At 63.8% G+C, this 56,996-nt stretch carries 52 protein-coding genes and 1 pseudogene (1 of these 53 running past the window's edge); 40 read left to right on the forward strand and 13 right to left on the reverse strand.

Annotated features, from left to right (window positions below; all coding sequences use genetic code 11):
* The coding region (locus BOO71_RS27425) for a hypothetical protein (RefSeq protein WP_139323198.1) at positions 1–277 on the reverse strand (277 nt) is incomplete at its 3' end.
* Positions 278–477: 200 nt separating this feature from the next.
* Positions 478–1,098, reverse strand: coding sequence for a dephospho-CoA kinase (gene coaE / locus BOO71_RS25130; RefSeq protein WP_075836969.1), 621 nt, complete (start codon positions 1,096–1,098; stop codon positions 478–480).
* A 266-nt stretch (positions 1,099–1,364) separates the two neighbouring features.
* Between coaE and BOO71_RS25135 the strand changes: the two genes are divergently transcribed.
* Positions 1,365–2,624: a tetratricopeptide repeat protein gene (locus tag BOO71_RS25135; RefSeq protein ID WP_075836970.1), complete on the forward strand. Its 1,260-nt coding sequence runs from the start codon at positions 1,365–1,367 to the stop codon at positions 2,622–2,624.
* A 218-nt stretch (positions 2,625–2,842) separates the two neighbouring features.
* A complete protein-coding gene (locus BOO71_RS25140; protein ID WP_075836971.1) occupies positions 2,843–3,406 on the forward strand; it encodes a CAP domain-containing protein in 564 nt (187 codons plus the stop codon).
* Positions 3,407–3,416: 10 nt separating this feature from the next.
* Here the strand turns inward: BOO71_RS25140 and BOO71_RS25145 are convergent, their stop codons facing one another.
* Positions 3,417–5,129 carry a DNA polymerase/3'-5' exonuclease PolX gene (locus BOO71_RS25145; RefSeq protein ID WP_075836972.1) on the reverse strand — a complete coding sequence of 571 codons (1,713 nt, stop codon included), beginning with the start codon at positions 5,127–5,129 and terminating at the stop codon, positions 3,417–3,419.
* Between the two features lie 78 nt (positions 5,130–5,207).
* Between BOO71_RS25145 and BOO71_RS25150 the strand changes: the two genes are divergently transcribed.
* The gene (locus tag BOO71_RS25150; RefSeq protein ID WP_075836973.1) at positions 5,208–5,738 is read left to right on the forward strand and encodes a hypothetical protein; all 531 of its coding nucleotides are present in this window, start codon (positions 5,208–5,210) and stop codon (positions 5,736–5,738) included.
* Between the two features lie 48 nt (positions 5,739–5,786).
* Here the strand turns inward: BOO71_RS25150 and BOO71_RS25155 are convergent, their stop codons facing one another.
* The 3 genes from BOO71_RS25155 to BOO71_RS25165 all read right to left on the reverse strand — a co-directional run bounded on the left by BOO71_RS25155 (position 5,787) and on the right by BOO71_RS25165 (position 10,858).
* On the reverse strand, positions 5,787–6,998 hold the full coding sequence (locus tag BOO71_RS25155) for an acyl-CoA dehydrogenase family protein (protein WP_075836974.1): 1,212 nt from the start codon (positions 6,996–6,998) through the stop codon (positions 5,787–5,789).
* A gap of 70 nt (positions 6,999–7,068) precedes the next feature.
* Positions 7,069–8,985, reverse strand: coding sequence for an acetate--CoA ligase (locus tag BOO71_RS25160; RefSeq protein ID WP_075836975.1), 1,917 nt, complete (start codon positions 8,983–8,985; stop codon positions 7,069–7,071).
* A 187-nt stretch (positions 8,986–9,172) separates the two neighbouring features.
* Positions 9,173–10,858 carry an acyl-CoA carboxylase subunit beta gene (locus BOO71_RS25165; protein ID WP_075836976.1) on the reverse strand — a complete coding sequence of 562 codons (1,686 nt, stop codon included), beginning with the start codon at positions 10,856–10,858 and terminating at the stop codon, positions 9,173–9,175.
* Between the two features lie 136 nt (positions 10,859–10,994).
* Between BOO71_RS25165 and BOO71_RS28150 the strand changes: the two genes are divergently transcribed.
* Positions 10,995–11,162, forward strand: a complete 168-nt coding sequence (locus tag BOO71_RS28150) for a hypothetical protein (RefSeq protein WP_175607538.1) — start codon at positions 10,995–10,997, stop codon at positions 11,160–11,162.
* Between the two features lie 13 nt (positions 11,163–11,175).
* Positions 11,176–11,622: a type II toxin-antitoxin system death-on-curing family toxin gene (locus BOO71_RS25170; protein ID WP_075836977.1), complete on the forward strand. Its 447-nt coding sequence runs from the start codon at positions 11,176–11,178 to the stop codon at positions 11,620–11,622.
* Between the two features lie 144 nt (positions 11,623–11,766).
* Here the strand turns inward: BOO71_RS25170 and BOO71_RS27430 are convergent, their stop codons facing one another.
* Positions 11,767–11,964, reverse strand: coding sequence for a hypothetical protein (locus BOO71_RS27430; protein WP_139323199.1), 198 nt, complete (start codon positions 11,962–11,964; stop codon positions 11,767–11,769).
* Between the two features lie 144 nt (positions 11,965–12,108).
* Here BOO71_RS27430 and BOO71_RS25175 point away from each other — a divergent pair, with 144 nt between their 5' ends.
* The 3 genes from BOO71_RS25175 to BOO71_RS25185 all read left to right on the forward strand — a co-directional run bounded on the left by BOO71_RS25175 (position 12,109) and on the right by BOO71_RS25185 (position 15,229).
* On the forward strand, positions 12,109–13,308 hold the full coding sequence (locus BOO71_RS25175; protein WP_439823041.1) for an acyl-CoA dehydrogenase: 1,200 nt from the start codon (positions 12,109–12,111) through the stop codon (positions 13,306–13,308).
* On the forward strand, positions 13,308–13,715 hold the full coding sequence (locus BOO71_RS25180; protein WP_075836978.1) for a DUF4174 domain-containing protein: 408 nt from the start codon (positions 13,308–13,310) through the stop codon (positions 13,713–13,715). Before BOO71_RS25175 ends, BOO71_RS25180 begins: the two co-directional genes overlap by 1 nt.
* A 116-nt stretch (positions 13,716–13,831) precedes the next feature.
* Positions 13,832–15,229 (forward strand): YdgA family protein, encoded by a 1,398-nt coding sequence (locus BOO71_RS25185; protein ID WP_075836979.1) that lies wholly within the window; start codon positions 13,832–13,834, stop codon positions 15,227–15,229.
* 136 nt (positions 15,230–15,365) lie between these two features.
* On the opposite strand, the gene BOO71_RS25190 is transcribed toward BOO71_RS25185, so the two are convergent.
* The 4 genes and pseudogenes from BOO71_RS25190 to hpt all read right to left on the reverse strand — a co-directional run bounded on the left by BOO71_RS25190 (position 15,366) and on the right by hpt (position 18,875).
* Positions 15,366–15,986: a restriction endonuclease gene (locus BOO71_RS25190; protein ID WP_439823042.1), complete on the reverse strand. Its 621-nt coding sequence runs from the start codon at positions 15,984–15,986 to the stop codon at positions 15,366–15,368.
* 27 nt (positions 15,987–16,013) lie between these two features.
* Positions 16,014–16,277: pseudogene (locus tag BOO71_RS29350) on the reverse strand (winged helix-turn-helix domain-containing protein); the annotation flags it as partial.
* Positions 16,278–16,348: 71 nt separating this feature from the next.
* Positions 16,349–18,043, reverse strand: a complete 1,695-nt coding sequence (gene ilvD, locus BOO71_RS25195; protein WP_075836981.1) for a dihydroxy-acid dehydratase — start codon at positions 18,041–18,043, stop codon at positions 16,349–16,351.
* 274 nt (positions 18,044–18,317) lie between these two features.
* The gene (hpt, locus tag BOO71_RS25200; protein WP_075836982.1) at positions 18,318–18,875 is read right to left on the reverse strand and encodes a hypoxanthine phosphoribosyltransferase; all 558 of its coding nucleotides are present in this window, start codon (positions 18,873–18,875) and stop codon (positions 18,318–18,320) included.
* An 89-nt stretch (positions 18,876–18,964) separates the two neighbouring features.
* On the opposite strand from hpt, the gene trpC reads away from it, so the two are divergent.
* The 22 genes from trpC to BOO71_RS25310 all read left to right on the forward strand — a co-directional run bounded on the left by trpC (position 18,965) and on the right by BOO71_RS25310 (position 43,025).
* A complete protein-coding gene (trpC, locus tag BOO71_RS25205; protein ID WP_075836983.1) occupies positions 18,965–19,753 on the forward strand; it encodes an indole-3-glycerol phosphate synthase TrpC in 789 nt (262 codons plus the stop codon).
* 98 nt (positions 19,754–19,851) lie between these two features.
* The gene (locus BOO71_RS25210) at positions 19,852–21,003 is read left to right on the forward strand and encodes an ATP-binding protein (protein WP_075836984.1); all 1,152 of its coding nucleotides are present in this window, start codon (positions 19,852–19,854) and stop codon (positions 21,001–21,003) included.
* Positions 21,004–21,416: 413 nt separating this feature from the next.
* Positions 21,417–21,752 (forward strand): NADH-quinone oxidoreductase subunit A, encoded by a 336-nt coding sequence (locus BOO71_RS25215; RefSeq protein ID WP_075836985.1) that lies wholly within the window; start codon positions 21,417–21,419, stop codon positions 21,750–21,752.
* A 115-nt stretch (positions 21,753–21,867) separates the two neighbouring features.
* Entirely contained in the window at positions 21,868–22,404 is a 537-nt protein-coding gene (locus tag BOO71_RS25220) for a NuoB/complex I 20 kDa subunit family protein (RefSeq protein ID WP_029474828.1), read from the forward strand.
* A 218-nt stretch (positions 22,405–22,622) separates the two neighbouring features.
* Positions 22,623–23,234 carry an NADH-quinone oxidoreductase subunit C gene (locus BOO71_RS25225; protein WP_075837013.1) on the forward strand — a complete coding sequence of 204 codons (612 nt, stop codon included), beginning with the start codon at positions 22,623–22,625 and terminating at the stop codon, positions 23,232–23,234.
* Positions 23,235–23,415: 181 nt separating this feature from the next.
* The gene (gene nuoD, locus BOO71_RS25230) at positions 23,416–24,648 is read left to right on the forward strand and encodes an NADH dehydrogenase (quinone) subunit D (RefSeq protein ID WP_075837014.1); all 1,233 of its coding nucleotides are present in this window, start codon (positions 23,416–23,418) and stop codon (positions 24,646–24,648) included.
* Positions 24,648–25,094: a hypothetical protein gene (locus BOO71_RS25235; RefSeq protein ID WP_075836986.1), complete on the forward strand. Its 447-nt coding sequence runs from the start codon at positions 24,648–24,650 to the stop codon at positions 25,092–25,094. The genes nuoD and BOO71_RS25235 overlap by 1 nt, the downstream gene beginning before the upstream one ends.
* 10 nt (positions 25,095–25,104) lie before the next feature.
* Positions 25,105–25,731: an NADH-quinone oxidoreductase subunit NuoE gene (gene nuoE / locus BOO71_RS25240; protein ID WP_075836987.1), complete on the forward strand. Its 627-nt coding sequence runs from the start codon at positions 25,105–25,107 to the stop codon at positions 25,729–25,731.
* Positions 25,728–27,071 (forward strand): NADH-quinone oxidoreductase subunit NuoF, encoded by a 1,344-nt coding sequence (gene nuoF, locus BOO71_RS25245; RefSeq protein ID WP_075836988.1) that lies wholly within the window; start codon positions 25,728–25,730, stop codon positions 27,069–27,071. The genes nuoE and nuoF overlap by 4 nt, the downstream gene beginning before the upstream one ends.
* Positions 27,072–27,201: 130 nt before the next feature.
* On the forward strand, positions 27,202–29,358 hold the full coding sequence (nuoG, locus tag BOO71_RS25250; protein ID WP_075836989.1) for an NADH-quinone oxidoreductase subunit NuoG: 2,157 nt from the start codon (positions 27,202–27,204) through the stop codon (positions 29,356–29,358).
* Positions 29,358–30,527, forward strand: a complete 1,170-nt coding sequence (gene nuoH, locus BOO71_RS25255; protein WP_075836990.1) for an NADH-quinone oxidoreductase subunit NuoH — start codon at positions 29,358–29,360, stop codon at positions 30,525–30,527. Before nuoG ends, nuoH begins: the two co-directional genes overlap by 1 nt.
* Before the next feature lie 170 nt (positions 30,528–30,697).
* Positions 30,698–31,285, forward strand: a complete 588-nt coding sequence (gene nuoI, locus BOO71_RS25260; RefSeq protein ID WP_303046804.1) for an NADH-quinone oxidoreductase subunit NuoI — start codon at positions 30,698–30,700, stop codon at positions 31,283–31,285.
* Positions 31,286–31,397: 112 nt separating this feature from the next.
* Positions 31,398–32,024, forward strand: coding sequence for an NADH-quinone oxidoreductase subunit J family protein (locus BOO71_RS25265; RefSeq protein ID WP_075836991.1), 627 nt, complete (start codon positions 31,398–31,400; stop codon positions 32,022–32,024).
* Positions 32,024–32,326, forward strand: a complete 303-nt coding sequence (gene nuoK, locus BOO71_RS25270; protein ID WP_075836992.1) for an NADH-quinone oxidoreductase subunit NuoK — start codon at positions 32,024–32,026, stop codon at positions 32,324–32,326. Before BOO71_RS25265 ends, nuoK begins: the two co-directional genes overlap by 1 nt.
* A 9-nt stretch (positions 32,327–32,335) precedes the next feature.
* Positions 32,336–34,270 carry an NADH-quinone oxidoreductase subunit L gene (gene nuoL / locus BOO71_RS25275; RefSeq protein WP_075837015.1) on the forward strand — a complete coding sequence of 645 codons (1,935 nt, stop codon included), beginning with the start codon at positions 32,336–32,338 and terminating at the stop codon, positions 34,268–34,270.
* Positions 34,271–34,363: 93 nt separating this feature from the next.
* Entirely contained in the window at positions 34,364–35,806 is a 1,443-nt protein-coding gene (locus BOO71_RS25280; RefSeq protein ID WP_075836993.1) for an NADH-quinone oxidoreductase subunit M, read from the forward strand.
* A gap of 1 nt (position 35,807) precedes the next feature.
* Positions 35,808–37,271: an NADH-quinone oxidoreductase subunit N gene (locus tag BOO71_RS25285; RefSeq protein WP_075836994.1), complete on the forward strand. Its 1,464-nt coding sequence runs from the start codon at positions 35,808–35,810 to the stop codon at positions 37,269–37,271.
* A gap of 180 nt (positions 37,272–37,451) precedes the next feature.
* Positions 37,452–37,982, forward strand: a complete 531-nt coding sequence (locus BOO71_RS25290) for a gluconate 2-dehydrogenase subunit 3 family protein (RefSeq protein ID WP_139323200.1) — start codon at positions 37,452–37,454, stop codon at positions 37,980–37,982.
* The gene (locus BOO71_RS25295) at positions 37,969–39,507 is read left to right on the forward strand and encodes a GMC family oxidoreductase (RefSeq protein WP_075836996.1); all 1,539 of its coding nucleotides are present in this window, start codon (positions 37,969–37,971) and stop codon (positions 39,505–39,507) included. The genes BOO71_RS25290 and BOO71_RS25295 overlap by 14 nt, the downstream gene beginning before the upstream one ends.
* A 137-nt stretch (positions 39,508–39,644) precedes the next feature.
* On the forward strand, positions 39,645–40,775 hold the full coding sequence (locus BOO71_RS25300) for a Gfo/Idh/MocA family protein (RefSeq protein ID WP_075836997.1): 1,131 nt from the start codon (positions 39,645–39,647) through the stop codon (positions 40,773–40,775).
* A 1-nt stretch (position 40,776) separates the two neighbouring features.
* Entirely contained in the window at positions 40,777–41,484 is a 708-nt protein-coding gene (locus BOO71_RS25305; protein WP_139323201.1) for an alpha/beta fold hydrolase, read from the forward strand.
* Positions 41,481–43,025: an FAD-dependent oxidoreductase gene (locus tag BOO71_RS25310; protein WP_075836998.1), complete on the forward strand. Its 1,545-nt coding sequence runs from the start codon at positions 41,481–41,483 to the stop codon at positions 43,023–43,025. The genes BOO71_RS25305 and BOO71_RS25310 overlap by 4 nt, the downstream gene beginning before the upstream one ends.
* Positions 43,026–43,265: 240 nt before the next feature.
* Here BOO71_RS25310 and BOO71_RS25315 read toward each other — a convergent pair whose 3' ends face one another.
* On the reverse strand, positions 43,266–43,724 hold the full coding sequence (locus BOO71_RS25315; RefSeq protein WP_075836999.1) for a DIP1984 family protein: 459 nt from the start codon (positions 43,722–43,724) through the stop codon (positions 43,266–43,268).
* An 85-nt stretch (positions 43,725–43,809) separates the two neighbouring features.
* Between BOO71_RS25315 and BOO71_RS25320 the strand changes: the two genes are divergently transcribed.
* The 3 genes from BOO71_RS25320 to BOO71_RS25330 all read left to right on the forward strand — a co-directional run bounded on the left by BOO71_RS25320 (position 43,810) and on the right by BOO71_RS25330 (position 48,078).
* Positions 43,810–46,110 (forward strand): endonuclease MutS2, encoded by a 2,301-nt coding sequence (locus tag BOO71_RS25320; RefSeq protein WP_175607540.1) that lies wholly within the window; start codon positions 43,810–43,812, stop codon positions 46,108–46,110.
* 175 nt (positions 46,111–46,285) lie between these two features.
* A complete protein-coding gene (locus tag BOO71_RS25325; protein WP_075837001.1) occupies positions 46,286–47,428 on the forward strand; it encodes an MFS transporter in 1,143 nt (380 codons plus the stop codon).
* A gap of 161 nt (positions 47,429–47,589) precedes the next feature.
* The gene (locus BOO71_RS25330; protein WP_075837002.1) at positions 47,590–48,078 is read left to right on the forward strand and encodes a GreA/GreB family elongation factor; all 489 of its coding nucleotides are present in this window, start codon (positions 47,590–47,592) and stop codon (positions 48,076–48,078) included.
* 66 nt (positions 48,079–48,144) lie between these two features.
* Here the strand turns inward: BOO71_RS25330 and BOO71_RS25335 are convergent, their stop codons facing one another.
* Positions 48,145–48,891 (reverse strand): MBL fold metallo-hydrolase, encoded by a 747-nt coding sequence (locus BOO71_RS25335; protein ID WP_075837003.1) that lies wholly within the window; start codon positions 48,889–48,891, stop codon positions 48,145–48,147.
* Positions 48,892–48,980: 89 nt separating this feature from the next.
* Between BOO71_RS25335 and lysS the strand changes: the two genes are divergently transcribed.
* The 7 genes from lysS to trpD form a co-directional block, all read left to right on the forward strand.
* On the forward strand, positions 48,981–50,525 hold the full coding sequence (lysS, locus tag BOO71_RS25340; protein WP_075837004.1) for a lysine--tRNA ligase: 1,545 nt from the start codon (positions 48,981–48,983) through the stop codon (positions 50,523–50,525).
* Between the two features lie 264 nt (positions 50,526–50,789).
* A complete protein-coding gene (locus BOO71_RS25345) occupies positions 50,790–52,040 on the forward strand; it encodes an ABC transporter substrate-binding protein (protein WP_075837005.1) in 1,251 nt (416 codons plus the stop codon).
* Between the two features lie 160 nt (positions 52,041–52,200).
* Entirely contained in the window at positions 52,201–53,325 is a 1,125-nt protein-coding gene (locus tag BOO71_RS25350) for a carbohydrate ABC transporter permease (protein WP_075837006.1), read from the forward strand.
* Between the two features lie 58 nt (positions 53,326–53,383).
* Positions 53,384–54,247 (forward strand): carbohydrate ABC transporter permease, encoded by an 864-nt coding sequence (locus BOO71_RS25355; RefSeq protein WP_083653830.1) that lies wholly within the window; start codon positions 53,384–53,386, stop codon positions 54,245–54,247.
* Positions 54,248–54,621: 374 nt separating this feature from the next.
* Positions 54,622–56,073 (forward strand): anthranilate synthase component I, encoded by a 1,452-nt coding sequence (gene trpE, locus BOO71_RS25360; RefSeq protein WP_075837007.1) that lies wholly within the window; start codon positions 54,622–54,624, stop codon positions 56,071–56,073.
* A gap of 103 nt (positions 56,074–56,176) precedes the next feature.
* Positions 56,177–56,794: an anthranilate synthase component II gene (locus BOO71_RS25365; protein WP_075837008.1), complete on the forward strand. Its 618-nt coding sequence runs from the start codon at positions 56,177–56,179 to the stop codon at positions 56,792–56,794.
* On the forward strand, positions 56,791–56,996 hold the 5' portion of the coding sequence (gene trpD / locus BOO71_RS25370) for an anthranilate phosphoribosyltransferase (RefSeq protein WP_303046803.1). Its footprint extends 805 nt past the window's final position; the window shows 206 of its 1,011 coding nt (coding positions 1–206); it begins with the start codon at positions 56,791–56,793; its stop codon lies beyond the right edge, outside the window. Before BOO71_RS25365 ends, trpD begins: the two co-directional genes overlap by 4 nt.

The raw sequence follows: 56,996 nt of genomic DNA on the forward strand, positions 1-56,996 counted from the left end.
GCGAACGCCTGATCTGGTGGGCGTATTTATGGAGTTGCTCGACTTGCCAGCGCCACAGATGGCGCTGGCATGGTTGCAGTGGCCCCCCAGCATTGAGGTGACGGCTTGCGGTGCTTTTGGAAATGCCCGTCATGTTCTTCAGGAGCGTGGCCCGTTCTGGATCAAGGAACGATCCGAGAGCAGCATCCCAGCTTCGCCAGGCGGTGGGGGTAAATTCCCGCTCGATATCACGGTACAGTTGCAGGGCGTCTGGGACAGCTTCGATTGCGTTGTTCATACCAACAAGAGAAGCACGTTCCAGACGTGCTTTTTATCGATATACACACATTGCAACTCATGAGTAGAAGAGGAAGATGAAGCAAAGTCAGTAGTACGGGTAAAATGGTCATCGGGTCTCCTGGGGGCAGTCTTGAGAACTTCACCCTAGCGGAGACCCTTTTTTTGGTCCATTTCAATTTTTCGTCAAAACTGTCCGAATCATTGATGAATTCCCAGCGCCTGAAGCGCCACATCCACCTGAGCTTCTAAATCCTCCACAGTGCCGCCGTTCTCGATCACAAAGTCAGCCTTCTGCCGCTTCTCGATGGCGGAGGTCTGGCGGGCGTCTCTGGCCAGCACCTCTTCACGCGAGAACTGGCTGCGCTCCATCACGCGCGCCACACGCCGCTCCAGCGGGGCGTCCACCACCAGCACGGCATCCATGCTGGCTTCCAGACCACCCTCGAACAGCAGCGGCACGTCCTGCACGGTCCACCGCGCGCCGTCCGCCACGGCCTGCTGTTCCAGCGCAGTCATGCGGGCGCGCACGCGCGGGTGGACAATCGCGTTCAGCTCGGCCAGCCGGGCCGGATCGGCAAAGGCGACGGCGGACAGGGCCGGGCGGTCCAGCACGCCGCCCCTGACCGTGCCGGGAAAGGTGGCCTCAATCTGGGCCAGCGTTTCCGGTTCCTCCGTGACTAGCCGGGCCTGGGCGTCGGCGTCCAGCACGGTCAGCCCGCGTGCGCGCAGCAGCGTCGCCACGGTGCTTTTGCCCGCACCGATGCTGCCGGTCAGGCCTAGACGGCGGGGGTGGGCGGCAGAGGTTTTGGGAGCCGTCATGGCGATGACTATACGGGAGTGGCTCGTCAGCCCCGCGTCAAAGAGGTGATGGACACTGCGGGCAGATGAATCCCCCGCGCGTCCCGCTGGCCTGCTCTCACTGGCCCGCTCTCACTGGCACTTCACCCCCGCGCGCCCGGCACTCCCGTATCATGCCGGGCGTGTCCCATGACGATCAGGACGTGGTTTCGGATGGCCAGGAGGGATCGGCACAGTATGATCTGTGGAACTTACCCCACCACCACCAACCCACGGAGGTTTTCCAAGTGAATCGACGCAAGAGTATTTCCGGCCTGCTGTTCCTGGCCGCCGCACTTCTGGCCGCACCGGGCCACGCGCTGGCCCAGAACCAGATGGCGCAGCCACCCGCCCCGGTCCAGACGCCGCCCGCGCAGACCACGCCTGTTACGCCTGCACCCGTCACGCCAACGGCACCTGCCCCCGCCCCGGTCACGCCCGCTCCTGCCCCCCCCACGCCAGCGCGCACCATTCCAGCGGCCAACTACGTGGCGCAGGGCGTGTTCAATTACGAGCAGGGCAAGTACGACGAGGCGTATGTGGCCTTCCGCGCCGCCTCCGAGCTGGACCCCAAAAATGTGGACGCCCTGCTGGGGCTGGGGCGTTCGCAGGTCAAGCTGCGTCTGTTCGGCCCGGCGCTGGACACGCTCAAGAATGCGCTGGAGCTGGACGCGGTCAACCTGAATGCCTACATCTACCTGTCGCAGGCGTATGTGCAGCAGTACATCGGCTCAGGCGATCCGCAGGCGTTCGTGGGCAACCTCCCCGAGGCGCTGAAGGTGCTGGACAGCGCCGAAACCATTGCCAGAGCGCAGACGGGCAAGCCGGGCGAGGTCAGTCTCAGCCGGATCTACAACGACCGGGGCTACGTGTACAAGTTGCAGGGCGACGTGGGCAAGGCCATCGAGGCTTTCAAGCAGGCCAACACCCTGAACCCCGACAACAGCGTGCTGCTGTTCAACCTGGGGGACATGTACTACGCCACCGGGGACCTCAAGGCGGCGCTGGATTACCTGCAACAGGCGGTCATCGCCGATCCGCGCGATCCCTACAACCGCGCGTACTACGCCAAACTGCTGGCCCTGAACGGCGACGCGGGCGCGGCCAAGTCCGAGGCGGCCCAGGCTGCCCGGCTGGCCCCCACCAACGCCTACGCGGTGGGGCAGTACGGCGTGGTCAGCTATCTGGCCGGGGACCGTGCCACCGCCAAGACCCAGCTCACCCAGGCCGTGACCCTGGATCCGCTGCGCAACCCCGAGTTCTACTACTATCTGGGCCGCCTGAGCCTGGATGTCGGTGATCTCAAGGGCGCGCGCGACTCGTTGACCCGCGCCGCCACGCTGGGCAGCCGCACCCCCGAATACCTGTATTACCTGGGCCTCAGCTACGAGCGCGGCGCGGGCGCGGTGGCCCCGGACCGCCTGAAGGCCCGCGACAACTACGAGCGCGCCCTGCAACTCAGCCCGGCGTACAAGGCCGCGCAGGACGGTCTGGCCCGCGTGCGCTAGAGCGTCAATCGGTTAAAGGGGGAGCCAGTGCCGTGTGCATGTGGCTCCCTTCTTCTGGCACAGGATGTGCCTCTGGCATGGGCTGGAGCATGTTTGCTATCATCACGCTCCACATCCCCCCTTCATCTTTTTCGCTGTCATCTCCTGGCAAGGCCAGCCGTCCTAGCCTGTGGAGAGTTCGGTATTTACCCGCTGGGCCATTCAAAAGGAGTTTTCTGATGCAGAACATCCCATCCTCTCCCCGTTTCCTGGGCGGCCTGCTGCTGACCTGCACATTGCTTCTGACTGCCTGTAGCGGTGGAGGAACGCCTGCCCCGGACAAGCAGGGCGGCCAGGGCGGGGGACCGGACCCCAGTCCCGCAGAAACCCGGATGCTTCAGGCGGTGAACACGGCCCGCGCCACCGCGCGCAAATGCCAGGGCAAGGATTTTGCGGCGGCTCCTGCTCTGGCCTGGAATGGCCTGCTGGGCAAGGCTGCCCGCGCCCACGCGCAGGACATGGCGTCTCGCAACTACTTTGACCATGTTTCACCGGATGGTGGGACCATGCAGATGCGTGTCGAGGCCGCCGGTTACACCGACTGGAAGAATCTGGGCGAGAACATCGCGGCGGGCTTCAGCGACACCCAGGTCCCGGAGGCGATGACCGCCTGGCTGGCCAGTAAGACAGGCCACTGCGAAACCCTGATGGACCCGGCCCTTAAGGAAGTGGGCTTCGGTTACGCCCCCAGCACGGGTGGCGAGTACAACGCCTACTGGGTGCAAGATTTCGGGAGCCGCTAACCAAAAAAGATCAGCCCCGCGTCGCCCTCTGCCGCGCCACGAACGCCAGAAACTCTGCCTGCCCCAGCGTGTTAATGATCTGATCCGGCCTCAGCCCCGCCTTGCGCGCCACCGCCACGCCGAAACGGGTATCGGACAGGCCGCTGGCAACGTGGGCGTCGGTGTTGATGGCGAAGGTCAGGCGCTCGCGCCAGCGCAGGGCGTCGCGCCAGTCCAGGTCCAGGCGGGCGGCGTTGGCGTTGATCTCCACAACTGTACCGTTGGCCTCGCAGGCGGCCAGCACGGCTTCCAGGTCCAGCGCATAGCCGGGGCGGCGCAGCAGCAGGCGGCCCGTCGGATGTCCCAGAATGGTAATGAGCGGGTGTGAGGCCGCCAGCACCAGCCGTTCGGTCTGCCTAGCCGGGTCCAGCGTGAACAGGCTGTGGACGCTGGCGACGACGTAATCCAGTTCCAGCAGCACGTCATCCGGGTAGTCCAGCGAGCCGTCGTCCAGAATGTCCACCTCGGCTCCGGCCAGCACGGGCAGCCCCTCGGCCTGCAAAGCCCGGATTTCGGCGATGTAGGCGTGCAGGCGCTCGATGCTCAGGCCGTTGGCGTAGTGCGCGGCGCGTGAGTGGTCCCCGGTGCCCAGATAGTGTTCATTGTGGCCGTGGCCCAGACCCACTGTCGCCCCCACCATGTCGCGCACCGTCGCCGCGCCGTCGGACCAGACCGAGTGGGTGTGCAGCATCCCGCGCAGATCGCCCACCGTGACCAGTGCCTCCGGCGGCGGCAGTGTCTGCCAGATTCCATCGTGTTCGGGTTCGCGGTACTCGGCGGGGCGTAGGGATAGGCCCAGGGCGTCGGTCACGTCCTGCTCGGTGGGGGTGGGGATCAGGACGCCATCTTTCTTCAGCCCACGTCCGCTGAGATCGAAGCCCTTCGCCTTCGCGTCGGCCCGCAGTTCCTCGCGGTACTTCGCCGGGCCGCCCATCATCAGATCGAGTGCGCCGCGTGTCCCGGCTGGCGCGTAGGCGATTTCCACGGGTACCCCATCCACCCGGCCCGCCAGCACCGGCTTTTTCTCCACCGGGGCCAGATCTTCCACCATGCCTGCCAGCCGCGCCGTAACCTCTTCAGACGTGCCAGTCACCGTCACGCGGGCCACCCGCACGGTGTCCAGGCCGCGCCGCGCGTCGCCCGCGATTCGTCCGTCCAGATCGGCCAGTCGCGCCGCCAGCGCCCCCGAGACGTCCAGCCCGGTGCTGAGGCTCTGGCGTTCCTGCGAGGCCAGCGCGAAATCCACCGCCTCCAGAATGGTGGCCGCGCTCTTTGCCCCAAATCCCTTGGTCCCCGCCACCCCGCCGCTCTGTGCGCCCTCGCGCAGGCGTTCCAGCGAGTCGAATCCGGCGTCCCACAGGGCGCGAATCTTCTTTGGCCCCAGCCCGCGCACCCGGAACAATCCCAGCACACCAGGGGGAATCTGGCTGGCAGCGTCCTCCAGCGGGCCAAAGGTGCCGCTCTGCATGTACGCGCCCAGCTCGGCGGCGATGTTCTTGCCCACCTTGGGAATGCCCGCAAAATTCTTTGCCGCCAGCTCGGACGCTTCCGCCTCCAGCCCCTCCAGACTGCGGGCTGCGCTGCGGTACGCCTGCGCCCGGAAGGCCTCCTCGCCCAGCAGGTCCAGCAGATCGGCGGTGGAATTGAGGGCGTGGACAAGGGATTTGCGGGTCAGGTCAGCCACGGGGGCAGTTTAGTGCAGCCCGCCTCCATTTTCCGTCGCCGCTTGCCGGGCGATGTTCATCCTGGGCAGAATACGGCCATGCCACTGACCCTGACCCAGTTGCGAAAGTCCACGCAAGAGATGGACGCCCCCGAATTGCGTGGCCTGATCGAGGAGCTGTTCAAGGCCAACGTGACCAACAAACGCCTGTTGACGGCGCTGCTGGAAGGCGACAGCAGCGACCTGCTCGCCAAGCTGGACAGCGAACTGCTCAGGGCGTTCCGCGATGAGGGCCGGATGCCTACCATGCGGGTGGGCGGGGCGAAAAAGGCGCTGGCCGCGTACCTGAAAGTCGCCTCGCCCATGCAGGCGCTGGACGCGGAACTGCGCTACGTGGAGGCGGGGATTCGCTGCCTGAACGCCTACGGCGACTGGCCGGAAAACAATTACAGCAGCATGGAAAAGGTCTTCGAGTCGGCGCTGAAGCGGGCGCGCACGCTGGACGCAGACGCCGTGCCACACAAACGCCTGACTGCGCTGGTCAAGGACGGCGGCGGCTTCGGCTACGGCTTTTCCGATCAGCTCCAATGGCTTTACGACGAGTTTATGGAGGAGTTGGAAGGGGATTGAAAAAGGCGGGAAGCATCACGCTTCCCACCCCTTTTTGTCTAAATCTAATCAGTCTGCGAAGCGCTTCAAAACGTCCCGGCTGATCACCAGACGCTGCACCTCGTCGGTGCCTTCTCCGATGCGGGTCAGGCGGTTGTCGCGCCAGAAGCGTTCGACGGGGTATTCCTTGACGTAGCCGTAGCCGCCCAGCATCTGAATGGCCTCGTCGCAGGCTTCCACGCCCACGGTGGTGGCAAACAGCTTGGCGCGGGCCACGGGCGTGGTGAAGTTCTCGCCCGCGTCCTTCAGGTCGGCGGCCTTGCGGATCAGCAGGCGTGCGGCTTCCAGCTTGGTGTCCATGTTCGCCAGCCGGAAGGAGATGTCCTGGTTGTAGGCAATCGGCTTGCCGAACTGTTCGCGCCCCAGCGTGTATTTGGCGGCAAACTCGAAGGCGGCGCGGCCCAGGCCCAGGCCCATCGCGGCAATCCCCACGCGCCCGCCGTCCAGCACCTTCATGACGTCCTTGAAGGCGTTGCCGCGCTCGCCCAGCAGGGCATCAGCCCCCAGGTGGATGTCCTCGAAGATCAGTTGCGCGGTATCACTGCTCCTCAATCCCAGCTTGTCTTCTTTGCGGCCAATCGAAAAGCCCTGAACCTCATCGCGGTTGAACACAAAGGCGCTGATGCCGTCGTTCTTGCCCTTGCCCTCGCGGGCGGCGTCGGTGCGGGCCAGGATCACGTAGGTGCCGCCCACGCTGCCCTGCGTGATGAAGTTCTTGGAGCCGTTCAGAATCCACGAGCCGTCCGCCTGCTCCACTGCCTTCGTTTGAAGGCCGCCGCTGTCGCTGCCGCTGCCGGGTTCGGTCAGGCCCCACGCGCCCAGCTTCTTCGCGCTGGCAAGGTCTGGCAGGAATTTCTGCTTCTGCGCTTCCGTGCCGCCGATCAGGATGTGGCCCTGACACAGCGAGTTGTGGCTGGCGACGGTCAGGCACAGCGAACCGTCCACCGCTGCGATTTCCTCGATGATCATGGCGAAGGTGGCGGTGTCCAGCGCCGAGCCGCCGTATTCCTCCGGCGTCTGCGCGCCCATGATGCCCATCTCGCCCAGTTCCTTGACGATCTGCATGGGGAACTCGCTGGTCTGATCGCGCTCGGCAGCGCCCGGCTCCACCTTGTTCTTGAGGAAGGACTTGAGGGCACTGACAATCGTGCGCTGATCGTCGTTCATAGGCTCGACGTTGGGGCTGATGGCGGCGGTGGTGCGTTCCAGGGTGCTGGTCATAATGTTGCCTCCGGCAAGGTCTAAAGGTCAAAGGGTCAAAGGAGAGATTGGGTGGATGTTTCTGGTGGAATTAGCGCTGAAGGTGCGACAGCACCACATCTAGGGCGTCGGGGTTTTCCAGGCTGCTCAGATCGCCCCTGACCTCGCCGTGTTCCAGCAGATCGCGCAGCAGGCGGCGCATGATCTTGCCGCTGCGGGTGCGGGGCAAAGTGGGTACCACATGCACGGCGGCGGGGCGGGCGTATTTGCCCACGCCACGCACGATGGCCTCGGCCAGTTCCTCGTTCAGGCCCGCGCCATCACCTACACCGGCGCGCGGCACCACGAAGGCCACCGGCACCGCGCCGCGCAGCTCGTCGGGGCAGGCCACCACCGCCGCCTCGCTGACCGCCGGGTGGGTGATTAAAGCGGCTTCCAGCTCCATCGTGCCGATGCGGTGGCCCGACACGTTCATCACGTCGTCCACCCGGCCCGTCACCCACAGTTGCCCGTCCGCGTCGAACAGGGCGGCGTCGGCGCTGGCGTAGCGGCCCGGAAACTCGCTGAAATAGGTGTCGTGATACCGCTGCGGACTGCCCCAGACCGTGCGCGCCAGACAGGGAAACGGCTCGGTCAGGGTCAGGAAGCCCAGTTGCCCGGCCTCCACCGGCTGCCCGCCCTCGTCCACAATCTCGGCGCGGTAGCCCGGCAGCGTCTGGCCGCAGGAACCGGCCTTGGTGTCGGTCACGCCTACGATGGCTGAGGCCCAGGCCGTGCCGGTCTCGGTCTGGCCATAGGTGTTGTTGACAAATGCGCCGAAGGTATCAGCCGTCCAGTGCCAGGTTTCGGGATCCAGCGGCTCGCCCACCAGCGAGATCAGCTCCACCTTGCTCAGATCATGGCCCTCCAGCGCGTCCTGTCCGGCGCGGCGCAGCATCCGCAGGGCGGTGGGGGCTGTAAAGATCTTATTGACGCCGTACTTTTCGATCAGTTCGTAGGGGCGGCCCGGCGTGGGGGTGTCGATGCTGCCCTCATACAGCACCTGTGTCACGCCGTTTGCCATGCCGCCCACCAGCGCAAAGATCGGCACCACCAGCCAGCCCACGTCCGCCGTACACCAGTAGCTGTCCTGTGGGCGCAGGTTCAGTGACCACTTGACGTTGGCGTAGGTGCCCACCAGAAACCCCAGCCCCGAATGCACCAGCCCCTTGGGCTTGCTGGTGGTGCCAGAGGTATAGATGATGAAGCCGGGATCGTTGGCCTCCAGCATCACGGGCGCGGCCAGGCGCTCGGTGCGGGCCATCAGCGCGGCCCAGTCGTGTTCGTCTGGCTGAGAAGTCACATCCAGATTCAGGCGGTTGATGACGATGACGTGTTCAATGCTCTCTATGCCGCGCCGCGCCTCGTCCAGCACGGGTTTGAGGGCCACCACCTTGCCGCGCCGCAGCGTGCCGTCGGCAACGATGACCACCCTGGGCCGGGCGTCTTCCAGACGGTCACGCACCGCCGCCGCCGAGAAGCCCGCGAAGATCACCGAGTAGATCGCGCCAATTCGGTAACAGGCGTGAATGGCGATAAACGCTTCGGGGATGTTGGAGAGCAGCAGCGACACCCGGTCACCTTGTCCCACGCCCAGATCCTCCAGCACTGCGGCGAAGCGGGCCGTCTCGGTGGTCAGGCGGCCATATGTCCAGGTTTCGGTCAGGCCGTCCTCGCGCTCGTAGTGCAGGGCCACCTTTTCGGGGGTCTTGGCCGCGTGGCGATCCAGGCAGTTGACACTGACATTGCCCCTCGCGCCCACGAAGTAGCGGAAGTCCCCCAGCTCGCCGTCCAGAATCTGTGTCCACGGCTCGGCCCACTCCAGCTCGGCGGCCACCCCGGCCCAGTACTCGGTGGGCGGCAGCGCCCGCAGACGCTGTGCCTCCTGCGCCGAGATAACCGCCTGACCTTTCAGGGCCGCATCCGGCGAAACGAGGGCTTGATCGAGCAGGGGGGGCGTTGTGGTCATGGGGGTTCCCTCCGGGAAGGTCTATGAGGTCTAAGGGTCTGAAGGTCAAAGGGTCTAAGAAGGGAGAAAAGCCAGGGATTGCAGTACGAAGTTCGTGTGATGGGGAGGAGGAAGGTGGCCGGGTCTGGTCTTTTCCTTAGACCTTTAGACTTTTGACCCTTGGACCCCGCAGCTCAGTCACGCGGTTTCACACCTGAAACACGCCCACCCGCAGTTCGTCCTGATGCGGGTTGCCCGCGCAGGCGTCCAGCGCACGGATCAGGCGGTCACGGGTATCGTTGGGCGGAATGATCTCGTCCACCCACAGGCGGGCGGCGGCATAGCGGGGATCGAGTTCGGTGTCGTACTTGGACTTGACCTCGTCGTAGAGGCGCTTCAATTCCTCGTCGTCCGGCTCATGTCCGGCGCGTTTCAGGGCCGCGAGTTGAATGTCCATCAGGGTTTTGGCCGCCGCGTTGCCGCTCATCACCGCGTACTTGGCGCTGGGCCACGCGAAGATGAAGCGCGGGCCGAAGGCCTTGCCGTTCATGGCGTAGTTGCCCGCGCCGAAGCTGCCGCCCGTGATGATGGTGATCTTGGGCACCACGCTGTTGCTCACGGCGTTTACCAGCTTCGCGCCCCGGCGGATGATGCCTTCCTGCTCGGAATCGCGGCCCACCATGAAGCCCGTCACGTCGGACAGGAAGACGAGGGGCACACCCGCCTGATTGGCGTCCAGAATGAAGCGGGCGGCCTTGTCGGCAGAGTCGCCGTAGATGACGCCACCCACCTCAATGCGCGTCCGCAGTCCCGGTTCGCCGCCTGACTTGAGCTTCTTCTTGATCACGGTGCGCTGGTTGGCGACGAAGGCCACCGGGTAGCCGCCCACCCGCGAGAAGCCGCACACGATGGTTTCGCCGTATTCCGGCTTGAACTCGTGGAACTCGCCGCCGTCGGTAATGGACGTGATCAGGTCCCGCACGTCGTAGGTCTTGCCGCTCTCAAAGCCGACAATCTCGCTCAGGTCACGCCCCGAAGCTTCCCGAACCTCCGCCCGGCGTCTGGCCCACGGCGCAACGTCGCCCTGCGCGTACAGATCGGCCAGTGCCCGCACCCGCCGCAGTGCGGCATCGTCGTCCGGCTCCTTGTAATCCACGGTTCCGGCAATCGCCGCGTGCATGTCGGCCCCGCCCAGTTCCTCGGAGTCCACCACCTGACCAATGGCGGCGCGCACCAGCGCAGGCCCGGCCAGATACAGGCCCGAACCCTCGGTCATGATCAGGGTGTCGCACATCACCGGCAGGTACGCCCCGCCCGCCACGCAGTTGCCCATGATGGCGGCGATCTGCGGAATGCCCCGCGCGCTCATGCGGGCGTTCAGATAGAACACGCGCCCGAAGTCGTCCTGATCGGGGAAAATCTCGTCCTGCATGGGAAGGTAGACGCCCGCGCTGTCCACCAGATAGATCAGCGGCAGATGGTTTTCCAGCGCGATGGTCTGCGCCCGGATCACCTTCTTGGCGGTAATTGGGAAGAACGCGCCCGCCTTGACGGTGGCGTCGTTGGCAATGACCATCCACGGACGGCCTGCCACAGTGCCAATTCCGGTGACCACGCCGCCGCTGGGGCAGCCGCCGACATCGGTGTACATCTCCCACCCGGCAAAGGTCATCAGCTCGTCGAAGGGCGTGCCTTCGTCGGTCAGGCGGGCAATGCGTTCACGGGCGGTCAGGCGGTTCTTGTCGTGCTGGCGGGCCTGGGCCTTTGCTCCGCCGCCTGCGTGAACCTTGTTCTTATCGGCCTCAAGGCGTGCCAGAGCTTCAGCCCACGCGGAGCTGACTGGCCCTGAACTGGCGGCAGACTGCGCCGGGGCGCTGGTGTCGGTTTCGGTCATCTGTACCGGACAGTCTAACAAACGCTCGTTAGGTTGTGGGGCAAGTGGAAACACAGTCTGGGGAGTACGGCCCGGTGGTCTGGACACGGTAAAGACGGGGCGGTGGCGGTATCGTTGGGTGTAAGGAGGACACTGCATGACTGAAGTTGATCCCAGAGTCCCCCGTGACCCGCTGGTTTTTCGCAAGGCGAGAGACGTGGTTGGCCCCCCTCAGCGCGAAAAAACCGACGAGGAAATTCGCGCAGAGATGAAAGACATCGTGCGCCGAAACGCAGCGGTCCTTCAGGCTCTAGCCAAGCTGTGAAGCGGCACAGGTCATGACTGGCCCTCTGGCTGCCACCTACTTCTATCGCTACCGGGGTCAGAATTTCCCCACCAAAAAGTACGTCCTGGAACTTCACGACGATGTTCTGGAGGTGTCTGAAGGGCGTTCTGGTGTGGCGCATGTCGGCGTGATTGAAAGTGCCGTCAACAAGCCCGTGACCTCTGTGATGGGTAAGGACGCCTATCCCACCTTTCTGACCAAGGTTGCCGCCATCGGCTACACGCTGGCCCATGATCACGGATTCAGCGACGGCAACAAGCGCACGGCGTTGCTGGTTATGCTGGCAACGTTGGAACAGAATGACCTTTACCCCGATCCAACCGAACGCGAAAAGCTGACCGCCGCCATCCTCGCGGCCATGAACCTGCTGGATGTGGCGGGCCTGCGCGTGACCCTGATGCTGTGGTGTGGCATTGATCCCGCCGACGCTGAAGCCTGAAAAATCTGTGCTGACAAAAAAAACATCTGCCTCCAGAGCTGTCGTATGGAGGCAGAGATTCACATGTAACCGAATGATGTAGATCTATGTTTATGGTTACAGGTGGCGTATTGATATAGGTAAGGTTATTTTCAGACCAGGAAATCAGTTGTCTTCGCGCGTCCAGGTGATCAGATATAACATGCGGCCCCGGTCATCTTCGATCTCGACATGGTCATCTGAGATTTCGGCCACGGTATAGCCGTAACCCTCCTGAGAAGCCGCGCGGATGGCACGGTAGGTTTCAAAGCAGCCGACGTTTTCCATGCCATTCGCGGTGGGTCTCAGGAGGGTGTAGGACATGTGCATAAGGTAAGAGGTTGGTTAATACAAAACACTGACAGTTATTGGGATGCGTCTGGGACCACAAATATTTGGTGAACACCAGATGACGCCGCCTCCAGCCTAACGGGCGTTTGGCCCGGCCTCCGCTTGTTAAACTGCCCCATGACCGTGACTGATACGCCCGTTCCCGCCGAGAGCGGGATGACCAGTGGTATGGGGTTTGCCCTGAACGACGATAGCCGCATGATCCTGCAACACGTCCGCGACTTCTGCCGCGCCGAGATCGCGCCGCATGCCGCCGAATATGACCGCAGCGGCGAGTTCCCGCACCAGCAGTTGCGCGGGCTGGCCGAGATGGGCCTGCTGGGGGCCACGGTGCCGGAAATGTGGGGCGGCGCGGCCCTGGACAGCGTGACCTACGCCCTGTGCCTGGAAGAAATCTGTGCGGCGGACGCCAGTGTGGGTGTGATCGTCAGCGTGCAGAACGGCCTGCCCGAGCAGATGATCTTCAAGTACGGCACCGATGCCCAGCGCGAGAAGTACCTCAGACCTCTCGCCAGCGGAGAGAAGATCGGTGCGTTCTGCCTGACGGAAGCCAGCGCGGGCAGCGACGCCGCCAGCCTGCGCCTGAAAGCGGTTCGTGATGGCGACGACTGGGTGCTGGACGGCGCGAAAGCCTGGATCACCAGCGGCGGTCAGGCCGAAACGTATCTGGTCATGGCCCGCACGGGCGGCCCTGGCGCACGCGGCGTGAGCTGCTTTATCGTCGAGAAGGACACGGATGGCCTGAGCTTCGGCAAGCCCGAGGAAAAGCTGGGCATGCATGCCGCACACACCACCACCGTCACCTTCGACGGCGTGCGTGTGCCCCACGAGAACATGGTGGGCGAGGAAGGCCAGGGATTGATCGTGGCCCTCGCCAGCCTGGACGCCGGGCGCATCGGGATTGCCATGCAGGCCATCGGCATTGCCCGCGCGGCGCTGGAACACGCCACTAAATATGCCAACGAGCGCGAGCAGTTCGGCAAGAAACTGCGCGAGTTTGAGGGCGTGTCGTTCAAGATCGCCCGCATGGCCGCCCGCATCGAGAGTGTGCGGCTGGTGGCCCTGAAAGCCGCGTGGCTCAAGGATCAGGGCGTTCCGTACGGCAAGGAGGCCAGCATGGCCAAACTGCTGGCCTCCGAGGCAGCGGTGGACTGCGCGAGAGATGCCATTCAGATCTTCGGCGGCAACGGGTACAGCCGCGATTACCCGGTGGAACGCCTGTTCCGCGACGCCAAGGTCACCGAGATTTACGAGGGAACTTCCGAGATTCAGCAACTGGTGATCAGCCGGGCCGTCTTCGCGGAACTGGAAGGCTGATGCTGGTGGCGCTGGCGCTGGGGTTTACCCTCCAGACCGCGCAGGGTCAGCCGTGGTCCCTGGCCGGGGTGCTGGGCAAGGAGCGCGTGCTGATCGTCAGCAACCCTCCTGCCGCCTATCTGGCCGGAGTGCGGCGACAGGACGCCGAATTGCAGGTGCGTGACCTGCGCGTGGTGGCGCTGCTGCCCCCCGGTGACGCCCGCCTGAACGGCCCAGCCGCATTGATGCTGACCCTGCTGGCCGATCCCGGCGGCAAGGTGGGCGCGCAGTATGGCCGCGCCGCGCTGATCGGCAAGGACACGGGAATCAAGGCGCACTACCAGACCTTCCCGGCCCTGAACACGGTGGCCGCGCTGGTAGACACCATGCCCATGCGGCGGCAGGAGCAGCGGGTGCGGGGGCGTTAGTGTAGGGAGGCGGAAGTTTTGTAAGCGGCCTGTCTTTTTGACCTCCATTAAGAGAAGGGGGTGGGAGGAGGGGTTGCTGTCTTCCTGACCCGGCATCTTCAATTAAGATCGGCTGTATGGCAAACCTCCGTTCTCCTGCCCGCCGTTCCCGCCTGCCCGCGCTGGGTGTGGGTGTTCTGCTCGTTGTCGGCGCATTGGCCGGGGCGACGGCGTACACCAGCAACCAGACCGCCCAGACCCAGCAAACCCTGGCCCAGACGCTTGAGGCCCAACTGGAGGCCACGGGCTATGCCAAAGTCAAATCTTCCACCTACCAGCGCGGCCTTTTAAGCAGCACCCAGACCATGAATGTGACGCTGGGCAAGGGAACGGAAGATGTGGCCCTGATCGTGGTCAACCACATTCAGCACGGGCCATTTCCGGGTTTCCAGGCAGTGGGTAATGCCATCGTCGATACCGAGGTCCGTTTTGCTGATCCGGCCCTTCAGTCCAGAGTCGAGAAGGCGTTCGGGAACCAGAAACCCACCATCCGCACTGTCGTGGGGCTGGGCGGCGGCACCTCCACCCACCTCGACATTCCGGCTGGCACGCTGCTTGAGGAGGGCGACGTGGGAAGCTCCACGTTGAGCTGGCAGGCCATGACCGGCGACATCGAGAACAGTGGCCTGAAGTCCAGCACGCGGCTGAGCTGGCCTGAATTCAAGCTCACCTCGGAGGACGGGGTGCTGACCATCAGCGGCATGGCCCTGAACGGCAACGCCGTCAAGCAGAACGCGGACGATCCGCTGGGGGTGGGCGAGCAGGTGCTGACGCTGGCGTCCGCGACTTACGGCGGTACATCTGGCGGGGCGCAGGATGGGCTGGACCTCAAAGACCTCAAGGTCAGCAGCGTCAGCACGCTCAAGGACGGTTTTTACAGTGGCGGCGTCCAGTACAACATCGGGCAGCTCGGATTCTCAGGGCTGGGAAGCGGCACGCAGAGTCTGAAGAATGTGCAGCTTCACCTGAGCATGGGCCACCTGAGCCGGGAACCGCTGGCCCGCATGGTCACCACCCTGCAAACCCTGGGCCAGCAACTCCAGGACGATCCCGACGCGGCGGACCTGAGCGAGGCGCAGAAAAAGGCCCTGACCGATGACGCGCTGGCGCTGCTGCGGGCCGGGCCAGTGTTCGCCATTGACCGCCTGAGCCTCACGCAGACGGGCGGCGATATCGTGCTGACGGGCAAGGCCGAGCTGCCTGGAGCCAGTGAACTGGACGCCGAAACCGCCCAGATGCTGGCGTCCAGCCCGGCACTGGCGCTGGGCATGGTCAAGGTGCAGGCGCAGCTCAAGGCCGCCGAGCCTGCGCTGCGCGAATTGCTGGGTGCGCTATCCCCCGACGCCGCCGCTGGCGTTCAATCCCTGATCGACATGGGCTATCTGGAACGCCAGGGCAACGATCTGGTCAGCACTCTGGCCTTTGGAAGTGGCGAGGCCACCATCAACGGTCAGGCGCTGGGTGGCGGATTCTAGAGGCTAAAGAGCCGCCTCCACATGTCCTGCCGTGTTAGTGGTTTGCTCAACGTATGGCGCGTGGCTACCGGGTCTTGCCACAGCTTCACGCATGTTGCCAGAGCATCGGCGTGGTGGGGCGCAGGGTGGGGCAACGTCAAATCCCTTCAAAGAAGTCGCTGTCTATTTTCTTGACCAGATACGTGCTGCGGGTGATCACGCCCACGCCGTACTGGATCATTAAGTCAGCCAGCGTGTCGCCGCCGATCAGAATGATGTTGCCGATTTGCCGGGCCGTATCCGTGGCGCTTGAGCTGAAGCCTGCGGTGGTGATCAGAACGCCCTTGGACGCCTTGTGATACGTCAGGCTGCCAGAGAAGTTGCGAACCTCCTGACTGCCCACGTTGTTGGTCCACTGTTTGGCCTGAACGTAAACCTTGTCCAGCCCCAGTGGGTCTTGCTTGACCACGCCGTCAATGCCGTTGTCGCCGCTGCGCCCTAGCGCCTGCCCCGCGTCGCGTACGCTGCCGCCGTAGCCCATTGCCACCAGAAGTTGCACCACCAGAATCTCAAATTGCTGCGGTGTAAGGGCACGCACCTGTGTGAGCAGTTCGTCGGCCAGGGCGGCGCTGAGTTCGGTGTACAGGGTGTCAAGTTGCTCATCCGGCGACTCGCTATGCACTGGAGCTATCGCTGGGGCTACTTCTTGAGTGTCAGATTTGCGATTGGCTGTGCGGAAAGACAGAAACTCTGGATACTCGTCAAGATCAGAGGTCACGATCTTTCCTGATTTCTGCTTCAGCAGTGCGCGGCCACGTTCTGAAATCTGCCCGTGGCCTCTTTTGGTAGAGGTGAGTAAACCTGCCTTGGACAAGTAGGTTACTGTCCAGTTGATGCGGTTCACGTATCTCGGTTCTGCGCCGCTTGGAACCAAGTCCTCCCGATCTTCCTGGCTGATTTCCATGAGGTCCGCGACAGTTTCCCGAATGTCGCGCCAGCGATACTCCCGCCCGTCTTGCAGAGCTTCGAGCGTTGGGCGGAAGAAGCTCTGAAAATCGGGAACGGTCATAGCCAACTTTAGCCGAACAAAAAGAGCCGCCCACCCCAACGGCAGACGGCTCAATTCTGAACTTTCCTCAATCAGTCTGTGTAAGCCCCCACCGCCGCGCTGCTTACCAGCTTGGCGTATTTCGCCAGCACGCCGCGCTTGTAACGCGGCTCCGGCTGGACCCACTCGGCACGGCGGCGCTCGATCTCGGCGTCATCCACATGCAGCGTCAGTTCGCAGGTTTCGGCGTTCAGCTCAATCGTGTCGCCCTCGTGAATCAGGGCAATCGGGCCGCCCACATACGCTTCGGGGGCGACGTGGCCCACCACCAGCCCGAAGGTGCCGCCCGAGAAACGCCCGTCAGTGATCAGGCCCACGCTGTCGCCCAGGCCCTTGCCGATGATCGCGCTGGTGGGCGACAGCATCTCGCGCATGCCCGGCCCGCCCTTCGGCCCCTCGTAGCGGATCACCAGCACGTCGCCGGGGTTGATCTGATCGGCCATGATGGCGTGCATCGATTCCTCCTCAGATTCAAAGACGCGCGCTGGGCCGGTGATCTTGATGCTTTTCAGGCCGCTGATCTTGGCGACGCTGCCCTCCGGGGCCAGATTGCCGCGCAGGATGGCGAGGTGGCCCTGCGCGTACAGCGGCTCGGCGTAGGGGCGAATCACGTCCTGTCCGGCGTCGGGCGTATCCTGCTCCTGCTCAAGATTCTCGGCAATTGTCTTGCCCGTCACGGTCAGGCAGTCGCCGTGCAACAGGCCCTCTTTCAGCAGCATCTTCATCACGCGCGGAATGCCGCCCACCTCGTGCAGGTCGGTTGCGACGTATTGCCCGCTGGGTTTGAGGTCACAGAAGACCGGGGTGCGTTCGCGGATGCGCTCAAAGTCCGCCAGGGTCAGGTCAATGTCGCAGGCGTGGGCAATCGCCATCAGGTGCAGCACGGCGTTGGTGCTGCCGCCCACGGCCATGATGACGGTGATCGCGTTCTCAAAGGCGTTCTTGGTCAGGATGTCCAGCGGGCGAATGTCGTTCTCAATCAATTTGAGAAGTGCGCGGGCGCTGTCGGCGCTGCTAATGGCTTTTTCGGCGTCCACCGCGCTCATGGTGCTGGAGTTCGGCAGGCTCATCCCCATCGCTTCAAAGGCGCTGCTCATGGTGTTGGCGGTGTACATGCCGCCGCAAGAGCCATTGCCGGGACATGCGCGGCGCTCGATCTCGTTGAACTCTTCGCGGCTGATCTTGCCCGATCCAATGGCCCCCACCGCCTCGAACATGCTCACGAGCGTCAAGTCTTTGCCGTTGTAGTGGCCGGGTTTGATGGTCCCGCCATACACAAAAATAGCTGGAATGTTCAGCCGCGCAATGCCGATCATGGCTCCCGGCATGTTCTTGTCGCAGCCGCCCACCACGATCACGCCGTCGTGCGACATGCCCCGGCTGACGGTTTCGATGCTGTCGGCGATTACCTCGCGCGACACCAGCGAACACTTCATGCCTTCGGTTCCCATGCTGATGCCGTCTGACATGGTGATTGTGCCGTAGACGTGCGGCATCCCGCCGCCTTCCTGAATGGCCCCCTGGATGTGTCCGGCCAGCTCGCCCAGACCGTTGTTGCACGGCGTGATGTTGCTCTGCGCGTGCGCCACGCCGATGATCGGCTTCTCAAAATCGCCGTCCTGAAAGCCCACCGCCCGCATCATGGACCGGTTGGGGGCGCGTTCGTCGCCCTGCGTGACCTGGTGAGAGTTCCAGTTGAGCTTGGCCTTTTTGGCGGTGTCGGTCATGGCTACAGGGTAGCGCTGCCGTCAGGTCAACACGCCGGGAGGCTCAGACAGGGGAGAGGGGGGGCCAATACCCGTTGAGTTGGAATGTGAAAAGAAACCCCTCTCCTGCGGAGCTGTGCCAGCCAGTCTGCTTCGCAGCCAGCTCCCCTCAAAAGGGAGCCGAGAGGTGCAGTTAAACGTGCCACACGCTATCTCCTTGCCTCCCTTCTAAGGGGAGGTCCCCCGAAGGGGGGGAGGGGTTACCCCAAAACCGCCAGCACACACCTCTCCAGCCCTACTCCTGACTGGTAATAAACGGCAGGTTCCGGTCATATTGCGACCTGTCCAGACCGTAGCCGTACACAAAGGCGTCGGGGATGGTGAAGCCCAGGTATTCCACCGGAACCTCTACCTTGCGGCGACTGGGTTTGCTCAGCAGCGCGGCGATCTTGATGGTGGCGGGGCCGCGCCCTTCCAGGTAGTGCAGCAGGTAATTCATGGTGATGCCGGTGTCCACGATGTCTTCCACCAGAATGACGTGGCGGTCACTGATCGGGAATTGCAGATCCTTGACCAGCCGCACCTCGCCGCTGCTCTGCTTGGCGTTGCCGTAGCTGCTGGCCTGCAAGAAGTCCATGGTGCAGGGCATGTCCAGCGCGCGGACCAGATCGGCGTGGAACATGAACGCGCCGTTCAGCACGCAGATCAGGTGCGGCTCACGGCCCGCGTAGTCCTGGCGGATGCGGGCGGCCAGCTCAGTGACGCGGGCCTGAATCTGCTCACTCGTGATCTGCACCGGGCCGGAGCCGGGAGCAAGGCGGGAAGGGGAGGTGGAGCCGGAAGCAGCACTCATATAGGTGTCAGGCTAACATGCGCCTTCGCCACTCCGCGCTCTTCTGTCTCGTGTTCTCTGTGGGGCGGCGGCCCCGTATACTCCGGCGCGTGAATGGCCTGCCTTCCCTCGACTTGAGCCGCGTGCCGGGTGTCCTGGGCCGCATCGTGCAGGAGCGGGCCGGAGATTACGCGGCGGCCAGCCCCGAACTCGGTCCCGCGCGCCCCGCCGCTCGCCGGTTTGAAGCGGCCTTGAGCGGCCCGGGACTGGCCCTGATCGCCGAGGTCAAACGCGCCAGTCCCAGCCAGGGTGCGATTGCCCCGCTGGACCCGGCGACAGCGGCGCGGGCCTACGAGACGGGCGGTGCGGCGGCCATCAGCGTCCTGACCGAACCCCGTCATTTCGACGGCAATCTACAGGCGCTGCACGACGTGATCGGCGCAGTGGGATTGCCCGTCCTGCGAAAGGATTTCGTGGTCCATCCCGCCATGCTGCGCGAGGCCGCCGAGTGGGGCGCGTCGGCGGCGCTGCTGATGGTCAGTGTGCTGGGTGAGGCCACGGGCGCATACCTGGAAATGGCCCACCACCTGGGTCTGGACGCGCTGGTGGAAGTCCACGACGAGGCCGAACTGGACGTGGCGCTGAAAGCCGAGGCGCGCATCATCGGCGTGAACAACCGCGATCTGACCACCCTGAACATCGATCTGGCGGTCAGTCCGCGCCTGATCCGGTTGGCCCGACAGCGCGGCTTTGCGGGCGTGCTGGTGGCGGAAAGCGGTTACCGCACCCCGGACCAGATTGCAGAGATTCGCCCGCTGGCCGACGCTGTGCTGGTGGGCAGCAGTCTGGCAGGCAGCGGTGATCTGGGGACGGCGGCCCGGCAGCTCATGACGCCCTGACCCGTTTGCCGACTTTCTCCACTTCGGGCGTATGTCCGTGAGGCTGTAGTTGTTGCTCCCGAAAAAAGTGGCCCACGGGGTACACTCCTCATCAGATCATGTCCAGCCCCGATACCCAGATTGTTTTCGTGGTCTCTGCCGACCGTGCCCGCGCCTCGCAGCTTGCGCCCTTGCTGAGGCGGGCCTCGGTGGTGCATGTCGCCGACGCCGAAACGCTGCTGCGCGAGGCCCATGTCCAGCCGCCCGCCGTGGCGCTGCTGTACACCGATCTGCCGGGCGTACCGCTGTCGCAGGTGCTGCCCATGCTGCGCCAGCGCGCCGAACTGGCCGGAACCCAGTGGCTGGCGGTGGGCACCCGTGGCCTGGGGGCGCTGCTGTCTGCCGGGGCCGACGCTCTGATCAGCGACAGCACCGCCCCCGACGCGCTGGCCTTGCAGGTGGGCAACATGCTGGCCCGCGCGCGGCAGCACCACGATCTGCATGGCCGGGTGGCCGCCCTGCAACGCCGCAGCGACGACTGGGAACACGAGGAAAAAGTGCGCGACCAGTTGATCCATATGCTGGTGCATGACCTCAAAAACCCGATTGCCGCCGTGATGGGCCTGCTGGAAATTGTGCAGGACGACGCCCGCGTCCCCGACGACTCGCGTGAGCTGTTGAAGGTGGCCCGTGACGAAACCCAGCATCTGCTGCATCTGGCGGTCAATATGCTCGATATCCGCAAGATTCAGGCGGGCAAGATGAACCTGCGCCGAGAGCTGATGTTCTCGCCGATGTTCCAGGAAGTCATGGCCCTGGCCTGCGGAGACGTGGGCAGTGGCCTGCGTGACCGCGTGATGCGCACGGATGTGGAGAGCAACCTCAGCCCGGCCAGCGCCGACCCGGAAATCCTGCGCCGGGTCATGGCCAACCTGATCAGCAACGCCATGAAGCACACCACGGGCGGGGGCCACATCTCCATCACGGTGCGTTCGGTCAAGGACGCCGTGCAGATCGGCGTGCAGGACGACGGCGAGGGCATTCCCGCCGACGATATTCCCAACCTGTTCGCCGCCTTTGAGCAGTCGCGCCTGACCCTGCACGGACGCTTTGACACCGGCATGGGTCTGGCCTTCTGCAAACTGGCCGTCGAGGAACACGGCGGCCATATCGGCGTGCAGTCCGAGCGCGGCCACGGGGCCACGTTCACCTTCTCGCTGCCCCTGGCCCACGACGCCGACGACGACGATTTCGTGGAACTGTTGAACTGAGGGTCTGGCGGCTCTGGACTTTTGCCTGTGTTTCGCAACTGTAGGTGGCGCTTCCAAATGCCAGACAAGCCCTGAACAGCCCGGTTCCGTGGCAGTTGATAGGAACGGGCAGGTATCCCCAGTTCAACCCCAGTCCTGCGCCCCAGACAGACTTGCTGGTTTTCGTCTGCCTGGGTTCTTGCCGTTTCCACTTCACCCTGGCAACACAGAATCCGGCGGCGACAGAGACGGCCAGGAACTGCGCCCGGTAAGCGTAAACGTGGTAAAACAGAGGGGTAACATAACCCAACGTTTCATTCGTCCACCTCTCTTTTTTTGATGCTACTCGTGCCGTTTTTCACGAGCAGTTCAGGATTTGTAGAGAGCCAAGGTGGAAAAGGAGCATCGTTATCGAATACCTCAACTTCGTGATCATGTTGCTGGTGGCTGTGGGCATTGGCGTGCTGGCCGTTATTGTCAGCGCCATCCTGGGGCCAAAGAAGGGCAGCCGCGCCAAACTGATGGCCTACGAATCGGGCAATGATCCCGAGGGCGGCGGCGTCGGCACCGGCCAGCGTTTCCCGGTGCATTTCTATCTGGTGGCGATGCTGTTCATCGTCTTCGACATCGAAACGGCCTTCTTCTACCCGCTGGCCGTGGCCTACCAGAAACTGATTCCCTTCGCCTTCTTCGAGGCCCTGACCTTCGTGCTGTTGCTGCTGGTGGGCTACGTGTACGTGCTGAAAAAGCGGGTGCTGGAATGGGCGTAGTAGGCGCTTTGCGCCGTCTAAGGGTCGAAGAGTCCAAGGGTCTAAGAAAAGGCTCGCACTCTCCTCTTAGACCCTTAAACCTTCAGACCCTTAGACCGACACCGGAGGTGGCTCCATGCCCCTGAAAGAACTGATCGACCGCGACTGGCAGGAACTGGAATCCGAAGGCATTCTGTTTTCCAGCCTGGAAAAACTGGTGGCCTGGGGCCGCAGCAACAGCCTGTGGCCTGCCACTTTTGGGCTGGCGTGCTGCGCCATCGAGATGATGAGCAGCACCAATGGGCGCAACGACATGGCCCGCTTCGGCTCCGAGGTGTTCCGCGCCAGCCCCCGGCAGGCGGACGTGATGATCGTCGCCGGACGCCTGAGCAAGAAGATGGCCCCGATCATGCGCCGGGTGTATGACCAGATGCCCGATCCCAAATGGGTGATCAGCATGGGCGCATGCGCCAGCAGTGGCGGCATGTTCAACAACTACGCCATCGTGCAGAACGTGGACAGCGTGGTGCCGGTGGACATCTTCGTGCCGGGCTGCCCGCCGCGCCCCGAAGCATTGATCTATGCCGTGATGCAGCTTCAGAAAAAGGTGCGCGGTGAAGCCTTCGATCAGTTGGGCCACCAGTTGCCGATGGTGGATGCGTGGACCCGGTGACGGGCGGCGGGGATGACAAGAAAGGCATCCCAGAAGCCGAGCGCCTGACCGGGCGCGGTGGGGGAATGCAGTCCTCGCAGTCTCAGGCCCAGGCAAAACCGGCGCAGGCTGCTGTTCGCGCTGATCCACCCGCCATCATCGTCACGCCGAGTCCGGCCCCGCCCGTAGAGGTGGAAGTCACGGCCAGCGGCGCGGCGGTGGGCAGAGCGCCCGCATCCATGCCCGCGCCGCCCGCAGACCCACGCGACGTGACCGGATTGATCGCCGAACTCGGGCTGACCGAGGACGATACCGCCGAACCCACCGCCCTCGTCCCATCCGAACGGCTGCGCGAGGTGGCCGAGTCGCTCAAGGAACGCGGTTTCATGCTGATGGATACGGTGGGCCTGGATTACCTGACCTACACGCAGCCCCGGCCCAAGCGTTTTGCCGTGCTGCACAACATCTATCATCCCTATGACCACCGCCGCCTGTTCCTGCGGGTGTGGCTGGACGACGGTGAGGCGCTGGATAGCCTGTACCCGGTCTGGAAGGCCGCCAATTACCTGGAGCGCGAGGTCTATGACCTGATGGGCGTGGAGTTCGTGGGTCACCCGGACCTCCGCAAAGTGCTGACGCCGGACGATCTGGAAGGCCACCCCCTCCGCAAGGACTTTCCGCTGGGCGAGACGCCCACGCTGTTCCGCGACGGACGCTTTCTGGACCCTGCCGCCTTTCGCGCAGGCGTGACCGGGCAGCAGTCCGGCCTGACAGGCTACCGGGGCGAACTGCGGCGCGGGCGCGGCGAGGACCGCCTGCCCCCAGTGATGCCCGAGGGGGGGCCGAAGTGATGTTGAGAGTTGATCGTAGAAGGTTGATGGAAAGAGAGAAAGGCTGGTGGTTGGCCTTTTCCATCCACCATCCACCATTCACCATCAACCGCGCTGGGGGTGCAGAATGACTCTCAAAGACCGAGCAACCTTGAAGAATGCGGCGCGTGATCCCGATTCCGGCACCCTGCCGCGCCGCCAGATGGAAACTGACCATCAGGAATCCACCATCGACGAGCGGCTGCACGGGCGCACCGGGGCGCTGCTGCACACCGAGATGATGTCGCTGAACGTGGGGCCGCAGCATCCCAGTACGCACGGCGTGTTGCGCCTCGTGGTGGACATGGACGGCGAGTACGTGGTCAAGGTCACGCCGCACATGGGTTATCTGCATACGGGGTTTGAAAAGACCTTTGAAAACCGTACCTACCAGCAGGGCGTGACCTACGCGCCGCGCACCGATTACCTGCATAGCTTCAGCCACGAGCTGTCCTACGTCCTGAGCGTGGAAAAACTGCTTCAGGCCGAGGTGCCCGAGCGCGCCACCACCGTCCGCGTGATCCTGCACGAGCTGGGGCGTATCCACAGCCATCTGGTGTTCGTGGGGACGGGGCTACTGGACCTGGGCGCACTGACGCCGTTCTTCTACGCTTTCCGCGAGAAGGAGAGCTGTCAGGATCTGTTTGAAGCGGTGTGTGGCTACCGCATGAACCAGGGCTACTTCCGCGTGGGCGGCCTGTACCGCGATATTCCCGATGGCTGGCCCGAGATGGTCTCGCGCTTTCTGGTTCAGATGGAAGCAGGTGTCAAGGAATACACCACGCTGTTTGCCAACAACCCGATCTTTCAGGACCGGGCGCGTGGGGTGGGCATCATTCCGCCCGACGTGGCGCTGGACCTGGGCCTGACCGGGCCGAACCTGCGGGCCTCCGGCGTGCCACTGGACAATCGCAAGGACAACCCCTATTGCGGTTACGAAACCTACGATTTCAACGTCGTGACCAGCACCGATGGCGACAGCTTGGCCCGCTTCAACATGCGCCTGTGGGAGTTCGGCGAGAGCATCAAGATCATCCGGCAGGCGCTGGAGCGGCTCAGGCCCGGCCCGGTCAAGGACCCCAACCGCAAGATTTCTCTGCCGCCCCGCCACGAACTGGAAACCAGCATGGAAGCGGTGATTCACCACTTCAAACTGGTCACTGAAGGGTTTCACCCACCCGTGGGAGAGGTCTACGTGCCCACCGAATCGGCGCGCGGCGAAGTCGGGTATTACATCGTCAGCGACGGCGGCAGCATGCCCTACCGCGTCAAGATTCGCGCCCCCAGTTTCGTGAACCTGCAAGCCCTGGAATATGCCTGCGTGGGCGCACAGTTCGCGGATTTGATTACCATTCTGGCGACGATTGACCCGGTGCTGGGGGACGTGGATCGGTGATGAGCGAAGCCATCCTGCATCCACGGTTCAAGGAGTTTGAACGTCTTGAAGAGCCGTCGGGTGTTTCATGGAAGAGTCAGGAAGACATTGAAGGTTCGATGGTGTATTTCTCTATTCGGAGTCATGATTTTTCTGATGAGAAGGCTGCGCGAGTTTCTGGCTTTTTCAAGCGAGTCAAAGAGGACGGTACAGAACTGAAGCTCAAAACCGCTCAGAATCTCATCAAAGATGATAATTGGTTTAAGTTTGCTGGCGTAGAGACTGCAAAACTTGACGAGTTATACGATTCTATGGTTCTCAATCTAGTCATTTTCGGTGACGATTTTCCCCCCTCTTCACCGAAATGTTTTTTTCTTCTTGGTTATGACAGTCCGCTTTTCGAGCATTTCGAGATCAATGGAAACTTCGACTATGAAGGTAATTTCCTCTACGCTGATATCGAGTAAGGAGTAAGACTTGAGTTACTTCACCGACAAACAACCCCTCGTGGCCGATATCTTCAGCCGCTATCCCGATTCCCCGCAGGGCCGCCGCTCGGCGCTGATGCCCCTGATCCGCGAGGTTCAGGACGCCGAGGGCTTCGTGAATGGGACGCACTTGGACGAGATCGCGGCCCTGTGCGGCACCACCGCCACCGAGGTCCGCAGCGTCATGAGCTTTTATTCTACGTACCACACGCTGCCCACCGGCAAGTATCACCTTCAGGTGTGCAGCACGGTGATGTGTTCGCTGGCCGGGTCCGATGAGCTGTGGGACCATCTGGTGGAAGCGCTGGACGTGCAGCCCGGCGAGGTCTCTCCCGATGGCCGTTTCAGCGTGCAGAAGGTGGAATGCCTTGGCTCATGCGGCACCGCGCCCATGATGCAGATCAACGACGACGGCTACTACGAAAGCGTGACGCCCGGCAAATGCGCCCGCATTCTGGAGTCGCTGCGCGCGGACCTTCAGCCGCTGCCGGACAACCCGGTTCCCGTGACCGTCAATGCCGAGGGGCGTCAGATGCTGGCAAACGGCGAAGTCGTCGGGGCCAGCATCACCGGCCTGAGCCAACTCCCGCCCATTTTCCCAGGAGGTGAAGCATGACCGCCGTTGCTCCAAATCCTCCCAAGCCGATCACCAGCGGAAAAGACCCGCGTTTTGCGCCTACCCTGTACGCCCACGTCGGGCAGCCGGAAAGCTGGACGCTGGGTTATTACCGCCGCAACGGGGGCTATGAAGCTGTGAAACGCGCCTTCGGCATGGGCGCGGACACCGTGATTGACGAGGTCAAGAAATCCGGCCTGCGCGGACGCGGCGGCGCGGGCTTTGCCACCGGCCTCAAGTGGTCTTTCATGCCTCTCAACGACGGCAAGCCCCATTACATCATCTGCAACGCGGACGAGTCGGAGCCGGGCAGCTTCAAGGACCGTTACCTGCTGTCGGAAGACCCGCACCAACTGATTGAGGGCATGATTATCGCGGGCTATGCCATGCGCGCCAGCGTGGGCTACATCTACATCCGGGGCGAGTATGTCCACGCCGCCGAGCGCATCAACGCCGCGATTGAAGAGGCGCGGGAAGCCGGGCTGCTGGGTCAGAACGTCATGAACAGCGGCTTTGACTTCCAGCTCCATCTTCACCGGGGCGCGGGGGCGTACATCTGCGGCGAGGAAACTGCGCTGATGAACAGCCTGGAAGGGCTGCGGGCCAATCCTCGCCTCAAGCCACCCTTTCCCGCTGCCGCTGGCCTGTATGGTCTGCCCACCACCATCAACAACGTGGAAACCTTCTGCGCGGCCACCCAGATTCTGAAATTCGGCGCGGAGTGGCACGCGGGCATGGGCACCGAGAAGAGCAAGGGCATGAAGCTGTTTCAGGTCTCCGGCCCGGTGGCGCGGCCCGGCGTGTACGAGCTGCCGCTGGGCACCACCTTCCGCGAGCTGATCTACGACTGGGCGGGTGGCCCGCTGGAGGAAATGAAGGCCATCATCCCCGGCGGCTCCAGTTGCCCGATGCTGCGCTGGGACGACAAGACGCTGGACACGCCGATGGATTACGAGAGCATCGCGGGTGCGGGTTCCATGCTGGGCACGGGGGGCGTCACCGTGATTCCCAAGGCCGACTGCATCGTGAATGCCACCTGGAACATGGTGCGTTTTTACGGCCACGAGTCCTGCGGCAAATGCACGCCGTGCCGGGAGGGAATCAGCTCGTGGATGACCCGCATGTACGAGAAACTGGTGCGCGGCCACGGCCAGCCCGGCGACGTGCAACTGATCCTGGACATGTCCGAGAACATTGGGGGCCGGAGCTTCTGTGCGCTGGCTGACGCCTGTCTGGGGCCGGTGCTGAGCAGCATTGAACTGTTCCGTGAGGAATACGACTCGCTGGCGCAGTTCCAGACGCCGACGTATCCGGCGCGTCGCAGGTGGAAGGACGCATGAGGTTCTGGATGTGCAAGTTAAATCTCCGGGGTCAAAGGGTCAAAAGGTCTGAGGGTCTAAGGAAGGCCCCGATCTTTTCCCTTAGACCCTTAGACCTTCAGACCCTTAGACAAGCCGCCGGAGGCGCTGTATGAAAGTCAATGTAGACGGCGTAGAAATTGAACTCCCCGCCGGAACGTCCGCCATAGATGCGGTGTTTGAGGCGGGCGGGGACGTGCCGTATTTCTGCGCCCACAAGTACCTGAGTCCGGTGGGCGCGTGCCGCATGTGTCTGGTGGAAACTGGATCGCCGCGCAAGGAAAAGGACGGCTCGTTCGTGCTGGACGACGCGACGGGTCAGCCCAAAATCTTCTGGTTTCCCAAACCGATGGCCTCCTGCACCATGCAGGCCACCGAGGGGATGCACATTAAATCCGCCCGCAGCAGTGAAGTCGTCGCCAAGGCGCAGGCCGGGATGATGGAATTCACCCTCCTGAACCATCCGCTGGACTGCCCCACCTGCGATAAGGGCGGCGCGTGTGAGCTGCAAGACCGGGCCTTTGAATACGGCTACGGCGCATCCCGCTTCGGCTTTGACCGCCGCCACGCCGATAAGCACTATCCGCTGTCTGATTTCGTGATTCTGGATCAGGAACGCTGTATTCACTGCAAACGCTGCGTGCGTTACTTTGAAGAAGTACCAGGGCAAGAAGTGCTGGACTTCATTGAGCGCAGCAGTTACACATTCATTGACACCGAGGAGGGCGGTCTGCCTCTCGGTTTTCAGGGCAACATCACCGACATTTGCCCGGTGGGGGCGCTGCTGGACAACGTGGCCCGCTTCCGGGGGCGCAACTGGGAATATGACCACACGCCTACCACCTGCACCCTCTGCCCGGTGGGCTGTTCCATTACCGTGGATGCCCGCAATGGCCGTCTGGAACGCATCGTGGCCCGCGAGAACCGCGAGGTCAACGAGGCGTGGATCTGCGACGCGGGCCGTTTTGGTCATGCGTTTGCCTCCGAGCGGCGGCTGACCGTGCCGCTGGTGCGCGTGGACGGCGAGTTGCAGGAAGCGAGCTGGGACGTGGCGATTGCCGCCATCCGCGCGGGCATGGCCCGGCACAGCGTCGCCGATCTGGCCCTGTACCTGAACGCCGACAGCACGCTGGAAGAGGGCGTGGCGCTGGGAGCTTTGGCCGACGTCGGGGGCAGCGTGCATGTGGACCACTGGCCCCGTTACGAGGTCTCCCTGGACGCCATGCCCAAGGGCGCGGCCACCCTGAGTGACGTGGCGACTGCCGACGCCGTGGTGGTGATCGGAGCCGATCTGGGCGAGGAAGCCCCGATTCTGGAACTCCGCATTCTGGAAATGCTGCGCGGAGGCATCCTCCCGCCCGAATACGCGCACGGGACGGCCATTGCTGATCTTCGGCTGGTGGAACGCCCGGCCCGCAAGCCGGAAAAGCTGGCGGTGATCGGGAAGGAGTCGCGGCTGTGGGCGCACGCTGGAATCCGTGCTTCATCCAACGGCCACAATGCGCTGGAACGCCTGAGCCGCCCGGACACTGCCGAATTGCAGGCGGCGCTGAAGCTCCTGACCGAGAGCGAGAAGGCCATCATCGTGCTGGGGGCGGACGTGCTGAACGGCGCTTCTGGCTCGTTCGCGGCGCAGCTCAGCGATCTGGCCACCCGCACGGGCGCAAAGATCATGGCGATTCCCGCCGGGGCCAACAGCAAGGGGCTGGCCGCACTGAACCTGGTGCCGCGTGAAGGTGGCCTGCCGTTTGCCCGCGTGGCCGAGGCTCCCGCCGCCTTCATCAGCCGCCTTGATCCCGGGGTGCGGGCGCGTGGGCTGACCATCGTTCACGATTCGCACCTGACCGCCACCGCAAGGCTGGCCGATGTGGTGCTGCCCGCCGTCACCAATTACGAGAAGCGCGGCACCACCGTCAACCTGGAAGGCCGCCTGCTGGAACTGGAACAGGCTGCCCTGAGCGCGGGCGAGGCTGCCGATCTGATTCGCACCCTGACTGCCGTGTCCGAGGCACTGGGCGTTCGCGCCCCCGTGCGCGGCCTGAAGTCGGCGCGGGAACTGGCGGCGCAAAAGCTGGGCATCAAGCTGGGCGAGGTGCCTGAACGCGGCGTCATCCATCCCTTCCGCACGTCCCACGTCGCCCCCACCGAACAGACGCACATTCCGAAGCTGTGGACCGAACGCATGCAGCCCTCTATCCAGACCCTGATTCCCGCCAACCTCCAGCCGCTGCCGATGCTGGGCGCGGCCCCCGTGGGAGGGGATGACTGATGCCCGACTGGCTGATCGCCGCCCTGATTACCCTGCTTAAAGCCGTGCTGGTGGCCCTGGCGCTCCTGACCGCTTTCGCTTACATGACCCTGGTGGAACGCCGCCTGCTGGCCCGCATGCAGATTCGCTGGGGGCCGAACCGCGTGGGGCCGATGGGCCTGCTGCAACCCCTGGCCGACGCCATTAAAAGCATCTTCAAGGAAGACCTTCAGGTCACGATGGCCGACAAGCTGGTCTACACCCTCGCGCCGATTCTGGCGATTGGCATGGCCCTGACCGCCTTCGGGGGCATTCCGGCTGGCCCGGCTGGCAGTCTGTTTGGCGCTGATCCCTGGGTCTACAACCTGGACGCCGGGATTCTGGCGCTGCTGGCGCTGACCTCTATGGGCGTGTATGGCATCTTCCTGGGCGGCTGGGCCTCCGGCAGCAAGTACCCGATTCTGGGCGGCCTGCGTTCCAGCGCCCAGATGATCAGCTACGAGCTGGGCATGGGCCTGAGCGTGCTGGGCACGCTGATGCTGATCGGCAGCACCAACTTCCGCGTGATCGTGGAGTGGCAGGCGCTTCAGGGCTGGACGATTCTGTTTCAGGTCTTCGCCTTCGCCCTGTTTCTGGTCAGTTCCTTCGCGGAAGTCAACCGCACCCCCTTTGACCTGCCGGAAGCCGAGCAGGAAATCGTGGCGGGCTACCTGACCGAGTACACCGCGATTAAATGGGCGCTGTTCCAGATGGCCGAGTACGTGAACATGATGACCGCCTCGGCGCTGATGGCAACATTGTTTTTCGGCGGCTACCGGGGGCCAGTGTTCCTGGATGGCCTGATTCCCGGCATCAGCAGTTGGCCGATCATCTGGCTGGTGGTCAAGATCGGGTTCTTCCTGTTCCTGTTCATCTGGGTGCGGGCCACGCTGCCCCGTCTGCGCTATGACCAACTGATGCGCTTCGGCTGGAAGCTGCTGCTGCCGCTGGCGCTGGGCAACACCATGCTGGTGGCCTTTTACCTGGCGTTCCTGCGGCCCTCCGGCCTGGGATTGTGGTTCCTGGGCCTGCTGAGCCTCGCCGCGCTGCTGGGCCTGTTCGTGATGGGTGACCGCGTGCGGGGACTGTGGAGTGCGCCCGCCGTGCCCAAGGTGCCAGTCAAGACGACGCGGCCCGTGGGAGGCGATTGAGATGGATGGTAATTTCTCGCTAAGTGGCGCTGCATCCTGCTTGCGGTTCCCCCCTCTCCTGCGGAGCTGTACCAGTCCCAGCCTCTCCTGCGGAGCTGTACCAGTCCCCCGCAGGGGGGGAGGAGCTAAAAGCCTCAGACCCTCAGACCCTTTGACTCTTAGACTTCTCTCTGTCCCACAACCCACACCCCACAGCCCACAACCAAACAAAGGAGCCACATATGGGCGTTCTTGACATTGCCAAGGGCATGGGCCTGACGCTGGGCAAGCTGTTCCAGAAGCCCGTGACCGTCAGTTATCCCGAAGAGCGGGCCACCCTGCAACCACGTTTCCGGGGGCGGCACGTCCTGACGCGGCACCCCGGCACGGGTCTGGAAAAGTGCATCGGCTGTTCGCTGTGCGCCGCCGCCTGCCCGGCCTATGCCATTTACGTGGAGGCCGCCGAGAACGATCCGGCGTCCCCCCACAGCCCCGGCGAGCGCTACGCCAAGGTCTACGAGATCAACATGCTGCGCTGCATCTTCTGCGGCATGTGCGAGGAAGCCTGCCCCACGGGCGCGGTGGTCATGGGCAACGAGTTTGAGATGGCCGATTACCGCTACGGCGATTTCGTGTACGCCAAGGAAGACATGCTGGTGGGCGTGACCGGATCAATCCCCCAGCGCCGCGAGGCCGCAAAAAGTGGCAAGCCCGTGCGCCTGGGCTTCCAGTTGGACGGCCCGCCGCGCGCAGAGTTGGAGGGGGTGGAGTATCCGTGAATTGCTATCGCAATGGTCTAAGGGTCAAAAGGTCTAAGGGTCAAAGGGAAAATCAGGTTGCTGTTCTTAGACCCTCAGACCCTCAGACCCTTAGACACGCCGGAGGCGCATCATGATGATCGCCTTTATCCTTCTCGGCGCGCTCACCCTGGTCGGTGGCGTCATCACCATCGCGGCGAAGAATGCGGTGCATGCGGCACTGGGACTGGTGGGGACGCTGATCAGCGTGGCGGGCCTGTTTGCCACGCTGAACGCCTCGTTCCTGGCCGCCACGCAGGTGATCGTGTACGCCGGGGCGATCATGGTGCTGTTCCTGTTCGTGATCATGCTGCTGAACGCCAACGCGCCGATCACCGGGCGCGATCCGATTCCCTTCGTGCGCGAGCTGGCCGGGCTGGGCGGCGTGGTGCTGGCGGGTTCCTTCGTCATCCTGGCCGTGTCCTACAAAGACCCGCTCCCGCTGGCCGGGGCCACGGCGGCGCTGGGCGGAGGCTCCGCGTCGGTGGTGGGCGAGACCCTGCTCACCCGTTTCCTGCTCCCCTTTGAGGCCGTCAGCATTCTGCTGCTCGTCGCCATCGTGGGCGCAGTGGCGCTGGTGCAGCGGCCCGTGCCGCAGCCGGATGACGTGCCGGACAACGAGCCAGAGTTGCTGGCCCCGCCGGTAGGTTCCGCGATTTCCAGGGGCGGCAACCAACCCGCCCTGCAACACCGCAACGACGAAGGGGAGGTGCGCGCCTGATGGTTCCAACCAGTTACTACATCGCCCTGTCGGGCATTCTTTTTGCCCTGGGCATGGTCGGCGTGCTGACCCGCCGCACCGCGATCATGGTCTTCCTGAGCGTGGAATTGATGCTGAATGCCTCCAACATCGCGCTGGTGGCCTTTGCCCGTTCGTGGGGAGACCTGACCGGACAGACCGCCGTGTTTATCGTGATGACCCTGGCCGCCGCAGAAGTTGCCATCGGCCTCGCCATCATCGTCGCCATCTTCCGCAAGCGCGAGACCACCAACGTGGACGATCTCGCGGCGATGAAAGGCTGAGTGGCGAGCATGTTGCCCCTTCTGTTTCTGCTGCCCCTGCTGCCCCTGATGGGCTTTGCCCTGCTGATGCTCTTTCCGCGCCTGTTCCCCGGTAAATCGGGCGGCTGGGTGGCGACTGCTTTTATCGGCACCGCCTTCGTGGTTGCCGTCGTCCGCTACCTGGGCCAGACCGACACGCCCGCGCAGGAAACCCTGTGGACGTGGCTGCCGAATATGGCGCTGAATGCCAACCTGTCCGTGGGCTTTTACCTGGATCAACTCAGCGCGCTGATGGCCCTGATCATCACGGGCATCGGCTTCCTGATTCACCTGTATTCCATCAGCTACATGTCGCATGACGCCAAATTCACGCGATTCTTCGCCTTCCTGAATTTCTTCGTCGCCATGATGCTGATTCTGGTGCTGGCCGACTCCTACCCGCTGATGTTCGTGGGCTGGGAGGGCGTGGGCATGGCGTCTTACCTGCTGATCGGCTTCTGGTTTAGCGGGCGCGGCAGCGAATCTTCCGACAAGGACATTCGCGCAGCAGGCGAGCGCGAGGGCGTCAACAACTCCAACGCGGCCCGCAAGGCGTTCATCATGAACCGCATCGGGGATCTGGGCTTCATGCTGGGGATGTTCCTGCTGTACAAGCTGTACGGCACCCTCAGCATTCCCGAACTGGCGACGCGGGTGGAAGGCGTGAGCGTCGCCACCGCCGGGGTGGAGCTGGCCTGCCTGTTCCTGCTGGTGGGCGCAATCGGCAAGAGCGGGCAGTTGCCGCTGACCACCTGGCTGCCCGACGCGATGGCGGGTCCCACCCCCGTCTCCGCGCTGATCCACGCCGCCACGATGGTCACGGCGGGCGTCTACCTGATCACCCGCAGCCACTTCCTGTATGAACTGGCCCCCAACGCCTCGCTGTGGGTGGCCTGGGTAGGTGGCCTGACCGCGCTGTACGGCGCGCTGGCGGCCCTGAACCAGCACGACATCAAGAAGATTCTGGCCTTCTCCACCGTCTCGCAACTGGGCTATATGTTCCTGGCCGTGGGCGTGGGCGCGTACTCGGCAGGGGTGTTCCACCTGCTGAGCCATGCCTTCTTCAAGGCGTTGCTGTTCCTGGCGGCGGGCGCGGTGATTCACGCCTTGCACGACGAACAGGACGTCCGGCGCATGGGCGGCATGCGGAAGTTCATGCCGTTCACGCACATCGTTTCGGGCATCGGCGTTCTCGCCATCAGTGGCATTCCCATCTGGAGCGGCTTCTTTTCCAAGGACGCGATTCTGGCCGCCGCCTTTGAGACGCAGCCCGCGCTGTACGCCATCGGCCTCATCGTGGCGTTGCTGACCGCCTTCTACATGGGCCGCTGGTATTTCCTGGTGTGGCGCGGCGAGTACCGTGGGGCCGAGGCCACCGGCGTCGCCCACCCGCACGAGGCGGATACGATTACCAAGATTCCGCTGGGCATTCTGGCGGCGGGCGCAACGCTGATCGGCTTTCTGAACATTCCCACCTTCCTGGGTGGCGGTCACGCCTTCGACACCTACCTGGGCCGAGCCATTCCGCAGGAAGCGCATGAAATTTCCGCCTCTACCGAATGGACATTGACGGTGCTGGCCGTCGTCGTCGGTGTGGCTGGTCTGGCCTGGGCCTACGCCGCGCACCGCGCCAGCAAGCTGGACAATGGCCCGCTGGGTCAGTTCAGCGCCAGTGCCCTGTATCTGGACAACGTGTACGACGGTCTGGTGGCCGCGCCCAGCAAGGCGATTGCCGGGGCGCTGGACACGGTGGACCGGGGAACGGACGGCCTGATCGGCAGCATTGCCAGCAACGCGGCGGCTCCCGGCGCACTGTTCACGATGTGGCAGAGCGGCTTCGTGCGCGCCTACGCGGTCAGCATGTTGCTGGGCACGGCAGGAATCATCGGCTACTGGGCACTGAAGATGGTGGGGAGCGGCGCGTGAGGGGAGCCATGTCCTGTTGCTGGATGAGTCCCTTCATCTCCCTTCCGCTGACCTCGCGGTCTTGCCCTTCGCCCCTCACCCCGGAGGCCCCCCATGTTTGATCCCCAATGGCTTCCCACCATCATGATTTTCCTGCCGCTGCTGGGCAGCTTGCTGATCCTGGTCACGCCGGGCCGCTGGCGCGACGAGGTGGCCGGGTTTATGGCCGCCGTCACCCTGGGCCTGGGCCTGATGATCTGGTACGCGGGCGGCTCCGGGTTGCTGAGCCTGAACTGGATTCCGGCACTGGGCATCACCTACAGCGTGGAATTGTCGGGCGTCAGTCTGGCGCTGGCGATGGTGACGGCGTTCATGTCGTTTATTGCCGTGCTGTACGCGGCGCGGCGCATCCCGAACCCCGGCACGATGCTGGCGCTGATCCTGGCGATGGAAACCGGGCTGTTGGGCATCTTCGCCGCGCGGGACCTGATTCTGTTTTACGTCTTCTTTGAAGATGCCTTGCTGCCCTCCCTGCTCATGCTGGCGATTTACGGCAAGGCGCACCGGATGCGGGCGCTGGTCAAGTTCGCGGCCTACACGCTGTTCGGCAGCCTGCTGATGCTGGTGAGCATCATCGGCGTGCGCTACCTGGGCGGCAGCCCGACATTCGCGCTGGTGGACCTCAAGCAGCATCTGGTGACGGGTCCGGCGCAGACGTGGCTGTACATCGGCTTCCTGACGGCGATGGCGGTCAAGCTGCCGCTGTGGCCGCTGCACGCGTGGCTGCCCGACTTTCACGAGCAGAACCACGACAGCGGCATTCCTGACGTGATGGGCACGCTGTACAAGGTGGGGGGCTATGGCCTGTTCACCTTCGCCATTCCGCTGTTCCCCGATGCCTCGCTGGAACTGCGCCCGATCCTGATGGGACTCGCGGCCTTCACCGCGCTGTATTCCGCCTGGATCGCCTTCGGGCAGAAGGACTGGAAACGGCTGCTGGCCTACGCGGGCCTGTCTCACATGGGCTTCGTGGCGCTGGGCGTGTTCTCGCTTAACGAGACCGCCGTGATCGGCGCGATGTACCTGCTGGCCTTCCAGAACCTGTACACCGGGGCGCTGTTTCTGAGCGTGGGCATGGTGCAGGAGCGCATCGGCAGCCTGGACACCCGTGTGGGCGGCCTGATGACCGGGGCCGGAGCTTTGGGCGGCATGACGATGGCCCTGTGGTTCGCGTCCATCGCCGTGCCGGGCTTTGCCGGGTTCATCGGTGAGTTCTCGGTGCTGCTGGGCGCGTATCAGGTGTCGCCGTGGCTGGCTTTTACGGCGGGCCTGACCGTCATCGCCGCCGCCGCTTACGCCCTCACCGCTTTTCAGACCACCTTCTGGCAATCGCGTCCGCTGGGCGGGGTGGTGGTGCGGGACCTCGTGCATACCGAGTGGCTGATCCTGGGATTGCCGCTGGCCGTCGCTATCTTCTTCGGCGTGTACAGCGCCCCGGCCCTGAACCTGATGCAACCCGCCGTGAAATCTGTTCTCGCTGCCCTGGGAGGTAACTGACATGCCTCAACTCGTCGCACCGGATGTCGCCTTTCTGCCCATGTTGCCCATTCTGCTGGTGCTGGCTGGCGCACTGATCAGCACCCTGCTGGGCTTCTGGGTCAGCCGCCGCACGCTAACCGCCATCAACATCGTCACCGTGATCCTCTCGGGCGCGAGCATGATGTACCTGTGGAACCGGGGTCTGACATCCTTTGCCGGAAGCTTGCAGGCCGACAACGCCGCCGTTCTGCTGGGCCTGACCATTCTGGTGGGTACCCTGATGACCCTGCTGGTGTCGCTGGATACCGCGTGGCGCGAGCGGGTGTCATTCCCCGAATTTGACGCCATGATGATGTACGCCGTGACCGGCTGCCTGCTGATCGTGTTTTCCGGCGATCTGATCGTGATGCTGATCGGGCTGGAGATCATGAGTCTGGCGGGCTACGTGCTGGCCACTTTCCAGGGTTCGCGCCGCGCCGAGGAATCGGGCCTGAAGTACTTCCTGCTGGGCGCGGTGGGCAGCGCCACCCTCATTTACGGCATTGCCTTCGTCTACGGCGCAACTGGCAGCCTCAACTACGCCGCCATCGCCGCGAAGGTGGGCAGCGTGAGCAACCTGACGCCCGACAACGCGGGCATTCTGGTGGGCGGCAGTCTGTTGCTGCTGGCGGGCTTCGGCTTCAAGATCGCCCTGGTTCCCTTTCACCAGTGGACGCCGGATGTGTACAGCGGCACGTCCACCACCACCTTCCTGTTCCTGAGTACCGTGATCAAGGTGGCGGCCTTTGCCGGAATGCTGCGCGTTTTTGGCGGCGCGCTGCACGACGCGCCCGGCTGGACCAGCGTCTTGCAGGTGCTGACGGCGGCCACGCTGATCATCGGGAACACGGCGGCGCTGCTCCAGGTCAATTTCAAGCGCATGCTGGCGTATTCCGCCGTGGCCCACACCGGTTTCCTGGCGATGTGCCTGCTGGGCACGCCGGAACTGGGCGGCGCGGCGCTGGGCTACTACCTGCTGGTCTACACCCTGATGACCGGTGCGGCCCTGGCCGTCCTGGCCGCCCTCCAGCGCACCGAGGCTGGCTTTGAGATCAGCGACATGCGCGGGCTGTACTACCGCCATCCCGGCTACGCCATCGCGCTGTCGGTGTGTCTGGCGTCGCTGGCAGGGTTGCCGCCCTTCGCGGGTTTCTTCGGCAAGTATCTGGCGTTCCAGGCCGCCTTCCAGAACGGCTACGTGTGGATCAGCGTGCTGGCCGCGATCACCAGCGTGGCCGCGCTGATCTACTATCTGCGCCCCGCCATGCTGATGTTCATGCCAGACCGCACCCCGGCGCGGGAATACCTGCACGGCCAGCGCTTCCCCACCACCTTCACCGTGGGGCTGGGCGTGGCGGGCATCACCGTGCTGGGCATCCTGCCGAACGTCTGGTATAGCTGGGTGGCCAATCCGGCGATCTGGCAGTTCCTGGCCGGGCGGTAGCCAGCCGGGCCTCAGAAGGATTGTTCGCTTCCCCCTTTCCCGTGTGGAGAGGGGGTTTTCTTTGGTCAGATTGTTGACACTTTCTAAAGCCTCGCCGTAGGCGTTCACGCAGGAGGGGCGGTGGCCTGTCCCTAGACTGGACGGCATGTTCAATTTGAGTGAAGGTCAAAGGATTCGCTTGTGACGACGAATGAGAGAGAGGCCGTCCTCGCCATGCTGAATTCGGCGCACGTCACGGAGCCGACGCGGCGGGCGCTGCTGGAACGCCTGGATGCCCGGCATGGGCGCGAGTTTTTTGATGAGGCGGAGTTCGGGCGGTTGCGAGCGCTGGCCGTGCGCCTCGTTCCCCATGACCCCGCCGAGATGGACCTGACAGGCACGGTGGACCACCGCCTGATCGTGGGCATCGGCGACGGCTGGCGTTATGCCGACGCCCTGCCAGACGGTGAGGCATACCGGGAATTGCTGGCCTCGTTGCCAGAAGGCTTTGAGACTCTGGATGGCGATGCTCAGGACGCGGTCATCCCCGCTGTCCAGTCCTCCCACTCGCACACCTTTGAAGACCTGCTGGCCGAATTGACTGAGGCGTTCATGGCGCATCCGCTGACGCAGTACCGCTTCGGCTACGCGGGCTTCGCGGATGCGCCCGAGTGGCCCCACGTCGGCCCGAATGAACTAGAACCACGCGAGGTTGCGTATGGCCCCCAGTAATTCTCTGCCCACCGATCTGGACGTGCTGGTGATCGGTACAGGTGCGGGCGGCGCACCGTTGCTGGCGCGTCTGGCGCAGGCTGGCCTGAAGGTGGCCGCGCTGGAAGCAGGCGTGCGCCACCCGCCCGAGGGGATTGCTACCGATGAAGTCGCGCAATTGGGGCTGTTCTGGACGGATGAGCGCCTCTCTGCGGGCAACGATCCGGTGGGGTTCGGGCGCAACAACAGCGGGCGCGGCGTGGGGGGCAGCACCCTCCACTACACCGCCTACACGCCGCGTGCCCAGCCGGACGACTTGAAATTGCGGACCGAGTTCGGGCAGGGCGAGGACTGGCCGCTGGAATTCTCCGAGCTGGAGCCGTATTACGACGAGCTGGAATATTTTCTGGGCGTCTCCGGTCCTGCCGACTACCCCTGGGGGCCACAGCGCAGGCGGGCCTACCGTCACCCGCCGCTGCCGCTGAACGGGGCCGCCCGGCTGATGCAGAAAGCCTGCGCCGAGATCGGCATGCGGACCTCGCCCGCCGCCAACGCCGCCCTCAGCCGCCCGCAGGAGCAGGAGGGCTACGGCACGCGCCACACCTGCACAAACCGGGGGTTCTGTCAGGCGGGCTGCTCCATTGGCGCGAAAGCCAGCATGGACGTGACTTTCCTGGCGCTGGCCGAGGCGCACGGCGCGCAGATCGTGGACGGCGCACAGGTCACCGCTCTGACCATGAGGGATGGGCGCGTGACCGGCGCTGAATTCATGCGTGGGCAAGAGCTGGAGCATCTGTCCGCCAAGACGGTCATTCTCGCCGCCGGAGCGGTAGAAACGCCGCGCCTGCTGCTGATGAACGGCCTCGCCAACAGCAGCGGGCAGGTGGGACGCAATTTCATGGCGCATGTCGGGATGCAGGTCTGGGGGCAGGTGGAGGATGATCTGCGCCCCTACAAGGGCATCCCCGGCGGCCTGATCAGCGAGGACACCCACCGCGTCCCCGGTCTGATCGGCGGCTACCTGCTGCAATCGCTGGGCGTGATGCCCGTGACCTACGCCACGCAGTACGCACGCGGCACGCTGAAGTGGGGGCCGGAGCTGATCCAGCACTTGGGCGGCTACAACCACGTCGCCGGAATCAACGTGCTGGGCGAGTGCCTGCCCTACGAACACAATTATCTGGAACTCTCGGATGAGCTGGACGGGCGCGGGCTGCCCAAGCCGCGCATCCACTTCTCCTTCGGTGAGAACGAGAAGAAGATGAATGCCCACGCCGAGGCCCTGATGCGTGACCTGTGGGGCCGGATCGGCGCGCGAGATGTGTGGGCGCTGCCCCGCGCCGCACACACGCTGGGTACGGCCCGCATGGGTGCAGACCCCGAAACCAGCGTCGTCAACCCGTTTGGCCGCACGCATGACATAGAGAACCTGTGGATCTGCGACAACTCCACCTTCACCAGCTCTCTGAGCGTCAACCCCGCCCTGACCCAGATGGCCCTGAGTCTGCGAACGGCGGACGCGTTGATCGGGGAGTTGAAGAACTGAGCGACTGAGTTTGAGCTGCGCTTTTAACTCCTCCTCACCTGCGGGGGAGGCTGGGACTGGTAAAGCTCCGTAGGAGAGGGGGAGCCGCAAACGCCTTCCCAGCGCTACCCGAACAACTTTCACCCAAAGGAGTCTCCATGACCCATCAGAACACCCCCGAACGCAAAGACCTCCAGCCCCTGCCCAAACCTAAAAAAGAGCAGGTTGGCTACGCCGTGCTGGGTATCGGCGCGCTGACCATTGACGAGTTGCTGCCCGCCTTCGCCGTGGGCCAGCGTTCAAAACTGGCGGCGGTGGTCAGTGACGATCACGAGAAGGCCGTGGCAACCGCTCTCGCCTACGGCCTGACCGAGGCGGATGCCTACGACTATGACCGCTTCGAGGAACTCCAGAGCCGTGCCGATGTTCACGCCGTCTATATCGTGCTGCCCAATACTCTGCACCGCGAGTACACCGAGCGGGCCGCGAAGATCGGCAAGCATGTGCTGAGCGAGAAGCCGCTGGCCGGGAATCTGGAGGACGCCGAGGCGATGGTCAGGGTCTGCGCCGAACATGGCGTCAAGCTGATGACCGCTTACCGCTGCCAGTACACCCCGCACCACTGGCGGGCGCGTGATCTGATCCAGAATGGCGATCTGGGCAGGATTAAACTGATCCACTCGGTCAATGTGCAACTGGAAACAGACCCGGACCAGTGGCGGCTCAAGGACAAGCTGGCGGGCGGCGGTTCGCTGCTGGACGTGGGCCTGTACTGCCTGAACACCATCCGGTTCCTGCTGGCCGAGGAGCCGTCCGAGGTCTACGCCCAGACCTACAGCACCCCGGATGACGAGCGCTTCAAGGAAGTCGAGGAAACCGTGGCGTGGCAGATGACCTTTCCCAGCGGCGTGATCGCCCAGTGCATCTGCTCCTACGGCGCGTCCCACACCCGTTCGCTGGACGTATTCGGCACGGACGCCCGCATGACGCTGGACCCCGCCTTCGACTACACCGACCTGCGCCTGAACGTGCAGACCCCGGAAACTGTCACTGAACATCTGTTGCCCGAAATGGACCAGTTTGCGCTGGAAATAGATCACTTTTCGGCGTGTATTGAGGAAGACCGCCAGCCGTTTACCCCCGGCGAGGAAGGCTTGCAGGACCAGAAACTGATGGCCGCGATTTACCAGTCGGCGCGTGAGGGCAGGCCCATCAAGCTGGAAAAGATGGAGAAGAAGGACGCCTTCCGGGGTTCGCCGCCCAATCAGGACTTTGCTGAGCGGGCCTGAGATGACACCTCTCGTTCTGGTTCACGGCTTCGGCACCTCGCGCCACATCTGGCGGCGGGTTTTAGAGGATGTGGAGGCGCTGGCCGTTGATCTGATCGGCTTTGGCGACGCGGCTGATCTGGGCCGGGCCGGGCAGACGGTGAGGGAGATGGCGGACGCTCTGGCCGGAACTCTGCGTGAGGCGGGGGATGGGCCGTACCGCGTGGCAGCGCATTCGATGGGCGGGAAAGTGGCCCTGTTGCTGGCCGCCCGGCATCCCGAACTCGTGTCCGAGCTGTTTTTAATTGCTCCTTCCCCACCCACGCCGGAGCCGATGGACCCGGAAGGCCGCGCCAAACTCCGCGCCGCCCACGGGGACCGAGCCGCCCTGAACGCCCAGTATCACGACATCACCGTTCAGCCCATCCCCGAACAGGATTTCGCGCAACTGGTGGAGGACGGTCTGCAAGCCAGTCACGATGCCTGGAATGCCTGGCCGGATGTGGGCAGCCGCGAGGACATTTCCGGTGAACTCAGCGGCCTGAAGCTCCCCATTACCGTCCTGTATTCGGAGGATGACCCCGCTATCTCGCCCGATACCATCCGTTCGGAAGTGCTGGCGCGTTTTTCCGACGCCACAGCAGTTCCCCTCCACGGCAGCGGCCACCTGATTCCCCTGGAAGACCCGCAGGCGGTTGTGGCACTGCTCGCGGCAAAGGAGAGAATATGACCCTGAATTTTAAAGCCAGCGACGTGACCGACGGCGGAATGCACACCTTCGAGGTGGGCGATCAGAAAGTCCTCGTGACCCGCGACGGCGACGACCTCCACGCCTTTGATGCGCTCTGCCCACACGCCGGGGCCGATCTGGGTGAGGGCGTGCGCTGCGGCTCCCGTATCGTCTGCCCGTGGCACCATGCGACATTTCATGCAGGCGACGGGTCTCTGATAGAGCCGCCCGCGCTGGAAGGGTTGAAAGAGTACCGGGTGAAAAGCGACGGCGAGAGCCTGAGCGTTGATCTGGAAGACGAAATCAAGCCTCCAACTCCCAAGCCCAGCCACGAAGACCACCACACCGTCATCATCGGCGGCGGCGCATCCGGCTTCATGGTGGCGCAGACGCTGCGGCACGGCGGCTATGCGGGCAAGATCACCATGCTGACCGCCGAAAACCGCGCTCCCTATGATCGCACCGCGCTGAGCAAGGCGTACCTGAGCGGCAAGAAGCCCGCCGACAAGCTGGCGCTGGGCGGGGCCGACTGGGCGAAGGAAAACAAAATTGATCTGCGCGAGGGCGTCAAGGTCACCAAACTGGACCGGGAAGCCCACGAGGTGCATCTGGACGGCGATTCACTCGGATTTGATGCGGTGATCGTTGCCACCGGGGCCACACCCAACACCCTGAAAGTCCCCGGCGCTGAGCTGGACGGCCAGTATCAACTCCGCTCCTTTCAGGACGCTCAGGCATTGAAAGACGCGGCGCAGGGCAAGAATATTGTCATCATCGGCTCCAGCTTTATCGGGCTGGAAGCGGCGTCCAGTCTGATTGAAGGGGCCGCGTCGATCACGGTCATTGGGCAGGAAGCCGAGATCATGAGCCGCGCCCTGACGCCGAAGGTAGGCCGCGCCATCCGCAAATTGCACGAGGACAGGGGCGTGAAGTTCCATCTGAATGCCGAAGTGGAGGCCATTGAAGGTTCCGGGAAAGCTGAGGCTGTGCGCCTGAAGAGCGGCGAGCGTATCAAGGCTGATCTGGTGCTGCTGGGCATCGGTGTGAAGCCCAATTCCGACTTGCTCTCAGACCTCGCCAACAAGAAGGGAGCCGTCCCAGTGGATGCCCACTTGCTGGCCGCGCCGAACGTCTACGCTGTGGGCGACATTGCCCTGGCCCCTACCCTGCTGGGCGAGATGCGCGTGGAACACTGGCGTGTGGCCTTGCAGGAAGGCATGACCGCCGCTCAGAGCATTCTGGAATCCTTCGATCTGGAGCCGATGGACCGCCGCGTGCCGTTCTTCTGGACCCAGCAGTACGGCAAGAGCCTGCGCTACGTGGGCCACGCAGAGAGCCTGGACGATACCCACATCTGGGGCAACCCGGACGAGCTGAAGTTCATTGAATTTGCCTTCAAAGACGGTCAGGCGGTGGCTGCCAGCGGCATGGGGATGGACAATGACCTCGCCGCATTTGAAGAACTGCTGTTGCTGGGGCGTGTGCTGAGAGCGGAGGAAATCAGGAAAGGGGAATTCAGCCTGGTGGAGCGGCTGAAGTAGGACCGGAAACCACGACGCCACCTCCGAGGAAGTGGCGTGTGGTGGGGACGCGGCGCGCGTCGAAGCCGTGGAAATGAAGGGTGAAATGTGCGGTGTCAGCGGTGAAACGTGCTGGGCGTGCCCAGTGAGAGGGTTGACGCCGCCCCAGCGTCCCGAACTCGCCGGAGCGAGTGGTGCAGCCTTATCCCCGCTGCGAGGTAGGTTTCCGCCCGCACGGACGCGCCCCGCCACACTGTGCGCCTACGCGGGCAGTTCGGTCAACCAGTTGAGCTGCTGAATTCCGGTTTCCAGCTCCCGCCGCGTTTTGGCTAGTGCGTCCACCTGCTTTTGCAGGTCGCGGGCGGGCATGACGGACTGGATGCGGACCTCGCTGTTGCTGTAGCGGGTCTGGCGTTCGGAGGCGGTGGCGGCGGCGCGGCGCAACACATGCAGGCGCAGGTCCAGCATGTCGCGGCGGGTCAGGGCGGCAGTCAGGCTCATTCCGTCCGGCAGCGTGGCGCTCAGGTTGGCGCGGTGGATGCGGGGGATCAGCAACTCAAGCGTCTCCGTGACTTCCATGAACTCCTTGAGCAGTTGTTGCGGGTCTTCGCTGGGTTTTTCCCGCTCCTGCACCAGCATGTTCCTGACGATGCGTTCTTCGAGCTGGGCGGCGCGTTTCTGCAAATCTGCACGGTCAATCAGGGCCTCGGCCAGTTTCATGACGGCATGCTAAAGCGCCCGCCGCCCCGCTAAGCCACAAGGCGCACGATTTCCTGCCCCCGGCGTTGTTATGCTCAGCCTTGAAATGCCGTTTGATGCCCGCGCCCTGACCGCCCTGGATTTTCCCCGTATTCGCGACGCCCTCGCCGAACGCAGCAGCACCTCGCTGGGCGCAGAGCGGGCGCGCAGTCTCTCGCCCTCCAATGATCCGGGCCGCATTGCCCGCGAACTGGACGAGGTGGAGGACGCCCTCTTCGGCGTCAGCCTGAGCCTGGGCGGCATTCAGGACATCCGCGAGTTGCACGCCCGCACCCAGGACGGACGGGTGCTGAGCGGCCAGGAACTGCTGACCGCCGCCTATTCCCTGGACGGCGCGATGACCGTCAAGCGCGCCATCAACGCCAATTCACGCGGCCCCCTGCGCGAGGTGGCCCTCGGCCTGGGCGAACACTCCGAGCTGATTCGGCGCGTGCTGTCAGCGCTGGACCGTGAAGGTGGCGTGCGCGACGAAGCCAGCCACCGCCTGCGCGATCTCCGCAAGCGTATAGAGCCGCTGCGCGGGCGCATCCGCGAGAAGCTGGCCGCCACGCTGGAAAAATGGGCTGACATCCTTCAGGAAAACATCGTCACCATTCGCCGCGACCGCTACGTGTTGCCGGTGCAGGCCAGCCGCGTGGGGCAGGTGCAGGGCATCATCGTGGACGCATCGGCGACGGGGCAGACGTATTTTGTGGAACCCGCAGCCGTTACCCAGCTCAACAACGAACTCACGCGCCTGATTCTGGACGAGGAAGCCGAGGTTCGGCGCATCCTGATCGAGCTGTCCGGCCTGCTGGCCGCAGATGCTGACGTGCCGATGACCCTGACCACCATCGGCGAACTGGACCTGATCGCCTCCCGCGCCCGCTTGGCCCGCGACTGGCGATTGAACCGCCCCGAAGCCGTGACCGACGGCACTTACGACTTGCGAGAAGCCCGGCATCCCCTCATAGACAACCCCGTTCCCAACGACATTCAACTCGGGGACACCAAAGTCCTCCTGATCACCGGCCCCAACATGGGGGGCAAGACGGCCACCCTCAAAACGCTGGGGCTGGCCGTTCTGATGCATCAATGTGGGCTGTACGTGGCCGCTGCCAGTGCCAAGCTGCCCATCGTGTCGGATGTGCTGGTGGACATCGGTGATGAGCAGAGCATCGAGGCGTCGCTGAGTACCTTCGCCTCTCACCTCAAACATCTGCGCTATGTGCTGCGCTTTGCCTCGCCGGATACCCTCGTGCTGGTGGACGAGCTGGGCAGCGGCACAGATCCCAACGAGGGCGCAGCTCTCTCTCAGAGCATCATTGAAACGCTGCTGGCGCAGGACGCACGCGGCATCGTGACCTCTCACCTGTCGCCGCTGAAGCTGTTTGCGCTGGAAACCCCTGGTCTCAAGAACGCCAGCATGGGCTTTGATCTGGAGACCCTGGCCCCCACTTACGCCCTGCAAGTCGGGCAGCCGGGCCGCAGCTACGCCCTGGCGATTGCCCAGCGCATGGGTCTGCCGGAAGATGTGCTGGAGCGTGCCACCTCTCTGCTGGGCGAGGACGCCGGGATTATGGAGCGCATGCTGGAAGGGCTGGAGCGTGAGCGTGCCGAGCTTGTTTCCCAACTGGACAGCACCGCCAGCGCCCGGAGAGAGGCTGAGGCCGAACTGGGCCGCGTGCGCCAGGAGCGCGAGACGCTGGACATGCGCCGCAATGAAATGCTGGCTGAGGCGTCGCAGAAAGCCGAATCGCTGTACGCCGACGCCGTGGAACGCGTCCGCACCCTGCGCGCCCGTGCCCAGGAGGACAGCGCCCGCCCCCGCGTGATGCAGGAACTGCGCGAACTGCGTGTGGCCGCTCAGAAATCCCGCCCCGCCCCGGTGGTGCGCGAGGAACGCGGCGATCCGATCCGGGTGGGCAATGTGGTGGACGTGCCCGCCTACAACGCGGGCGGTCAGGTGCTGGAACTGCGCGGCGACGATCTGGTGGTGCAACTGGGCGTCATGAAGGTGGGCGTCAAGCGCCGTGACGTGCGCCTGCGCCCCGAGGTCAAGACCAAGGCCCCCAAGAGCCGGGGCCTGCGCTCGGGCTTCGCGGGCACCACACCCAGCAACTTCGCCTCCGAACTGCAACTGCGCGGGCTGGGCGTGGAGGAAGCCGTCGAGGAACTGCGGACGGCCATCTTGGAAGCTTCCGCCCTCAAGGAAACGCCGCTGCGGGTGGTCCACGGTAAGGGTCAGGGCGTGCTGCGCCGCCTGCTGCGCGAGTACCTCAAGAACGATAAGAAGGTGGAGTCCTACCACGACGCCGAACCCAACCAGGGTGGGCACGGCGTGACAGTGGTGAACGTCAAGATCTGAGCGGGAGAGGCTGGTTTTTCCGCTCGCCATCTGTGTAGAACGGGTCCAGCCTTCTGCGGAGGAACGCCGCGAAAAGGGCGGGGAAGCGGAGGTCACCGGGCACGTCGAAAACCCATACCTCCTGCCCCTCTCCGGCGTGCTACCTTCTGCGCCGTGATGGCCCTGTGACCCTTTTATGACCGCGCACAGTCCCCCTGTTCCGCCGCCGCTGACCATGACCCTGCTGGCGGCAGGTACGGCGGCGTTTTTCACACTGGGCGTTCTTCAGGCCATGTATGGACCGGCCTTTACGCTGTTTCAGGACCGCTTCGGCATCTCGACGGCGGGCGTGGGGATCATCGCCAGCGCGCATTTCGTGGGATCGGCACTGGCCCCGCCGCTGGTGGGCATCCTGCTGATCCGCTTCAGCCTGCGCCGGGTGGTGGTGGCTGCGCTGCTGACATTGGCGCTGGGCGTCACGCTGGTGGCGCTGGCCCCCACCTGGCCGCTGGCGATTGCCGGGGCGCTGCTGGGCGGCTTTGGCCTGGGTGGCGTCAGCGGGGGTCTGAACGCGGCCTACGCCAGCATCGGCACGCGGGCGGTCAATCTGGTCAACGCGGTCTTTGGGCTGGGCAGCATCCTGTCGCCGCTGCTGGTGGCCGGGGCCGGGGGCAACCTCTCTCTCCCGTTCCTGATCGTGGCCGCGCTGTGCGGTCTGACCCTGCTGAGCGCGCGGGTCTGGGGTTTTCCGGCCATGCGAGAGCAGCCCCTGCCCGATGCGCCGGGCCGGGCCGGGGTGCAGGTGGCCTTTTTTCTGGTGCTGCTGGCGTGTTATGTAGGGTTAGAGGTGGGTTTCGGGGCGTGGGCAGGCCGTCACCTGCAAAGCCTGGGTTACGCGTCGTTCGCCGTGATCGTGGCCGGATACTGGGGCGGCATGACCGTGGCCCGCATCCTGACCGGCATCTTCGGTGCGCGGGTGCGCCCGGAGCGGCTGGTGCTGGCCTGCGCCGGCCTGACTGTGCTGTGTGGGCTGGCGGCCACGCAGGCCGCTCTTGCCCCCGCCGCGTACATCCTGGCCGGGCTGGCGCTGGGGCCGGTGTTCGGCACCACGCTGGTGTGGACCACCCGCAGCCTGCCCGCCCGCCTGGTGCCGTTTCTGCTGACCTCCGGCAGTGTGGGCGGCATCGTGGCCCCCTTCCTGCTGGGCGTGCTGGCGGCGCGTTCTGGCCCTGACGTGATCCCACTGGCCCTCACGGCGCTGGCCGCCACGTTCGTGGTAGTGGTCTGGGGAACCCTGCGTGTCACGCGTCCGGCAGCGGCTCCGGCCTCCGCCGCATGACGTGTGGGGTTCTCTGAACATCCATGTCGATTGCCAGGGGCGGGGCCATATGGCACAATGCGCGCTACTTCTCACACATGCGCCCATCCCCGATCTGCACCCAGTCCCGCCGGTCAAGGCCAGCGGCGTAACGGAGGCTCCACAATGACACAGGTATCCAAATGACTCAGGCAACCAAGACCGTCAGATTGACCCGCGAAGGCTATGAACGGCTGCAACGCGCCCTGGATCAGGAGCAGGCGCGCCTTGCCGAGGCCACCCGCATCCTGCAAGAGCAGATGGAAACCAGCGCCGACAGTGAGGACACTGGCCTGGAAGACGCCAAGCGCGAGAAGATGAACATCGAGGCGCGTATCGACGAGCTGGAAGACACGCTGAGTCAGGCCACCGTCATCGAGGACCATGAGAACGCCGGGCGCGTGGAACTGGGTGCCATCGTGGTTCTGAACAACGAGACCAGCAAGAAGGAAACCAAGGTGCTGGTGGTCAGCGCTCCCGAGGCCGCCGTGACTGGGGGAAGCCTGCCCCGCGTCAGCGAGGACAGCCCGGTGGGCAAGGAATTGATGGGCCGCAAGAAGGGCGAGTCTTTCGTGGTCAATCTGGACAACGGCAAGCAGATGAAATACAAGGTCAAGAGCATCGAGTACTAAAGTTAAGAGCTGAAAACGGAGGGCAGAGGGCGCGCAATCAAGCCCTCTGCCCTCTGCCACTGGTCCTCAGCTCTCTGCCATTCCCGCCGCCACCCGCCCGAGCTGCCCCTTGGCGTCCTCATGCACCACGCCGCCGTGGTAGGTCACGACGGTCTGCACGTCCAGTGCGGCCATGCGGCCCACCGACTGGCCTGCCGCAGCCATGTCCGGCGTCACCTGCGCTCTGGGCGGGTGAAGCTGTCCGCCGTCTGACACCAGCGCGTCCCCGGTGATCAGCGTTTTCGTGCGTTCCAGATACAGGCTCAGGTGGCCGGGGGTGTGGCCCGGCGTCAGGATCACGCGCACACCTCCAGCCAGCGGCAGCACCTCGCCGTCCTGCAAGGCGCGGTCAACCTTAACCGCCACGCGCGGCAGGCTCAGTCTGGCGCGCATCTGAGGCGGCGTTTCGGGATCGGCCAGCATTTTCGCGACTGACTCCTGCGGCGGCATCTTCTGTGGCCATTCCTCGCCCTGAATAAAGGGGGTCTCGCGCGCCGAGGCCCAGACCTGCGCGCCGCTGGCCTTGACGACGGCCTCCAGGCTGCCGATGTGGTCCAGATCGTGGTGGGTGATGATGATCTGTTTGATGTCCTTGATGGACGCGCCGACTTCGGCCAGCGCCGTCTCAATCGCGCCCTCCATGCCGGGCATTCCGGTGTCCACCAGGGTATGCCCGGCCTGCGAATCCAGAATGACGGCGGCGTTCAGGATGTTGGGGCCAGTGCCGAAGTCGGCGGTCAGTTCCAGAATCAGCAGGTCATCGTTTAACTTCATGGGCGGAGTATTGGCCCGCGTCCGGGCCTGGAGATGAATGCGAGGCCACAAACTCTGTTCCATCCAGAGCGGCGTTTATACTCGCCCGTATGTCTGATGGCCCTACTCCACCCCCACGCCCCGACAACCTGCACGAGCAGACCGTCAGCCGCCTGAACAATCTGGATGCTCAGGTGGCGGCGGGCTTCGAGGCGTCGCCGTACTCGTACCCGCGCACGCACAGCACCCGTGACGTGCTGGCCGCGCATCCTGCCCCCGCCGATATGGAAGGCAAGCTGGAAGCCGGGCAGGACTGGCCCGAGGAAACCTACGCGCTGGCCGGGCGCGTCACTTTGCTGCGGCACATGGGCAAGGCGGCCTTTGCCGATCTGACCGACGAACACGGCAGCCTGCAACTGCACCTGTCGAAGCAGGAAACCGAGAATTTTGACCCCACCAAGAAGATTGATCTGGGCGACATCATCGGCGTGCGCGGCGTGCCGTTCGTGACGCGCACCGGGCAACTGACCCTGCGCGTGACCTCGTGGCAGCCCCTCGTCAAGAGCCTGCACCCGCTGCCCAGCAAGTTTCACGGCCTTCAGGACGAGGAATTGCGCGCTCGCCGCCGCTACCTGGACCTGATGATCAACCCGGAGCGCCGCGCAGCCTTCCGCACCCGCTCGCGCGCCATTCGCTACATCCGCAACTTTCTGGACACGCGCGAATTCATGGAAGTGGAGGGGCCGACGCTGCAAGTCGTCGCGGGCGGCACCGAGGCCAAGCCGTTCAAGACGCACCACAACGCCCTGTCGCACGATTTCAGCCTGCGGATCAGCCTGGAGCTGTACCTCAAGCGGCTGCTGGTGGGCGGCTTTGAGCGCGTCTACGAGATTGGCCGCAACTACCGCAACGAGGGTATTGACCGCACCCACAATCCCGAATTCACCATGCTGGAGGCGTATTTCGCTTACGGCGACTATCAGGACATGATGCGGCTGGTAGAGGAGATGGTCTCCGGGCTGGTGCAGGAAGTTACGGGTTCCGACAAACTGACCTATCAGGGCAAAGAAATCAGCTTCACGCTGCCTTTCAAGCGGCTGGATTTCGTGACCGCGTTGAAGGAAGCGGCGGTCCTGGACTTCGAGCCGACGGACCTCGCCAAGCTGCGTGAGTGGACCGACGCGAAGCATCCCGAACTCCGCAAGGTGCCGGATTACAAGCTGCTGGACAAGCTGTTCGGCGAGTATGTGGAAGACAACCTGATCCAGCCTACCTTCGTGACCGATGTGCCGCTGGCGATCAGTCCGCTGGTCAAGGCGCACCGCAGCCGCCCCGATCTGGCCGAACGTGCCGATCTGTTCGTGGCCGGGTTTGAGCTGGCCCCGATCTATTCCGAGCTGAATGACGCGCTGGAGCAACGTGCCCGTTTTGAAGCGCAGTCTGCCCGCCGTGACGCCGGGGACGACGAGGCCCACGAGCAGGACGAGGATTTCCTGCTGGCGCTGGAGTACGGGATGCCGCCCGCCGCAGGCATGGGCATGGGCATGGACCGTCTGGCGATGCTCCTAACCGACTCCGACAGCATCCGTGACGTGCTGCTGTTCCCGCTGCTGCGCCCGGAAGGCCAGACAGGCGAGGCCGACGCAGAAGCTTAAATCCCGTTTACTGGGGCCAGTTTGGGTGCGTACCTGGGCTGGCTTTTCTCATGAACCGAACTTTTTTCTTCCTGTCCGGTGCCCGGAACTGGCTTTGCCACAATGAAAAAGAGGCCCGGTCAATTGACAAACCCTTCATGTCTGGCGCAGCATGACGGGCGTACCTGTTTTGCAGACAATCCCACCATTCGTTCACGAGGCCCCCGCACCAGACCTGCGCCGCCGCCTCCTTTTTTCTTGGCCCCACCTTCCCTGGAGGAAGACATGAGCAAAACACCTATCAAGAAAGCCCTGCTGATCGCCGCCGCCCTCGCCACCACTGGCAGCGCCCTTGCTGCCGGGAAACTGGAAATCTTCTCGTGGTGGGCTGGCGATGAAGGTCCTGCGCTGGAAGCCCTGGTCAAGCTGTACAAGGAAAAGTACCCCACCGTGGTTGTGGACAACGCCACCGTCACGGGCGGCGCGGGCACCAATGCGCGGGCGGTTCTCAAGACCCGCATGCTGGGCGGCACCCCGCCCGACTCCTTCCAGGTCCACGCCGGGCAGGAACTGATCGGCACCTGGGTGGTGGCCGGACGCATGGAAGACCTGAGCAGCCTGTTTAAATCCGAGGGCTGGAGCAAGGTGTTCCCCGCCGACGTGCTGAAGCTGATCAGCACCAAGGACGGCATCTGGAGCGTGCCCGTCAACGTTCACCGCAGCAACGTGATGTGGTACAACCCCGCCAAGCTCAAGGAATGGGGCGTGAGCGTGCCCAAAACGTGGCCGGAATTCATCACCACCTGCGCCACTTTGAAGAAAAAGGGCGTGGCCGCGCCGCTGGTGGCGGGCGAGAACTGGACCCAGCAGCAACTCTGGGAAAACGTGGTGATCGGCACGCTGGGCGCGCAGAACTGGGAAAACCTCTGGAACGGCAAGCTCAAGTTCACCGATCCCAAGGTCGTGGGCGCGTTCACCACCTTCGGCAAGGTCATGGACTGCGCCAACAAGGACGCCAGCGGCCTGAGCTGGCAGCAGGCCAGTGACCGCATCGTCAGCGGCCAGAGTGCCTTCAACATCATGGGCGACTGGGCCGCCGGGTACTTCACCACCACCAAGAAACTGAACCCCGGCACCGGCTTCGGCTGGGCCACCGCCCCCGGCACCTCCAAGACTTTCGTGATGCTGGCCGATTCCTTCGGGCTGCCCAAGGGAGCCAAGGACCGCGCCGAGGCCATCAACTGGCTCAAGCTGCTGGGCAGCAAGGCGGGCCAGGACACCTTCAACCCCCTCAAGGGCAGCATCGCCGCGCGCACCGACAGCGACCTGAGCAAGTACAACACCTACTCCAAGAGTGCGGCCACCGACTGGAAGAACAGCAAGATCGTGGGCAGCATGGCCCACGGCGCAGCCGCCCCCGAGAGCTTTACCAGCGCCTTCGGAGCCGTGATCGACCAGTTCGTGGCGACCAAGAACAGCGCTGGGGCTGCCGCCGCCTCACAGGCCCTGGCCGTCCGCGCAGGCTTCGGCAAGTAAAAGTAAAGGTTGTGGAGTGTGGGTTGTAGGGTGTAGGAACAGCCCACAACCCCGCCAGAAGGGATGAAACGCGGATCAAGTTCCATCACGATCCAGAGTTTCATCCCTTCTTCTTTTCCCACAACCCACACCCCACAACCCAAAAAGGAGGCCCTTCCCTGTGAAATCCCTGAGCAAAGACCGCCTGTGGGCCATCGCCGTATTGACCCCCAGCATCATCCTGATCGGCATTTTCGTGTACTACTTCATCGGGCGCACGATCTATGTCAGCCTGACCGACTGGGGCAACGATCCGGCGCAGGCGCTGGCCCTGAACCCGATCATCCGCTGGGTGGGTCTGCAAAATTACTCCGAGCTGTTCAGCGGCTTCCTGCAAGGCCGCTTCCGGCAGGAACTGGTCAACACGCTGTTCTTCACCGTCTTCTTTATCGTGGGCTGCCTGGGCGTGGGCCTGGGGCTGGCGCTGATTCTGGACCGCAACCCCAAGGGTGAGGGCCTGTGGCGCACCATCTTCCTGTTTCCCATGAGCCTGTCGTTCATCGTGACCGGCACCATCTGGCGCTGGATGCTGCAACCGCAGGGCGGGGTGAATCAGGCCCCCACGCTGTTCGGGGGCCAGCCGTCTACCTTCGCGTGGCTGAGCAGCAACGACTCGGTGCTGAAATTTGACTGGAATAATCTGCCCCTGATCACCGCTGCCGTGGTGGGTGCGGTGCTGATCGTGGTGGCCGTGCGTGCCGCCCGCGAGGGCCAGCGCACCCGCACGCTGGTGGCCGCTGCCTGCGCCGCACTGCTGATCCTGTGGGCGGTGTTCATCGGCCCGCGCGTCAAGCTGCTGGCCGCGCCGGAGTTACACGGTTTCAATTTCGCCATGATCGGCATCATCATCGCCGCCGTGTGGCAGATGAGCGGCTACACGATGGCGCTGTATCTGGCCGGACTGCGCGGCATCCCCGAGGAACTGCGCGAGGCTGCCAAGGTGGACGGCGCACGGGACGCCCAGATGTACCGCTTCGTCATCTTCCCGCTGCTGTCGCCCATTACCCTCAGCGCCATGATCATCCTGGGCCACATCAGCCTGAAAATCTTCGATCTGGTGTACGCGATGGCCGGGCCAGACAACATCGCCGCCAGCGTTCCGGCACTGAACATGTACCTGACCAGCTTCAGGCAAAACCAGTTCGCGCTGGGCGCGGCGATTGGCACCATCCTGCTGATTCTGGTGGCCTTCGTGATCGTGCCGTATCTGGCCAATCAGTTCAAGACAGAGGAGGGACACTCGTGAGGACTGCTGATCGACGCCTGACTCTCGCCCCTTGTCCCTTCCTGCTTCGGAGGCAGCCATGACCGCCGTTCCACAGCCCACCGCCTCCGTAGATTCCACACGCCGGGCAGGTTTTGCAGGCCGCGCCCTGACCTATTTCCTGCTCGTCGTCGCCGCCTTCTTTTTCCTCATTCCCATCTATCTGGTGTTCGCCACCGCCCTTAAAACGCCGGACTCTATCGTGCTGGCCACCGCGTGGCACTGGCCTGCGCAGCTCAACTGGGCCAGCTTCGGCGAGGCGTGGGACAAGGTGGGCGGCAACATGCTCAACAGCCTGTTCCTGGCCGTGACCGCCACCATCCTCAGTGCCCTGCTGGGCAGCCTGAACGGCTACGCGCTGAGCAAATGGCGGTTTCGGGGCGCGAATACCCTGTTCGCGCTGATGCTGTTCGGCATGTTCATTCCGTATCAGGCGATCCTGATCCCGCTGTTCCAGTTCATCAAGGCGCTGGGCCTGTACGGCAGCATCTGGGGCCTGATTCTGGCGCATGTGGTGTACGGCATTCCGATCACCACCCTGATCTTCCGCAACTTCTACGCCGATGTGCCGGACGCGCTGGTGGAGGCGGCCACGATTGACGGCGCAGGCTTCTGGGAAATCTACGCCCGCGTCATTTTCCCGATCAGCATTCCCGGCTTCGTGGTGGTGATCATCTGGCAGTTCACGCAGGTCTGGAACGAGTTCCTGTTCGCGGCCACCCTCACCAACACGGGGAGCCAGCCTGTAACCTACGCGCTGTCTCAATTGGCAGGCGGACAGGCGGTGTCGTGGAACCTGCCGATGGCCGGGGCGATTCTGGCGGCGCTGCCCACCCTGCTCGTGTACATCGTGCTGGGGCGCTATTTCGTGCGCGGGCTGCTGGCGGGAAGCGTGAAGGGGTAGGGGAGAACCCCTCTCCTACGGAGCTGTGCCAGCCAGTCTGCTTCGCCGCCAGCTCCCCTCAAAAGGGAGCCAAGAAGAGAAAAGGACTGTCCAGCGCAGCAATCTCCTTGCCTCCCTTCTAAGGGGAGGTGCCCCGGAGGGGCGGAGGGGTTAAGCCGTAGGAGCCACCCCCAAAGCTAGAACTCTCCCATCTTCCCCCGCGCCCTGCTTCCGCGCTATGCTTTGCCCATGACCGTTAACCGCGTGTGGTGGTGGCCCAGTTTCGCCTGGGTCTAACGCGCTGCTGTTTTCTTTTTGCCGTGTCCGACGCGCCCAGGTGGTTTTTAGACCGCCGGGCGCTTTTTTTGGCCTTCCATCTCAATGACAGGAGTTCCATGACCCAGACCGCTCACCCAAAACCGATGACCGCCGTGGCCGTGCAGGAATTGAACGCCGATCTGGACACGCCCGTCAGCGCCTACCTGAAAGTCACGGAGGGCGCAAAGAAACTGAGCTTCCTGCTGGAAAGCGTGGAGGGCGGCGAGCGGCAGGCCCGCTACTCGTTCATCGGCGTGGGTGAGGTGGGGCGTTTCACTTTGCGCGGACGCACCGCTACCTTGAGCGGCGTGCTGAGCCGTATGTCGGGAGAGGAAACGCTGGAGACCGACGATCCGCTGGACGTGCTGTATAGCCGCGTATTGCGCCCAGTTGAATTGCCCGCCGAGAAATTCAACGGCCTGCCCCCCTTCTTCGGCGGTGCGGTGGGTTACGCGGCTTACGACATCATCCGCGTCTACGAGAAGTTGCCCGACAACAACCCCGACGAACTGAACATCCCCGACGCCCTGTTTATCGTCCCCGAGGGCATCGTTATTTTTGACCATCTGCGGCACAAGCTGTATGCCGTCGCCATCTCTGAAACGCAGGCGGAGGCCGAGCGCATCGTGGCCGCGCTGGAAGCCGATCTGCGCGGGCCTTTGCCGGACGTGCCGGGCCGCGAGAAGGCCGAGCCGATGACCTTTTCCAGCAACTTCACGCCCCAGGGCTATCAGGCCGCCGTCAGCCGCTGCATTGAATACATCCATGCTGGAGATGTCTTTCAGGTGGTGCCGTCCCAGCGCTTCTCGGCAGACCTGACCGTGGAGCCTTTCGCACTGTACCGGGCGCTGCGCGGCATCAATCCCAGCCCGTATCTGGGCTTTCTGAATCTGGGCGAGGTGACTTTGGTTGCCAGCAGCCCCGAGAGCCTGCTGCGAAGCGACGGCGTCAGCATCGTGACCCGTCCGATTGCCGGGACGCGCCCGCGTGGCAAGACCCCCGCCGAGGACAATGCGCTGGCCGCCGAACTGCTGGCCGACGAGAAGGAACGCGCCGAACACCTGATGCTGGTGGACCTGGGCCGCAACGACATCGGGCGGGTGGCCGAATACGGCAGTGTGACGGTGGAGGATGCTTTTACCATTGAGCGCTACAGCCACGTCATGCATATCGTCAGTGGCGTGCGGGGGCGGTTGCGCGGGGGGCAGACGCCTTTGCACGCCCTCGCCAGTGCGTTGCCGATGGGAACCGTATCGGGCGCACCCAAGATCCGCGCGATGGAAATCATCGACGAGGTGGAACCTGTACGGCGCGGGCCGTATGGCGGCAGCTTCGGCTATATCGCCTTTGACGGCAGCCTGGATATGGCACTGACCCTGCGAACGATGGTGATCGCAGGCGGCAGGCTCCATATTCAGGCCGGGGCTGGAATTGTGGCCGACTCTGATCCGGTGGCCGAGGAAGAAGAAACGCGCAACAAGGCGGCGGCGTTAATGCGGGCGGCGGAACGGGCAGCGGCGGGATTGTGAAGCGTCGCCAGTATCAGATTGAAGGTGGGTTTGCCTCAGAGAACCCCTCGCCTCACCCGAGCGTCAAAAATCCTCCTCTAACTGACATCTCTGGAGATCAGCAATGACCCATATCCTCCTGATAGATAACTATGATTCTTTCACTTATAACCTCGTTCAGTATTTCGGCGAACTGGGCTGTGAGTTGACTGTCTGGCGCAACGATGCCTTCACTCTTGAGGAAGTGGAAAAGCTGAATCCTGATGCCATCGTGGTTTCTCCAGGCCCCTGCACACCGCTTGAGGCGGGAATGAGCGTGGAAGTCATCAAAGCGTTCGCGCCCAGATATCCGATATTGGGCGTGTGCCTGGGCCACCAGAGCATCGGTGAGGCGTTCGGGGCCACCGTCAAACGTGCGCCGATCCCGGTGCATGGCAAGACCAGCAGGGTTGCCCACGACGGTCAGGATCTGTTTGCCGGAATTGAAGGGGACGCCAGCGTGACCCGTTACCACAGCCTGATCGTGGAAGACCTGCCTCCAGAACTTGTGGCTACAGCCTGGACAACAGATCAGACTCCAGCAGGCGAATACCGCGCCCTCATGGCCCTGCGCCACCGTGACTACCCGGTCTTCGGCGTGCAATTCCATCCCGAGAGCATCGCTACCGAGGACGGCAAAACAATGATCCGCAACTTCGTATCTCTGGTGCGCGAGGGTCAGGCCGTACGGGAGAGCGCGTGACGCCTCCCATCCACGCCCGCCTGATGAACGGCGAAATCCTGTCTCAGACGGAGGCGGCGGCCTTCATGCGCGAGGTCATGGCCGGGGAGATGAGCGGCGTGCGGATGGCGGCGGCGCTGGCTGCATTGCGGGTGCGCGGCGAGACGGCAGATGAGATCGCTGGATTTGCCCAGGCCATGCGCGAGAACGCCGTGCGCGTCAA

The sequence above is a fragment of the Deinococcus marmoris genome (genome assembly GCF_001949125.1).
GTDB lineage: Bacteria > Deinococcota > Deinococci > Deinococcales > Deinococcaceae > Deinococcus > Deinococcus marmoris_A.

Coding starts and splice junctions, on each gene's coding strand:
- nuoF (WP_075836988.1), top strand. CDS start 25,728: ATGACCGCCGTTGCTCCAAATCCTCCCAAGCCGATCACCAGCGGAAAA.
- BOO71_RS25210 (WP_075836984.1), top strand. CDS start 19,852: ATGTCCAGCCCCGATACCCAGATTGTTTTCGTGGTCTCTGCCGACCGT.
- nuoL (WP_075837015.1), top strand. CDS start 32,336: ATGTTGCCCCTTCTGTTTCTGCTGCCCCTGCTGCCCCTGATGGGCTTT.
- hpt (WP_075836982.1), bottom strand. CDS start 18,875: ATGAGTGCTGCTTCCGGCTCCACCTCCCCTTCCCGCCTTGCTCCCGGC.
- BOO71_RS25300 (WP_075836997.1), top strand. CDS start 39,645: ATGACCCATCAGAACACCCCCGAACGCAAAGACCTCCAGCCCCTGCCC.
- BOO71_RS25280 (WP_075836993.1), top strand. CDS start 34,364: ATGTTTGATCCCCAATGGCTTCCCACCATCATGATTTTCCTGCCGCTG.
- BOO71_RS25170 (WP_075836977.1), top strand. CDS start 11,176: ATGACTGGCCCTCTGGCTGCCACCTACTTCTATCGCTACCGGGGTCAG.
- nuoG (WP_075836989.1), top strand. CDS start 27,202: ATGAAAGTCAATGTAGACGGCGTAGAAATTGAACTCCCCGCCGGAACG.
- lysS (WP_075837004.1), top strand. CDS start 48,981: ATGTCTGATGGCCCTACTCCACCCCCACGCCCCGACAACCTGCACGAG.
- BOO71_RS25295 (WP_075836996.1), top strand. CDS start 37,969: ATGGCCCCCAGTAATTCTCTGCCCACCGATCTGGACGTGCTGGTGATC.
- BOO71_RS25335 (WP_075837003.1), bottom strand. CDS start 48,891: ATGAAGTTAAACGATGACCTGCTGATTCTGGAACTGACCGCCGACTTC.
- nuoH (WP_075836990.1), top strand. CDS start 29,358: ATGCCCGACTGGCTGATCGCCGCCCTGATTACCCTGCTTAAAGCCGTG.
- BOO71_RS25150 (WP_075836973.1), top strand. CDS start 5,208: ATGCCACTGACCCTGACCCAGTTGCGAAAGTCCACGCAAGAGATGGAC.
- ilvD (WP_075836981.1), bottom strand. CDS start 18,043: ATGACCGACACCGCCAAAAAGGCCAAGCTCAACTGGAACTCTCACCAG.
- coaE (WP_075836969.1), bottom strand. CDS start 1,098: ATGACGGCTCCCAAAACCTCTGCCGCCCACCCCCGCCGTCTAGGCCTG.
- BOO71_RS25140 (WP_075836971.1), top strand. CDS start 2,843: ATGCAGAACATCCCATCCTCTCCCCGTTTCCTGGGCGGCCTGCTGCTG.
- BOO71_RS25355 (WP_083653830.1), top strand. CDS start 53,384: ATGACCGCCGTTCCACAGCCCACCGCCTCCGTAGATTCCACACGCCGG.
- BOO71_RS25325 (WP_075837001.1), top strand. CDS start 46,286: ATGACCGCGCACAGTCCCCCTGTTCCGCCGCCGCTGACCATGACCCTG.
- BOO71_RS25185 (WP_075836979.1), top strand. CDS start 13,832: ATGGCAAACCTCCGTTCTCCTGCCCGCCGTTCCCGCCTGCCCGCGCTG.
- BOO71_RS28150 (WP_175607538.1), top strand. CDS start 10,995: ATGACTGAAGTTGATCCCAGAGTCCCCCGTGACCCGCTGGTTTTTCGC.
- BOO71_RS25225 (WP_075837013.1), top strand. CDS start 22,623: ATGCCCGCGCCGCCCGCAGACCCACGCGACGTGACCGGATTGATCGCC.
- BOO71_RS25345 (WP_075837005.1), top strand. CDS start 50,790: ATGAGCAAAACACCTATCAAGAAAGCCCTGCTGATCGCCGCCGCCCTC.
- BOO71_RS27430 (WP_139323199.1), bottom strand. CDS start 11,964: ATGTCCTACACCCTCCTGAGACCCACCGCGAATGGCATGGAAAACGTC.
- BOO71_RS25305 (WP_139323201.1), top strand. CDS start 40,777: ATGACACCTCTCGTTCTGGTTCACGGCTTCGGCACCTCGCGCCACATC.
- BOO71_RS25165 (WP_075836976.1), bottom strand. CDS start 10,858: ATGACCGAAACCGACACCAGCGCCCCGGCGCAGTCTGCCGCCAGTTCA.
- BOO71_RS25265 (WP_075836991.1), top strand. CDS start 31,398: ATGATGATCGCCTTTATCCTTCTCGGCGCGCTCACCCTGGTCGGTGGC.
- BOO71_RS25180 (WP_075836978.1), top strand. CDS start 13,308: ATGCTGGTGGCGCTGGCGCTGGGGTTTACCCTCCAGACCGCGCAGGGT.
- BOO71_RS25175 (WP_439823041.1), top strand. CDS start 12,109: ATGACCGTGACTGATACGCCCGTTCCCGCCGAGAGCGGGATGACCAGT.
- BOO71_RS25285 (WP_075836994.1), top strand. CDS start 35,808: ATGCCTCAACTCGTCGCACCGGATGTCGCCTTTCTGCCCATGTTGCCC.
- nuoD (WP_075837014.1), top strand. CDS start 23,416: ATGGAAACTGACCATCAGGAATCCACCATCGACGAGCGGCTGCACGGG.
- nuoK (WP_075836992.1), top strand. CDS start 32,024: ATGGTTCCAACCAGTTACTACATCGCCCTGTCGGGCATTCTTTTTGCC.
- BOO71_RS25315 (WP_075836999.1), bottom strand. CDS start 43,724: ATGAAACTGGCCGAGGCCCTGATTGACCGTGCAGATTTGCAGAAACGC.
- BOO71_RS25330 (WP_075837002.1), top strand. CDS start 47,590: ATGACTCAGGCAACCAAGACCGTCAGATTGACCCGCGAAGGCTATGAA.
- BOO71_RS25155 (WP_075836974.1), bottom strand. CDS start 6,998: ATGACCAGCACCCTGGAACGCACCACCGCCGCCATCAGCCCCAACGTC.
- BOO71_RS25160 (WP_075836975.1), bottom strand. CDS start 8,985: ATGACCACAACGCCCCCCCTGCTCGATCAAGCCCTCGTTTCGCCGGAT.
- BOO71_RS25215 (WP_075836985.1), top strand. CDS start 21,417: ATGTTGCTGGTGGCTGTGGGCATTGGCGTGCTGGCCGTTATTGTCAGC.
- BOO71_RS25320 (WP_175607540.1), top strand. CDS start 43,810: ATGCCGTTTGATGCCCGCGCCCTGACCGCCCTGGATTTTCCCCGTATT.
- BOO71_RS25310 (WP_075836998.1), top strand. CDS start 41,481: ATGACCCTGAATTTTAAAGCCAGCGACGTGACCGACGGCGGAATGCAC.
- BOO71_RS25235 (WP_075836986.1), top strand. CDS start 24,648: ATGAGCGAAGCCATCCTGCATCCACGGTTCAAGGAGTTTGAACGTCTT.
- BOO71_RS25220 (WP_029474828.1), top strand. CDS start 21,868: ATGCCCCTGAAAGAACTGATCGACCGCGACTGGCAGGAACTGGAATCC.
- BOO71_RS25365 (WP_075837008.1), top strand. CDS start 56,177: ATGACCCATATCCTCCTGATAGATAACTATGATTCTTTCACTTATAAC.
- trpE (WP_075837007.1), top strand. CDS start 54,622: ATGACCCAGACCGCTCACCCAAAACCGATGACCGCCGTGGCCGTGCAG.